Origin of the sequence: Micromonospora reichwaldensis (assembly GCF_031845925.1) — a bacterium.
Taxonomy (GTDB): Bacteria; Actinomycetota; Actinomycetes; order Mycobacteriales; family Micromonosporaceae; genus Micromonospora; species Micromonospora reichwaldensis.
Window position 1 is genome coordinate 170,924 of the sequence record NZ_JAVRFL010000001.1, and the last position, 57,671, is coordinate 228,594.

47 protein-coding genes and 2 pseudogenes (1 of these 49 cut by a window edge) are annotated in these 57,671 nt (G+C 72.2%); 28 read left to right on the forward strand and 21 right to left on the reverse strand.

Features of this window, described 5'->3' with window-relative positions:
• Positions 1 to 389: 389 nt before the first annotated feature.
• From RM555_RS00840 to RM555_RS00860, 5 genes and pseudogenes are all read left to right on the forward strand, one after another.
• Complete coding sequence (locus RM555_RS00840; protein ID WP_396888648.1) at positions 390 to 2,894, forward strand: putative bifunctional diguanylate cyclase/phosphodiesterase; 2,505 nt, start codon at positions 390 to 392, stop codon at positions 2,892 to 2,894.
• A gap of 65 nt (positions 2,895 to 2,959) precedes the next feature.
• A pseudogene (locus tag RM555_RS00845) lies at positions 2,960 to 4,284 on the forward strand (glycosyltransferase 87 family protein); the annotation flags it as partial.
• Positions 4,274 to 4,906, forward strand: coding sequence for a phosphoribosyltransferase (locus RM555_RS00850; RefSeq protein ID WP_311409944.1), 633 nt, complete (start codon positions 4,274 to 4,276; stop codon positions 4,904 to 4,906). The pseudogene RM555_RS00845 and the gene RM555_RS00850, both read left to right, overlap by 11 nt.
• Before the next feature lie 22 nt (positions 4,907 to 4,928).
• A complete protein-coding gene (locus RM555_RS00855; protein WP_311409945.1) occupies positions 4,929 to 5,348 on the forward strand; it encodes a TFIIB-type zinc ribbon-containing protein in 420 nt (139 codons plus the stop codon).
• Between the two features lie 114 nt (positions 5,349 to 5,462).
• On the forward strand, positions 5,463 to 6,143 hold the full coding sequence (locus tag RM555_RS00860) for a maleylpyruvate isomerase N-terminal domain-containing protein (RefSeq protein WP_311409946.1): 681 nt from the start codon (positions 5,463 to 5,465) through the stop codon (positions 6,141 to 6,143).
• 15 nt (positions 6,144 to 6,158) lie between these two features.
• Here RM555_RS00860 and dnaB read toward each other — a convergent pair whose 3' ends face one another.
• On the reverse strand, positions 6,159 to 9,071 hold the full coding sequence (dnaB, locus tag RM555_RS00865) for a replicative DNA helicase (RefSeq protein ID WP_396888649.1): 2,913 nt from the start codon (positions 9,069 to 9,071) through the stop codon (positions 6,159 to 6,161).
• A gap of 392 nt (positions 9,072 to 9,463) precedes the next feature.
• On the opposite strand from dnaB, the gene RM555_RS00870 reads away from it, so the two are divergent.
• Complete coding sequence (locus RM555_RS00870; RefSeq protein WP_311409948.1) at positions 9,464 to 11,071, forward strand: hypothetical protein; 1,608 nt, start codon at positions 9,464 to 9,466, stop codon at positions 11,069 to 11,071.
• A 260-nt stretch (positions 11,072 to 11,331) separates the two neighbouring features.
• On the opposite strand, the gene rplI is transcribed toward RM555_RS00870, so the two are convergent.
• The 4 genes from rplI to rpsF form a co-directional block, all read right to left on the reverse strand.
• Positions 11,332 to 11,778, reverse strand: coding sequence for a 50S ribosomal protein L9 (gene rplI / locus RM555_RS00875; protein WP_089002825.1), 447 nt, complete (start codon positions 11,776 to 11,778; stop codon positions 11,332 to 11,334).
• 14 nt (positions 11,779 to 11,792) lie between these two features.
• The gene (gene rpsR, locus RM555_RS00880; RefSeq protein ID WP_007073789.1) at positions 11,793 to 12,032 is read right to left on the reverse strand and encodes a 30S ribosomal protein S18; all 240 of its coding nucleotides are present in this window, start codon (positions 12,030 to 12,032) and stop codon (positions 11,793 to 11,795) included.
• A gap of 41 nt (positions 12,033 to 12,073) precedes the next feature.
• The gene (locus RM555_RS00885) at positions 12,074 to 12,613 is read right to left on the reverse strand and encodes a single-stranded DNA-binding protein (protein ID WP_199729229.1); all 540 of its coding nucleotides are present in this window, start codon (positions 12,611 to 12,613) and stop codon (positions 12,074 to 12,076) included.
• Positions 12,614 to 12,693: 80 nt separating this feature from the next.
• Positions 12,694 to 12,984 carry a 30S ribosomal protein S6 gene (gene rpsF, locus RM555_RS00890; protein ID WP_121397433.1) on the reverse strand — a complete coding sequence of 97 codons (291 nt, stop codon included), beginning with the start codon at positions 12,982 to 12,984 and terminating at the stop codon, positions 12,694 to 12,696.
• 640 nt (positions 12,985 to 13,624) lie between these two features.
• Here rpsF and RM555_RS00895 point away from each other — a divergent pair.
• Positions 13,625 to 14,416 (forward strand): deoxyribonuclease IV, encoded by a 792-nt coding sequence (locus RM555_RS00895; RefSeq protein ID WP_311409949.1) that lies wholly within the window; start codon positions 13,625 to 13,627, stop codon positions 14,414 to 14,416.
• Positions 14,413 to 16,587 (forward strand): hypothetical protein, encoded by a 2,175-nt coding sequence (locus RM555_RS00900; RefSeq protein ID WP_311409950.1) that lies wholly within the window; start codon positions 14,413 to 14,415, stop codon positions 16,585 to 16,587. Before RM555_RS00895 ends, RM555_RS00900 begins: the two co-directional genes overlap by 4 nt.
• 47 nt (positions 16,588 to 16,634) lie before the next feature.
• Here RM555_RS00900 and RM555_RS00905 read toward each other — a convergent pair whose 3' ends face one another.
• The 3 genes from RM555_RS00905 to RM555_RS00915 form a co-directional block, all read right to left on the reverse strand.
• Positions 16,635 to 18,140 (reverse strand): glycosyltransferase family 87 protein, encoded by a 1,506-nt coding sequence (locus RM555_RS00905; protein ID WP_311409951.1) that lies wholly within the window; start codon positions 18,138 to 18,140, stop codon positions 16,635 to 16,637.
• Positions 18,141 to 18,257: 117 nt separating this feature from the next.
• Positions 18,258 to 21,200 carry a transglycosylase domain-containing protein gene (locus tag RM555_RS00910; protein ID WP_311409952.1) on the reverse strand — a complete coding sequence of 981 codons (2,943 nt, stop codon included), beginning with the start codon at positions 21,198 to 21,200 and terminating at the stop codon, positions 18,258 to 18,260.
• Positions 21,201 to 21,397: 197 nt separating this feature from the next.
• The gene (locus RM555_RS00915) at positions 21,398 to 21,865 is read right to left on the reverse strand and encodes a DUF5318 domain-containing protein (protein ID WP_311409953.1); all 468 of its coding nucleotides are present in this window, start codon (positions 21,863 to 21,865) and stop codon (positions 21,398 to 21,400) included.
• A gap of 174 nt (positions 21,866 to 22,039) precedes the next feature.
• Between RM555_RS00915 and RM555_RS00920 the strand changes: the two genes are divergently transcribed.
• The 3 genes from RM555_RS00920 to RM555_RS00930 all read left to right on the forward strand — a co-directional run bounded on the left by RM555_RS00920 (position 22,040) and on the right by RM555_RS00930 (position 24,642).
• The gene (locus tag RM555_RS00920; protein ID WP_121397428.1) at positions 22,040 to 22,678 is read left to right on the forward strand and encodes a PadR family transcriptional regulator; all 639 of its coding nucleotides are present in this window, start codon (positions 22,040 to 22,042) and stop codon (positions 22,676 to 22,678) included.
• 23 nt (positions 22,679 to 22,701) lie between these two features.
• Positions 22,702 to 23,781, forward strand: a complete 1,080-nt coding sequence (locus RM555_RS00925) for an inositol-3-phosphate synthase (protein WP_089002814.1) — start codon at positions 22,702 to 22,704, stop codon at positions 23,779 to 23,781.
• 144 nt (positions 23,782 to 23,925) lie between these two features.
• Positions 23,926 to 24,642 (forward strand): hypothetical protein, encoded by a 717-nt coding sequence (locus tag RM555_RS00930; RefSeq protein ID WP_311409954.1) that lies wholly within the window; start codon positions 23,926 to 23,928, stop codon positions 24,640 to 24,642.
• Between the two features lie 36 nt (positions 24,643 to 24,678).
• Here the strand turns inward: RM555_RS00930 and RM555_RS00935 are convergent, their stop codons facing one another.
• Complete coding sequence (locus RM555_RS00935; protein ID WP_311409955.1) at positions 24,679 to 25,158, reverse strand: methylated-DNA--[protein]-cysteine S-methyltransferase; 480 nt, start codon at positions 25,156 to 25,158, stop codon at positions 24,679 to 24,681.
• 80 nt (positions 25,159 to 25,238) lie between these two features.
• On the opposite strand from RM555_RS00935, the gene RM555_RS00940 reads away from it, so the two are divergent.
• Complete coding sequence (locus RM555_RS00940; protein ID WP_225852283.1) at positions 25,239 to 25,760, forward strand: hypothetical protein; 522 nt, start codon at positions 25,239 to 25,241, stop codon at positions 25,758 to 25,760.
• 29 nt (positions 25,761 to 25,789) lie between these two features.
• A complete protein-coding gene (locus tag RM555_RS00945; RefSeq protein ID WP_101413437.1) occupies positions 25,790 to 27,307 on the forward strand; it encodes a flotillin family protein in 1,518 nt (505 codons plus the stop codon).
• 143 nt (positions 27,308 to 27,450) lie between these two features.
• Here RM555_RS00945 and RM555_RS00950 read toward each other — a convergent pair whose 3' ends face one another.
• The gene (locus RM555_RS00950) at positions 27,451 to 28,911 is read right to left on the reverse strand and encodes a CCA tRNA nucleotidyltransferase (protein ID WP_311409956.1); all 1,461 of its coding nucleotides are present in this window, start codon (positions 28,909 to 28,911) and stop codon (positions 27,451 to 27,453) included.
• Between the two features lie 134 nt (positions 28,912 to 29,045).
• On the opposite strand from RM555_RS00950, the gene murJ reads away from it, so the two are divergent.
• The 7 genes from murJ to RM555_RS00985 all read left to right on the forward strand — a co-directional run bounded on the left by murJ (position 29,046) and on the right by RM555_RS00985 (position 37,626).
• Positions 29,046 to 30,797 (forward strand): murein biosynthesis integral membrane protein MurJ, encoded by a 1,752-nt coding sequence (gene murJ, locus RM555_RS00955; protein WP_311409957.1) that lies wholly within the window; start codon positions 29,046 to 29,048, stop codon positions 30,795 to 30,797.
• Between the two features lie 461 nt (positions 30,798 to 31,258).
• Positions 31,259 to 32,863: a protein kinase family protein gene (locus tag RM555_RS00960; RefSeq protein ID WP_311409958.1), complete on the forward strand. Its 1,605-nt coding sequence runs from the start codon at positions 31,259 to 31,261 to the stop codon at positions 32,861 to 32,863.
• A 43-nt stretch (positions 32,864 to 32,906) separates the two neighbouring features.
• Positions 32,907 to 33,692: an RNA polymerase sigma factor SigM gene (gene sigM / locus RM555_RS00965; RefSeq protein WP_396888650.1), complete on the forward strand. Its 786-nt coding sequence runs from the start codon at positions 32,907 to 32,909 to the stop codon at positions 33,690 to 33,692.
• Positions 33,689 to 34,825, forward strand: a complete 1,137-nt coding sequence (locus RM555_RS00970) for a hypothetical protein (RefSeq protein WP_311409960.1) — start codon at positions 33,689 to 33,691, stop codon at positions 34,823 to 34,825. Before sigM ends, RM555_RS00970 begins: the two co-directional genes overlap by 4 nt.
• Positions 34,826 to 35,002: 177 nt before the next feature.
• Positions 35,003 to 35,956, forward strand: coding sequence for a thioredoxin-disulfide reductase (gene trxB, locus RM555_RS00975; RefSeq protein WP_151452746.1), 954 nt, complete (start codon positions 35,003 to 35,005; stop codon positions 35,954 to 35,956).
• Between the two features lie 32 nt (positions 35,957 to 35,988).
• Positions 35,989 to 36,312, forward strand: coding sequence for a thioredoxin (gene trxA, locus RM555_RS00980; protein ID WP_132235478.1), 324 nt, complete (start codon positions 35,989 to 35,991; stop codon positions 36,310 to 36,312).
• Between the two features lie 150 nt (positions 36,313 to 36,462).
• Positions 36,463 to 37,626: an N-acetylmuramoyl-L-alanine amidase gene (locus tag RM555_RS00985; protein ID WP_311409961.1), complete on the forward strand. Its 1,164-nt coding sequence runs from the start codon at positions 36,463 to 36,465 to the stop codon at positions 37,624 to 37,626.
• Positions 37,627 to 37,684: 58 nt separating this feature from the next.
• Here the strand turns inward: RM555_RS00985 and RM555_RS00990 are convergent, their stop codons facing one another.
• On the reverse strand, positions 37,685 to 38,350 hold the full coding sequence (locus RM555_RS00990) for a GNAT family N-acetyltransferase (protein WP_311409962.1): 666 nt from the start codon (positions 38,348 to 38,350) through the stop codon (positions 37,685 to 37,687).
• A gap of 294 nt (positions 38,351 to 38,644) precedes the next feature.
• Here RM555_RS00990 and RM555_RS00995 point away from each other — a divergent pair, with 294 nt between their 5' ends.
• Together RM555_RS00995 and RM555_RS01000 are read left to right on the forward strand one after the other, a co-directional pair.
• Positions 38,645 to 39,958, forward strand: coding sequence for an aminotransferase-like domain-containing protein (locus RM555_RS00995; protein ID WP_311409963.1), 1,314 nt, complete (start codon positions 38,645 to 38,647; stop codon positions 39,956 to 39,958).
• 7 nt (positions 39,959 to 39,965) lie between these two features.
• Positions 39,966 to 40,964, forward strand: a complete 999-nt coding sequence (locus RM555_RS01000) for a D-alanine--D-alanine ligase family protein (protein ID WP_311409964.1) — start codon at positions 39,966 to 39,968, stop codon at positions 40,962 to 40,964.
• Positions 40,965 to 41,148: 184 nt separating this feature from the next.
• On the opposite strand, the pseudogene RM555_RS01005 reads toward RM555_RS01000, so the two are convergent.
• The 9 genes and pseudogenes from RM555_RS01005 to rpmH form a co-directional block, all read right to left on the reverse strand.
• A pseudogene (locus RM555_RS01005) lies at positions 41,149 to 41,841 on the reverse strand (hypothetical protein); the annotation flags it as partial.
• A 1,912-nt stretch (positions 41,842 to 43,753) separates the two neighbouring features.
• Positions 43,754 to 44,815 carry a ParB/RepB/Spo0J family partition protein gene (locus RM555_RS01010; RefSeq protein WP_311409965.1) on the reverse strand — a complete coding sequence of 354 codons (1,062 nt, stop codon included), beginning with the start codon at positions 44,813 to 44,815 and terminating at the stop codon, positions 43,754 to 43,756.
• Positions 44,816 to 44,842: 27 nt separating this feature from the next.
• Positions 44,843 to 46,147 carry a ParA family protein gene (locus tag RM555_RS01015; RefSeq protein WP_311409966.1) on the reverse strand — a complete coding sequence of 435 codons (1,305 nt, stop codon included), beginning with the start codon at positions 46,145 to 46,147 and terminating at the stop codon, positions 44,843 to 44,845.
• Positions 46,148 to 46,424: 277 nt separating this feature from the next.
• Positions 46,425 to 47,171 carry a 16S rRNA (guanine(527)-N(7))-methyltransferase RsmG gene (gene rsmG / locus RM555_RS01020; RefSeq protein WP_311409967.1) on the reverse strand — a complete coding sequence of 249 codons (747 nt, stop codon included), beginning with the start codon at positions 47,169 to 47,171 and terminating at the stop codon, positions 46,425 to 46,427.
• Between the two features lie 208 nt (positions 47,172 to 47,379).
• Positions 47,380 to 47,970, reverse strand: a complete 591-nt coding sequence (locus RM555_RS01025; RefSeq protein WP_151452753.1) for a Jag family protein — start codon at positions 47,968 to 47,970, stop codon at positions 47,380 to 47,382.
• 214 nt (positions 47,971 to 48,184) lie between these two features.
• Positions 48,185 to 49,171, reverse strand: a complete 987-nt coding sequence (yidC, locus tag RM555_RS01030) for a membrane protein insertase YidC (protein WP_311409968.1) — start codon at positions 49,169 to 49,171, stop codon at positions 48,185 to 48,187.
• Between the two features lie 3 nt (positions 49,172 to 49,174).
• Entirely contained in the window at positions 49,175 to 49,414 is a 240-nt protein-coding gene (gene yidD / locus RM555_RS01035; protein ID WP_207914193.1) for a membrane protein insertion efficiency factor YidD, read from the reverse strand.
• A 44-nt stretch (positions 49,415 to 49,458) separates the two neighbouring features.
• Complete coding sequence (rnpA, locus tag RM555_RS01040) at positions 49,459 to 49,875, reverse strand: ribonuclease P protein component (RefSeq protein WP_311409969.1); 417 nt, start codon at positions 49,873 to 49,875, stop codon at positions 49,459 to 49,461.
• A 36-nt stretch (positions 49,876 to 49,911) separates the two neighbouring features.
• Positions 49,912 to 50,049, reverse strand: coding sequence for a 50S ribosomal protein L34 (gene rpmH / locus RM555_RS01045; RefSeq protein ID WP_088959667.1), 138 nt, complete (start codon positions 50,047 to 50,049; stop codon positions 49,912 to 49,914).
• A 633-nt stretch (positions 50,050 to 50,682) separates the two neighbouring features.
• Here rpmH and dnaA point away from each other — a divergent pair.
• From dnaA to RM555_RS01070, 5 genes are all read left to right on the forward strand, one after another.
• Positions 50,683 to 52,515, forward strand: coding sequence for a chromosomal replication initiator protein DnaA (dnaA, locus tag RM555_RS01050; protein WP_311409970.1), 1,833 nt, complete (start codon positions 50,683 to 50,685; stop codon positions 52,513 to 52,515).
• A gap of 760 nt (positions 52,516 to 53,275) precedes the next feature.
• On the forward strand, positions 53,276 to 54,409 hold the full coding sequence (gene dnaN / locus RM555_RS01055) for a DNA polymerase III subunit beta (protein WP_132235453.1): 1,134 nt from the start codon (positions 53,276 to 53,278) through the stop codon (positions 54,407 to 54,409).
• A 41-nt stretch (positions 54,410 to 54,450) separates the two neighbouring features.
• Positions 54,451 to 55,323: a phosphogluconate dehydrogenase (NAD(+)-dependent, decarboxylating) gene (gene gnd / locus RM555_RS01060; RefSeq protein WP_132235451.1), complete on the forward strand. Its 873-nt coding sequence runs from the start codon at positions 54,451 to 54,453 to the stop codon at positions 55,321 to 55,323.
• Positions 55,324 to 55,340: 17 nt separating this feature from the next.
• Positions 55,341 to 56,474, forward strand: coding sequence for a DNA replication/repair protein RecF (gene recF / locus RM555_RS01065; protein ID WP_311409971.1), 1,134 nt, complete (start codon positions 55,341 to 55,343; stop codon positions 56,472 to 56,474).
• Positions 56,464 to 57,096, forward strand: a complete 633-nt coding sequence (locus tag RM555_RS01070) for a DUF721 domain-containing protein (RefSeq protein ID WP_311409972.1) — start codon at positions 56,464 to 56,466, stop codon at positions 57,094 to 57,096. The genes recF and RM555_RS01070 overlap by 11 nt, the downstream gene beginning before the upstream one ends.
• 3 nt (positions 57,097 to 57,099) lie before the next feature.
• Here the strand turns inward: RM555_RS01070 and RM555_RS01075 are convergent, their stop codons facing one another.
• Positions 57,100 to 57,327: a hypothetical protein gene (locus RM555_RS01075; RefSeq protein ID WP_311409973.1), complete on the reverse strand. Its 228-nt coding sequence runs from the start codon at positions 57,325 to 57,327 to the stop codon at positions 57,100 to 57,102.
• A 96-nt stretch (positions 57,328 to 57,423) separates the two neighbouring features.
• Between RM555_RS01075 and RM555_RS01080 the strand changes: the two genes are divergently transcribed.
• On the forward strand, positions 57,424 to 57,671 hold the 5' portion of the coding sequence (locus RM555_RS01080) for a MarR family winged helix-turn-helix transcriptional regulator (RefSeq protein ID WP_151452760.1). Its footprint extends 229 nt past the window's final position; only the first 248 of its 477 coding nucleotides appear in the window; its start codon is at positions 57,424 to 57,426; the stop codon falls past the right edge of the window.

Below are 57,671 nucleotides of genomic sequence, written 5' to 3' on the forward strand. Positions count from 1 at the left end.
GGGCCACGACCCGGTGCCACGCCGCCGGCCGCTGCAAACTGCACCGTCGTGTCCGATGCGCCGACGCCGCCACCGGTTCATTATCTAGCGTTAACCGGAAGTCGATAGAAACACAGCACTGAGTTCCCGGCCAGAAGCGGAAAGTCACGCCGCAGGGCACGGTTCTCATCCATTGCCCATAGTCACATATATCCCTCCATAATTGGCCGAACCGCACTTAGGCTGTCGGCGTCGCGGCACACAGCCGCGCAAGGGCCAACGCGAAACCGGGGAGGGATAGCGATGTCGGCACACGAGTGGAACTGAGGATTGTGGCTGGCGCGTGACCGCGGGTAATCTTGGCGTGCTTTGCAGTCGGAAGCAGTCGGGATGCCGTGACACGACTGAACGTGGGCAAGACAGAGGCCGAGCGGCGGCTCACGCTGCACGTCGGCCTCGTCTGCGTTGCGGCCGCCATCGCAGCCGCCCTGTGTCTCCGCGAGCTGACCCGGCTGGACTGGTCACGCAACCACCTGACGCTCCCGCTCACTCTGATCTGCCTGGCTCTCCTCGCCATGACGATCAAGTGGCGGATCCGGATCCGCGCGACGGTCCACGCGATCTCCTGGAGTGAGACAGCGATCATCCTCAGCCTGGCGGTCGCGCCAACTCCGCTGGTGATCCTGACCACCGGCATCGGGGTGGCGATAGCCCAGTACATCGCCAAGCTCCCGCCCTTGAAGGCCGCCTTCGGAGTGGCCAAGACCATGCTGCTGGCGGTGGGCGGCGGAGCAGCCCTCCACGCGGCCGGAGGATCCCCACCGATCACCGACCTGTGGCCGGCCCTCGGCCCGATCGGGGTCGCCTACGCCGTCACGGTGGTCCTCGACGAAGTGCTGACCCTCCCGGTCATCGCACTCGCCACGGGCACCCGGCTCAGGCAACTCTTCCGCGAGGACCTCGGGCTGCGCCTGACCAGCGCGCTGGCGCGCTTCGTCCTCATCGTCACCACGTTGTTCATCCTCCATGGGGACCCCCGGCTCCTGCTGGCGGTGCCGCCCCTCGTGCTCAGCCTCCACCTGCTCTACTCCAACCAGGTCAAGGCCCGCACCGAGCAGCAGGCGTGGCAGCGGCTGGCCCGCACCACCGACGCGCTCAACGTCGTCGACCTGGACAAGGTCCTCACCACCGCGGTCACCCAGGCCGCCGAACTGTTCTCCGCCGACGAGGTGGAGATCGAGCTGCGCGACGGTGGCCGGACAGTACGCGGCGGCGCCGTCGCCATCACGTACGACGGGCCGGCCGGCGAGCCGACCGCCGTGGACGGCACCGTGGTCCCCGCCGCCCTGGAGGGACACGACCGGACGGTCGACGTGGGCGTACTGCGGCTGCGGTTCCGGGGTCCCGTGCAGCTCTCCGAGCGGGAGCAGTACACGCTGCGCACCTTCGCCTCGGCGCTCTGCACGGCGGTGCGCAACGCGCAGGCGTACGCCGAGCTGGCCCGGGTCGCCGACGAGCACGCGTACGCCGCCACCCACGACGCGCTGACCGGGCTCGCCAACCGTCGACACCTGCTCGACCAGGGCACCGAACAGCTCGACACCCGGCACGCCGACGGGGTTACCGCGCTGGTGCTGATCGACCTCAACCACTTCAAGGAGGTCAACGACACCCTCGGGCACGCCGCCGGGGACCACGTCCTGGTGCAGGTCGCCGAGCGGCTGCGCGACGCCGCCCACAAGGGGGACCTGGTGGCCCGGCTCGGCGGCGACGAGTTCGCCGTACTCCTGCGGGGTCTGCCGGCCCCCGCGGTGGCCGCGCACCGCGCGGAGACCCTGCTCGCCACGCTGCACGAGCCGTTCGACCTCGACGGCATGCGGATCAGCGTCGAGGCGAGCGGCGGGATCGCCGCCGCACCCGCCACCGGGGGCATGCCGGAGCTGCTGCGCCGCGCGGACGTGGCCATGTACCAGGCCAAACGGGCCGGTCAGCGGACCTCGACGTACGCACCGACCCGCGACACCGCCGACCTCGGCCGGCTCACCCTCGGCGGCGAACTGCCGCGCGCCGTCGCCGACCACGAGTTCACCGTCAACTTCCAGCCCATCGTCGACCTGGGCACCGGCCGGGTCACCGGCGCCGAGGCCCTCGCCCGCTGGCACCACCCCACCCACGGGATGATCGATCCGCTGCGCTTCCTGGAGGCGGTGGAACGCTCGGGCCTGCTCCCCGCCTTCGCCGAGGCGATCCTCGACCAGGCCCTGATCGCGGCGGGCAGCTGGCGGGACGCCGGCTTCGACGTGCCCGTGGCGGTCAACGTGTCGCCGCGCAGCCTCCTCGACGCCCGTTTCCCGGGCTCCGTGCTCGCCCGGCTGCGGGCCCACGACCTGCCCCCCGACCGGCTGGTGCTGGAGCTGACCGAGACGCTCACCCTCAGCCAGCTCGACGTGGTCGACCGGGTGCTCAGCCGGCTGCGCGACGAGGGGGTCCGGCTGGCGCTCGACGACTTCGGCACCGGCTACTCCTCCCTGTCGCTGCTCTCCCGCATCCCCGTGCACGAGCTGAAGATCGACCGCAGCTTCGTGACCGCCATGGAGACCTCCGCCGAGGCCGCCGCAGTCATCCGCTCCACCCTCGACCTGGGCCGCAGCCTCGGGCTCGACGTGGTGGCCGAGGGCGTGGAGAGCGAGCCGCAGCGCCGGGCCCTCTGGGAGTTGGGCTGCACGGCCGGCCAGGGGCACCTCTTCGCCCGGCCGGTGCCCGCCGGCACGCTCCTCGCGGCGTTCCGGCGCGGCTCCGGGGGCAGCCCCGGCACCCTCGCCCCTCCGCTGCACGACGCCGGAGCCGTGATCCGGCTCGCCCCGGGCCGCCGGCCGGGCGGGCGCGGCCGCACCGACCGCCACCTGCCCGCCTGACGCGGCGGCAGGCGCCGTCCGCCCACCTGACGCGGCGACGCGCACCTGCTGCCAGACTGGCCCGCGTGACCGCCGCCCCGACCGCCCGCCGCCGTGGCTGGCAGCGCCTCGACTCCGCCGCCGGCGGCCTCGCCCTCGACCTCGGCCTGTACGCCGGGTCGGCGGCGTTCGCCGCGATCACCGCCGCCACGTCCACCCTGCTCCCGCACCGGGCCTGGGGCGCCGTCGCCGCCGTCGGATACCTCCTCGCGGCCCTCGCCGCGACCGGCCAGCTCCTGCTGCGGCGGCGCGACCCCGCATCGCCGCCGGCCGGGCTGCGGGCCCGCTGGGCGGTCACCGGGTTCGCCTGGTTCGCCACCGCCCTGCTGCCGCTGGCCTGGCAGAGCCTCCAACGGGCCGGCGGACGCACCGACCGGGCGCAGGAGGAGGTGCTGGTCGTCGAGGAGTCCGGCCGGCGGCTCGTCGACACCGGCACGCCGTACCTCGGGCGCGACGCCATCGCCGCCCTGCCACCCGGCGAACAACTGCTCGGCTACACCCCCTACCAGCCGGGAATGGCACTGTTCGGGCTGCCCCGGGCGGCCGTCGACGCCTGGTGGACCGACGCCCGCGTCTGGTTCGCCGTCGGGACCGCGCTGGCGCTCGCCCTGGCCGTCCGCGCCCTCACCCGCGGCGTACGCCGGAGGACGGACGACCACACCGGCGCCGCCCTGCTCCGGGGCGTACAGGCCGCCACCGTCCTCCCGATCTGCGCGCTCACCCTCGCCACCGGCGGCGACGACCTGCCCGTACTTGCGCTCTGCCTGCTCGCCCTCGCCCTCGCCGCCGCCGGCCGGCCGGGCCGGGCCGGTCTCGCGGTCGGCCTGGCCGGGGCGCTGAAGCTCTTCGCCTGGCCAGTCGCCCTCGTGCTGATCATCTGGGGGCTGACCCGGCGGGCCGGCCTGCGGGTCGCCGCGGGCGCGATCGGCGTGCCCGCCGCCGCGCTGCTGCCAGCCCTGCTCGTCGACCACGACGCGCTGGTCGAGAACGTGCTCCGCTTCCCGCTCGGGCACGGCCTGGTGACCAGCCCCGCCCAGTCGCCGTTCCCCGGCCATCTGATCGCCACCGCGCTGCCCGCCGGCCGCGCCGTCGCCGTCGCCCTCCTGCTCGCCGCCGGGCTGGCCATCGCCGTCCGGCTCGCCCGCCGTCCGCCCCGCACCGCCGTCACGACCGCCCTGATCTGCGGGTACGGCCTGCTCGCCGCGATCCTGCTGATGCCCACGACCCGCTTCGGCTACCTGCTCTACCCGCTCGCCCTCCTCGCGTGGGCCCCCGCCCTGCACCCCCCGGTTTCCGCGAACCGGCGGGCGGAGGCCGGCGACACGGCGTAGACCTGAGGCATGACCACCTACCGCGACCGCGAAGAGGCGGGCCGGACGCTCGCCGAACGGCTCACCGCGCTCATCGGTGCACCGGACGTCATCGTCCTCGGGCTGGTACGCGGCGGCGTGCCCGTGGCCCGGGTGGTCGCCGAGCGGCTCGGCGCACCCCTCGACGTGCTGGTCGTCCGGAAACTCGGCATGCCGTGGGCACCCGAGGTGGCCTTCGGCGCGCTCGGCCCCGGCGGCGTGCGGGTCCTCAACGACGTCGTCGCCAGTCGGCTCACGGAGGACGACGTCGCCGAGGTCGTCCGCCGTGAGGAGGCCGAACTGGAACGGCGGGAACGGCTCTACCGCGCCGGTCGTCCACCGCTCGACCTGACCGGACGCACCGCCGTGATCGTCGACGACGGCCTGGCCACCGGGGCCACCGCCCGCGCCGCCGTCCAGGTCGCCCGTCACCTCGGCGCCCGCCGGGTCGTGGTGGCCGTCCCGGTCGGCTCGCAGGAGGCGTACGAGATGCTGGCCGCCGAGGCCGACCAGGTCGTCTGCGCCCAGCACCCGCCGGAGTTCATGGCGGTGAGCACCTACTACGAGGACTTCCACGAGGTCGCCGACTCCGAAGTTACGGAAGCGCTGACAGCGACTGCGTGACCTGACCGGGTACGGTCGGAGGATGAGCCTGACCTGTCCCAAGTGTCACGGAGAAATGCGCCAGTACGAGCGCAGCGGCGTCACCATCGACCAGTGCGGCGAATGCCGGGGGATCTTCCTCGATCGCGGTGAGCTGGAGAAGCTGTTCGAGGCGGAGGCCAACTGGAGTCGCCAGCAGGGCGCGGCGGCCCCGGGGCAGCCTGCCCACCAGCAGGGCGGCTACCCCGGCCAGCCGAGCCACCAGCAGGGTGGTTACCCGCCCCCGCCGCCCCCGCCGCCCGCTCCCGCCCCGCACCAGCCGGGCTACGGCACCGTCCCGCCGCCGCCCCCGCCGGTGCACGGCTACCCGCCGGCCCCCGCCTACGGCCAGCAGCACCACGGCTACCACGGGCACTACAAGCGCAAGAAGCACAAGAGCTTCCTGGACGAGATGTTCGGCTGAGCCACTCCGTCGACCGGGCCGGTGCCTCGACCGGCCCGGTCACCCGTGGTTCCACGCCATGCGCCACCGCCGTTCGCCGTGCCGAGCGGCGGCGGCCGTGCGACGCTGCGCTCCATGACGCACCGCGGACGACACCTCGCGCTGGCGCAGGCGTACGACGGGATCATCCGCGTCGTCACCGACCTCGACGACGCGGACCTGCAACGGCCCACCCGGTGCCGGGGCTGGCTCGTCGCGGACCTGCTGTTCCACGTGCTCTGCGATGCCCAGCGAGCGCTGGTCGCGCTGGCCAGCCCCGCCGAGGGCCCGGCGGACGTGGACGACGTGACCTACTGGCGCGCGTTCCCGTCCGAGGAGGACGCCGACGGCGCGCGGCACGCCTGGTGGGCCCGCCGCTCCGCAGCCGCCTTCGACCGCCCCGGCGGGATCGTCCGGCTCTGGACCGACACCGCACCCGCCGCCGTACGCGCCGCGGGCGCGGCCGATCCCGACGGCCACGTGAACACCCAGGGGCACGTGCTGCGGGTGCCGGACCTGCTCGCCACGCTGACCACCGAGGCCGTCGTGCACCACCTGGACCTGGTCCTCGACCTGCCCGACGCGCCCCTGCCCGGGGTGCTGGCCACGCGGGTCGCCGTGACCACCATGGACGGCCTGCTCAGCGATGACGCCGTCCGACCGGCCGCGTGGAGCGACGCCGAGTTTCTGCTCAAGGCCACCGGCCGACTGCCGCTCACCGACCGCGACCAGCTCGAACTCGGCGAGGTCGCCGGATGGTTCCCGCTGCTGGGCTGACCGGCGCGGCCATCCTCAGACGATGGCCATGTCCACGAAGCGCGACAGGTGGAGCTGCGCGGCCACCGTCACCGTGTCGGTCGGACCATTTCTGTGCTTGGCAACAATAAAATCCGCCTCCCCGGCACGCGGCGACTCCTTGTCGTAGTAGTCGTCGCGGTGCAGCAGGATGACGACGTCTGCATCCTGTTCGATCGAGCCCGATTCACGCAGATCGGACAGCTGCGGTCGCTTGTCGGTGCGCTGCTCCGGGCCACGGTTCAGCTGACTGACCGCGATCACCGGGCACTCCACCTCCTTGGCGAGCAGCTTGAGGCCACGGGAGAGGTCCGCGACCTCCTGCTGCCGGCTCTCGGTGCGCTTCGGAGAGGTCATCAGCTGGAGATAGTCGACCACGATCAGCTTGAGGTCGTGCCGCTGCTTGAGCCGGCGCGCCTTGGCCCGGATCTCCATCAGGTTCATGCTCGGCGTGTCGTCGACGAAGAGCGGCGCCTCACTGATCTCGCCCATGCAGCGGGCGAGCTTGGTCCAGTCGTCGTCGGAGAGCTGGCCGCTGCGCAGGACGTGCAGGGGCACGCGCGCCTCGGCCGACAGCAGCCGCATGACGATCTCGACCTTGCTCATTTCCAGCGAGAAGATGGCCGCCGCCTGGTTTGCCCTGATCGCGGCGTTGCGCGCGAAGTCCATGCTCGCCGTGCTGTTGTGTGTCGGGATCATCGCCCGACCCGCAAGGTAGAGGTGCTCGGGATTGTCCACCGTGACGCACCGGACCGGCACGCTCGCCACCGGTCGGACGTCGACGATGAAACGGCTGTCCGTCCGGGAGTTGCTCTCGCTACGGCGCCGCAGCCGGTGCGCCTCCCGCTTGCGGGTCAGGCGGAACACTTCGTCCCTCGTCGTGAAGTTCAAGTTGAAGGCGATCGAGCTTTCCGCGGTGCGCCCCTTGACGGTCTTCCGGCTGACCGAGCAGCGGTACCCGAGACTGACGACCAACTCGTGCACGTCCTCGGCGAGGCGGGGGGACGTCGTGGTGAACTGCACGTTCCCGCTGACGGTCACGGTGCCGTCGGTGTCGAGCAGCCCGGCCAGCAGCGCTCGCCGCTGCGCCTCCGAGGCCCGCAGGTACGCGGCGGGGACGTGCTTGTCGCCCAACACCCCGGCCGCCCGCAGGTAACCACGGAAGGAGCCGTAACGCTTGTGGCAGTCGCGGCACCTGCGACTTTCGTTCCAGGCGCTGGCGTCCACTCTCCCGCAGTGGGCGCAACCTTCGCGCCGCGCCGCAGGGACGAGTCCTTTCGACCGGCCCCCACACGACTGGCCGCAGGTATGGATCGCCGGGCCACGAGGCGTGAAGACGGCGTGGCAGACGACGCATTCACGGTCCGGGATCGCGGGCAGCCGCGGCGGACGAATGGTGTAGACCATCGGCCCCGAAGGTCTGACCTCGAAGCCGTCGGACTCGATTCCGGCCAGGATCTCCGGGTCGACGGTGGTGACCCTTCCTTCCGCCGTGTGGCCGTCGCCGAGCCAGACGCCGAGCGTGTACGGCGCAAGCGGGAGTTCGCGTTCCGGAAGGCGGAGTGCGGCGGCGTTCTCGACCGCATGATTGAGTCGTCGGTCGGCCGTGTTCGTACGCAGGGTCGCTCGTATCTGCTCCGTCGTCACCACGTCTTGCAGCTCCGCCGCCGCCAGGCTCTCCGACCACTGCTCGACACGCTCCAGCAACTGGCGGTAGAGACGGCGGGCCGGATAGGCCCTGGCCGGGCGCACACGCGGGCGCCTGCGCATGACGACGGGCGACTCGTCGGCGATGTCGCGCGTCACCCGGTGGGCGGTGTGCGTGAACTCCGGGCCGAGCACGGCGGCCAGCTCCGCGATCGTGACGTCGTCGCCGGGCGCCGCGCCGGCGGCTGCCCGGTGCAGCCGTTCGATGGCCTCGGGAGACCAGTGGTTGCGGCGGCGGGCGGGGGCAGCGCGGCGGCTTGCCCGCGTAGTGGTCTTCCACAGGTGTTCACCGTCGGCGACGATCACCGAGCCGTCGGAAAACTCGACCTCGTAGCACGGCCGGTCGTGCCGTACCTCGAACGCGGCGGTGACCTTCGTCGGCAGGCCGTCAGCGCTCAGCAACTCGTCGCCGACCTTCACGTCCCCCATGGTGGTCCAGCCCGTCGGCGTGGGAAGGGGGGTGTCCAGCGCGAGCGCCTTGCCCAACCCGGGGCGTCCGGCAACGATCACCAACTGCCCCGCGTGCAGGCCGTTGAGCAGCCGGTCCAGGTCGGTGAAGCCGGTGGGGACGCCGGTCATGACGCCGCCCTGGGCGCCCACCGCCTCGATCTCGTCCAGTGTCGGCTGGAGCATGTCGGCGAGTACGGCGAAGTCCTCGCTGACGCGGCGCTCGGTGACGTCGTAGACCGCCTGCTGGGCGAGGTCCACGATGTCGTCGACGTCGCGGCTGCCGCCCTGGCTCGTGCCGTAGCCCAACTGCACGATCTTGGTGCCGGCCTCGACCAGGCGCCGCAGGACAGCCCGCTCGCTGACGATCCGGGCGTAGTACGCCGCGTTCGCGGCGGTCGGCACGCTGGCGATCAGCGTGTGCAGGTAGGGGGCGCCGCCGATCCGCACCAGGTCGCCGGAGTCGGCCAGGGCCGCCGCCACGGTGATGGAGTCGGCCGGCTCGCCCCGGCCGTAGATCTCCAGGATGGTGTCGAAGATGGTGGCGTGCACCGGCCGGTAGAAGTCGTTGGTCTTGAGGATCTCGACGACGTCGGCGATGGCGTCCTTGGAGAGCAGCATGCCGCCGAGGACGCACTGCTCGGCGGCGACGTCCTGCGGCGGGGTCTTGTCGAACTGGCCGTCGCGCTGCGGCGGCGGGGACGTCTGCCCCCCGCCCGATCGCGAGTCCGCCCGCATGTCGTCGGTGACCGACACGGGTCCCCCCTCCACTGCGTCGGATCTGGATCCAGCCCTGTCGCCGGGGTAGACAACCTCGACCTGCCGGTCGATCGGGGGTCATCGCACGGCCGGTCGGGGGCCAACCATACGGAACCCGAGGTCAGCCCCTCAACCACGTCGGTGGACGAGCCTCGGGACAACCTGTGGACGGCGGGGGACGAGCATGTGCGCAGGGTGTGCACAGCCTGTGGACAACGGCTGGGGAATTCTCCGGCTCAAGGCGCTGAGCTGCGGAAACACAATCCCCAGCCTGTGGACGACAAGTTTTTGGTCGAACTGCGCGGTCGAACGTCCCGTACTATCTCCAGCGAACGGCTACACCTGCACAGCGGATTGCGCCATCGGTTGAGAAGGGTCACGCTCCGGCCGTGAGTAACCGGGACTGGGGACGCGGAGAGGGCGGTCCGCGCGAGCCGGTCGCCCCCTGGGACGATCCCGCCGATCCGGCACCGGTCGATCCGTACGAGCGCGCTCCCGCGCGGCACCGCACGCCGAGCCGGCGCCGGGCCGTCGAGCGCGGGCAGCGGGAGCCGGTCGACAGCTACCTGCCGCGTTGGGCCCTGGAGTCGGGGATCCGCAGCGTCGACGGCGGTGGCCGCCACGCCGCGCCCGACGACGAGGTGGGGATCGAGGCCGAGCAACCGCACTCCGGTGCCTGGCGGGCCACGGAGACCACGAGCAGCTGGCACCGGGTCAGCGAGACGAGCTGGCGCGAGACCCCGGCGATCGGCGCGGCCCCGCAGTCGGAGCACACCGGGGAGTGGACGTTAGGCGCCGCCCCGCAGTCGGAGCACACCGGAGAGTGGACGTTCGACCGTCCGCAGGAGCGGGGATACTCCGGGCGGCGGCGAGCCGAGGACGACCCTGTCTCGGGCTCGGCGCCGCCGAGTCGGCCGAGGCGCTTGCCGTCGCAACGCCCGCAGGTCGTCTGGTCCGGCCTGGAGGAAGCGGACGTGTCCGGGGCCGTACCGGATCGGGAGGCCGAGCGGCCGGCGCGCCGGGGCCGGCGGACGGCGGAGGACCGCCCCGCCGTCGATCCCTGGGACCGGGAGTCGCACCTCGCCGCGTCCGAGAGCACGCCTTCCCTTCCGGCGGTGGACGCGTGGGACGCGTCGGGTGTGCACGCGTGGCGCCCGGCCGGTGAGGTCGACCGCTGGGACCACACCGACACTGGCCGGTGGGACCGGGCCGACGACACCGGCAGCTGGGACCGGAGCGACGGCACGGGTCGGTGGGACCGGGCCGACGGTACCGGTGAGTGGCGCCGGTCCGACGACACCGGTGCGTGGGAGCGGTGTTCCGACGACGGTGGGTGGGACAGGACCGCGCCGGGTTCCGGCGGGGGCGCCGTGCAGGAATGGCCCTGGCCGGGGCGGGACGACCGGAGCGAGGGTTTCTGGTCGGGCACCCGGCTGGCGGGCGACGATCCCCGCTGGATGGACCCGCCGGCGTCCGCGCCCCGGTCACCCGTGGTGCCCTACTCCGCGCCGCGGCCGCGTGCGGCACCGCGTCGGCGCGTGGCCGAGCCGGTCGGTGCCGCGACGGCGTCGGCCGTACGCCGTCGGGCCGGGACCGCCGGGGCGGGGGCGTGGGGCCGTCGTATCGAGGACGACCTGCTCGATCCCGATCCGGGCGGGCCGTGGCGGTCGCTGCTCTACACGGTTGCGTGCTATCTGGTGCCGGCGGTGCTGATCTTCGTCTGGTTGCTGACCCTGGACGGGCAGGTGCCGGCGGGGTGTGTCACCGACATCAGCGGAGGGGGTTGCGACTCGCCCCGGGCGCGGGCGCTGGGCTCGCTGGCAGCGGGCCTGCCGCGCTTCGGGTTGGCGCTGGCCAGCAGCCTGGTCGTGGCGCTGCTGCTGCGCCGGGTCGGGACGACGTGGCGTTCGGCCAGCGTCGCGCTGGCGGCGGCCGTGGTCGGCGGCGGTCTCTCGACGGTGATGATCAGCGCGGTGACGGGCCAGCCGATCGGCTGACGAGCCGCGATCATCGAGTGCTGGGCCCACGCGGATCAGCGCGACCGCACGACCATGGTGCCGCTGCTCGCCGAAGGCGCCGGCCAGCTTGTCGGCTGATGATCAGCGTGGCCGCCCGGTGGCTGACGCGCCGCCGCCCTGGTCGGCCCGCACCCGCGACGAGCTGGCCGACGCACGAGCGGGAGAGTACGCCGCAGGCCGTACACGAACAGGGCCCGCACCGGTCGGTGCGGGCCCTGTCGTGGTGCTCGGGTGAGGTGTCAGCCCTGGACGACGTTGAGGTCGAACTTGGCGGTCACCTCGGGGTGCAGCTTGATCTGCACCGGGTAGGAGCCGGTCGACTTGATGGGACCGGACAGCTCCAGCCGACGACGGTCGAGGACCGGACCACCGGCGGCCTTGACGGCGTCGACGATCTCGGTCGGGGTGACCGAGCCGAAGAGCCGACCACCGTCGCCGGCGCGGGCCTTCAGGTTGACCTTGAGGCCCTCGAGCTGGCCCTTGACCTCGTTGGCGTGGCCGAGGTCGCGGATCTCGCGGGCCGAGCGGGCCCGCTTGATGACCGTGACCTGCTTCTCCGCACCCTTGGTCCAGGCGATCGCGAAGCCCTGCGGCAGCAGGTAGTTACGGCCGTAGCCGTTCTTGACCTCGACGATGTCGCCCGGGGCACCGAGGCCGGACACCTCCTGAGTCAGGATGATCTTCATATCGGTGCCTCCTCTCAGCGGGCCGTGGCCGTGTACGGCAGGAGCGCCATCTCACGGGCGTTCTTGACCGCACGGGCGATCTGCCGCTGCTGCTGCGAGGTCACGCCGGTCACCCGCCGAGCGCGGATCTTGCCGCGGTCGGAGATGAACTTGCGCAGCAGCGCGGTGTCCTTGTAATCGATGTAGGTGATCCCGTCCTTGTCGAGCGGGTTCACCTTCTTCTTCGGCTTGCGAAGTGCAGCGGCCTTGGCCATTGCTCGTGCTCCTGGTTTGCGATCGCGGGCGCTCGGCGCCATTAGAACGGGGGCTCCTCGTCGAAGTTGCCGCCACCCGAACCACCGCGCGAGGGTGCCGGTGCAGCCGAGGCCCAGGGGTCGTCGAAGTTGCCTCCGCCGCCGCCCTGGCCACCTCCACCACCACCGCCGCCGAAGCCGCCGCCACCGCCGCCGGAGCGGGACATCTTCTGCACCTTCGCCGTGGCGTAGCGCAGCGACGGGCCGATCTCGTCGACCTCGAGCTCGATGACGGTGCGCTTCTCGCCCTCGCGCGTCTCGTAGGACCGCTGACGCAGCCGGCCCGAGACGATCACGCGGGCGCCCCGCTGGAGCGACTCGGCGACGTGCTCCGCCGCCTGGCGCCACACGGTGCACGCCAGGAAGAGCGGCTCGCCGTCCTTCCACTCGCCGGAGGCCTTGTCCATGAACCGGGGCGTCGAAGCGACCCGGAACTTGGCGACCGCCGCACCGGAGGGGGTGAACCGCAACTCGGGGTCATCGGTCAGGTTGCCGATGACCGTGATGGTGGTGTCTCCTGCCATGACCATCTCCTCGCGCACTCATCAGTTCTGCCGTACAGGCTCTCAGAGCCCTCCGACAGTGCCGATGAGGCTGATCCGGGTGAACCGGGTTGAATGCTTTAGCGCATCTCCGGCCGGATGACCTTGGTGCGCAGCACGGACTCGTTGAGCCGCAGCTGACGGTCCAGCTCGGCCACCGCTGCGGGCGTCGCCTGCAGGTCGATGACGGCGTAGATGCCTTCGGCCTTCTTGTTGATCTCGTACGCGAGGCGCCGGCGGCCCCACACGTCCGTCTTCTCGACCGAGCCACCCGCGGTCCGGATCACGTTCAGGTACGTGTCGAGAGACGGGGCGACGGTGCGCTCCTCGAGGCTGGGGTCGAGGATCACCATGACTTCGTAATGACGCAAGACGTGCTCACCTCCTGTGGGCTAAGCGGCCACGGTCCTTCCGTGGCAGGAGGTCGTGCGTCGTGGCCCGCGCCGGTTCCGGGGGAACCCGGCCGTACGCGGACAACCGGACCAGGATACCCGGTCCCGACGATCATGCCCGGGGTGGTCGGCGGGGCCGTTCCACCGGGCGAGGCGACGGGGGCCCGCATCGACGTCGCTGTCGATGCGAGCCCCCGTACACGAGGCCGCGGGGCGTCCCGTCCGCATTCCTTGGGTGGGACCTGGGGAGGAACGACCACACCGATGAGGTTGGACCGGGGACGCCCCGCGGAGCTTTATCGTGTTGTTACCTGACGTTACAACGGCTCTTGCCCCTTGTCGGGGGAAATGGCGGAATTCTCCGACAAATTTCCCGATGAGCCCGGTTCTGTCAGGGCGGGCCCCCGCCGCGCCGGGCCGCGCGACGGGGGTGCCCCCGCTCTCGGGCGGTTCGACGCGCCTCCGGGGCAGGCCGACCAGCGGCCGTTCCGGGCCGGCTGCGGCAACCGTGGATCCCACTCGCATCAACGACCGCCGACGCCGGGAGGTGACGCGAGGGACGGGGAGTTCACCACCGCCGTCATCCCGGCTGTCGGCGACGCGACGTAGGCTCCCCTGCATGCGTATCGGAGCCCACGTCGATTCGACCGACCCGGTGGCGGAGGCGACCGCCCGAGGGGCCGAGGCCGTGCAGTTCTTCCTCTCCGACCCCCAGGGGTGGAAGGCGCCGCAGCCGCGGGAGGACGCGGACCGGCTGCGGGCCGCGGGCGTCGACCTCTACGTGCACGCGCCGTACGTCATCAACGTCGCGACCCTGAACAACCGGATCCGGATCCCCAGCCGCAAGCTGCTGCTCGGGCACGCCCAGGCGGCCGCCGCCATCGGCGCCAAAGGGCTGATCGTGCACGGCGGGCACGTCAACGCCGGCGACGACCTGGCCGTCGGCTTCGACAACTGGCGCAAGACCTTCGCGTACGCGGCGGACTCCGGCGGCTTCGGCGTGCCCGTCCTGATCGAGAACACCGCCGGCGGTGACAACGCCTGCGCCCGGCGGCTCGACGCGCTCGCCCGCCTCTGGGACGCCGTCGGCGATCACGAAGTGGGCTTCTGCCTGGACACCTGCCACGCCCACGCCGGCGGCGAGGAGCTGCTCGGGCTCGTCGACCGGGTCAAGGCGATCACCGGCCGGATCGACCTGGTGCACGCCAACAACTCCAAGGGCGCATTCAACTCCGGCCAGGACCGGCACGACAACCTCGACGGCGGCACGATCGACCCGGAGCTGGTGGTGGCGGTCATCCGCGCGGCCGGCGCACCGGTCATCGTCGAGACCCCGGGCGGGGTCGACGGTCAGGGCGCCGACATCGCCTTCCTGCGCGACCGGCTGGGCGCGGGGAGCCCGGCGGCATGACGACCGAGCAGTCCGCCTCCGGCAGCCCCCGTCCCGACGCCGCCGCCGAGGCGGCCGACGCTGCCGGGAAGCCGGAAGCCGCCGGAAAGGCCGACACGACCGGCGCCACGACCGGCCCGGCCGCCGCCAGGACCGCCGGGGCCGAACCCAGGACCGGCGGGACCCAATCCAAGGCTGAAGCAGCCGAGCCCAAGGCCGGTGGAACCGACAACGACGGCGCCAAGGCCGGCTCAGCCAGCAAGACGGACACCAAGGCGGGCAAGGGCGGCGCCAAGGCAGCCGACAAGCCGGACGCCAAGGCGGGCTCAGCCGGTACGGCCGGGGCCGACGCCGGGGGCAAGGAAGGCGACAAGGCGGCCGGCAAGAGCCAGGACGGGGGTGACAAGGAGGGAAAGCCGGACCGGTGGGAGGCCTTCGCGTCCGCCCCCGAACCGGTGCCCTCCCGGATCGGACGCGCCGCGCGGGCGGTCGGTCGCCGGCTGATCCACGAGTGGACGCTCGCGACGCTCGCCTCGCTGGCGTTGGCCGTGCTGCTGACCTGGCCCACGCTGCGCTACCCGCGACACACCCTGCCGCAGGACTACTGGGATCCCAGCCTCCAGGCGTGGCAGATGGCCTGGTCGGGGCACATCCTGCTGACCAACCCGGGGCAGCTGTGGCAGTCGAACACCTTCTTCCCGGAGTCCTGGAGCTTCGCCTTCTCCGACACCCTGCTCGGCTATGCCCCGGCGGGCATGATCGGCACCGGCCCCGAGGCCGCCGTGCTCCGCTACAACATCATGTTCGTGCTGGCCCACGCGCTCGCCATGCTCGGGGCGTACGCGCTGGCCCGTCAGCTCGGCGCCGGCCGGATCGGTTCCGCGGTGGCCGGGGCGGGCTTCGCGTACGCGCCGTGGCTGCTGGCCCAGGCCGGGCACCTGCACGTGATCTCCAACGGCGGCATCCCGCTGGCGTTGGCGATGCTCGCCCGGGGGCACGGCTGGTCGTTGCGGCACGGGTACCGCCCCGAGCGCCGGCACGACGGTTGGGTCTACGCCGGCTGGTTCGTGGCGGCGTGGCAACTCAGTCTCGGCTTCGGCATCGGGCTGCCGTTCGCGTACTTCCTCGCCGGGACCGTGCTGGTCGCGGCCGTCACCTGGTTCCTGCGGCGGTGGGTCGTCCGGCCGGTCAAGCGCCCGTTCGGCCGCCGGTTGCTGATCGCGGACCTGGTCGGTGGCCTGTTCTTCGCCGGTGTCGGCGGTCTGCTGGCCATCCCGTACTTCAAGGTGGCGGGGGCGCACCCGCAGGCGGAGCGTTCCATCGGCGACATCGGCGTCTACTCGCCGCCGGCGGCCGGCTTCTTCACGGCGCCCGCCGAGTCGCGGGTCTGGGGCGCCCTGCACGAGGGCGCGCGGGCGGCGCTGCCCTGGCACCCGGAGATGACCCTGCTGCCCGGCTTCGCGCTCTACGCGCTCGCCGCCGGCGGGCTCTTCTTCTCGGTGTGGAAGCTGCGCCACCGGCTGCTGCTGCTCGCCGGGGTGGTGGTGACGATGGTGCTCGCGATGGGCACCCGGTTCTTCGACGGCACCTTCACCTACGTGCCGCTGTTCGATCACCTGCCCGGCTGGAACGGCATCCGCACCCCGGGCCGGCTGATGCTCTGGACCACGTTGCTGCTCGGGCTGCTCGCGGCGGGCGCGGTCAGCGCGTTCGCCACCCGGGTACGGGAGGTCTACGCCGAGCGGATCCCCTCCTGGCCGAGCCCGTGGCTGCGGCTGGCCACGCTGCTGCCGCTGGTGCTGGTGCTCGGCGAGGGGTTGAACGCCACGCCGCACCCGGTCGTGCCGCCCCAGCCGGCCGCGATGCGCACCGTGGACGGGCCGCTGCTGGTGCTGCCGAGCAGCCAGAGCCTCGACCAGCCGGTGATGCTCTGGTCCACCAGCAAGTTCCAGGACGTGGTCAACGGGGGCAGCGGTTTCACCCCGCGCCAACTCGACGACGTACGCCGGGTGACGCTGGCCTTCCCCGACCAGACCAGCGTCGACTACCTGCGCGTTCTCGGCGTACGCAACGTGCTGCTGATGCGGGACCACATCGCCGGCACGCCGTGGGAGATCACGGTGGACGCACCGGTCGACGGGCTCGGCATCACCCGCGAGGAAATCGGCGACGTGGTCGTCTACCGCCTCTGACCGGCGTTCTCCCGGCCGTCGGGGTCGCCTCCGACGGCCGGGAGCGGTCAGGCGGCGGCAGGCGTCGGCTCGGCCGGCACCTCGGGGCGGCGTCGCCAGCGGTCGAGCCAGGGCGCGTCCGGGGCGCCGTCGAGCAGCCCACCGTCCGGGTCGTCGGCGTAGGTCCGGCGCACCGGGTCGAGTTCCGGCCGCAGGATCTCCCGGACGACCAGCACGCAGAGCACCACGACGGTGGCCAGGCGCAGCGTCGAGGCCAGCACGAAGACGCCCTCCGGGAAGACCGGCTTGCTGGTCGCCGCGCCGAGCAGCTCGCCGTAGAAGGCCACGAAATAGCAGACCTCGGCCACCTGCCAGGCGAGGAAGGCGCCCCACTTCGGGCGGGCGAGCACCACCAGCGGCAGCAGCCAGAGCACGAACTGCTGCGACCACACCTTGCTGAAGATCAGGAAGGCGGCGACCACCAGGAACGCGAGCTGGGCGAGCCGGGGCCGACGCGGGGCCAGCAGCCCCAGCGCGGCCACCCCGAGGCAGGCCAGCGCGAAGAGGGCGTACGACAGGGTGTTCAACGTCGGGATGTTGGCGTTCAGCCACTCGAACGGCCCGAGGTCGGCGGGGTTGGCGTTGCCGAACTTTCCGTCCACGTAGCGGCCGATGTACCAGAGGGTGCCCCAGTCGATGGGCCGGGTCGAGTTCAGCTCGAAGAAGCGGTCCCAGTTCTCCCGGTAGGGAATGGCGACCGGAAGGTTCACGAGGACCAGGGAGACGAGGGCCGCGCCGAAGGCGGTGAGGGCGGCGCGGAGCCGCCCGGCGCGCAGCCCCAGCACCAGGATCGGGCCGAGGATGAACAGCGGCCACATCTTGGCCGCCCCGGCGAGACCGAGCAGGACGCCGGCCGCCAGTGGTCGGCTGCGGGCCCAGGCGAAGAGGCCGAACGCGGCCAGGCCGATGGCGAGCAGGTCCCAGTTGACCGTGGCGGTGAGCATCAGCGCGGGGGCGAGCGCGAAGAGCGCGGCGTCCCATGGTCGACGGCGGCGCAGGGCGAGGAGCACCGCCACGGTGGCGACCGCCAGCGCGCCGAGCACCAGCGCGTTCAGGTTGTAGAACCACATGCCCTGGTTGAGCCCCGGGTCGTTCTGGCCGAGGGCGTGCACGGGCAGGCCGAGGGCGCCCATGAAGTACCCGGTGAGCACCGGATACTCGACGGGGTGGTCCTGGTAGGGCACCGCACCCTCGTTGAGCCGCTCGGCGTAGTAGAGGGCCAGCACGTCGGTGTAGCAGAACCGGGTGTACTGCACGTTGTTCTGCCAGGCGCCGTCCTGGCAGGGCGACTTCTGCACCCAGTGCAACGCCAGGGTCAGGCAGACCAGGGCCAGGACAATGCGGGTCGCGGTCCAGAACCGGCTCTCCCGCCCGGCGGGCCGGTCCAGGGCGACGGCGTGGTCGCCCAGCGGGCCGCCGATCGCGCCGGAGACGCCCCGGACGAAGCCGTCGGAGCGGGACGGATGGTCAGGGGCACCGGCGTCGTCGATGCCTCGCGTCGACTGCGTGCTCATGAGGGTGCATCCTGCCGTACATCGGGCCTCCGCGTCCCCTCCCTCTCACGACACGTCGATACGCGGAACGCCGCCGGCGGCCGGAGAGTCGCTCCGGCCGCCGGCGGCGTTCGTCGATCAGTCGTTGTCCGGTCTGGGTGTCAGGCTCGGTAGCAGCCCGCCGCCGCCACCGTCCCGGCCGGGACGCGGATCGGTCGGGGTGGTGGGCGCGGTGGGCCCGCCGGGGCCACCGGGGCCACCAGGGCCACCGGGGCCGCCGGGAGGGTTGCCACCGCCGTTGTTGCCGCCGGGGCAGAACAGGCCGAGCGGATCGCAGTTCGGCGGGCCCGTCGGAGGCGGCGGGGGCGGGGGCGCCTCACCGTTGCCGGTGTTCGGGTCGCCGACGTTCGCCGCAGGCGGGAAGTCCTTCTTCTCCCGGTAGGTGTCTCCAGTCTTGTGTGCCTCTTCCATGAACCGCTCCCAGATGTCGCCCGGAAGGTTGGCACCGCTGACGCGGCGGCCGTCCTTCAGTTTGAGCGGGAGCCGGTTCTGCAAATTGCCAACCCAGACGGCGGTGGCGATCTGTGGGGTGTAGCCGATCATCCAGGCGTCGCCGTTTTCCGGGCTGTCCGGCTTCTGCTCCCAAGTGCCGGTCTTGGAGGCAGCCTTCCGAGCGTCCTCCAGCCGGTGGTTGACCTGCGCTGGGTACTGCTCGAGCACCGACGTCACGTCGGCGACGACACCCTTGTCCACGCGCTGCTTCGGGGTGAGCTTCTCACCGCCGACCTTCTTCCACTTTCCGGTGGTCTCGTCCCGAGCCTCGACCGAGTAGAGGAAGTGGGCCTTATTGTAGACGCCCTCGTTGGCGAAGGTAGCGACGCCGTTGGCGTGATCCAGAACCGTTACGGGGTACTGGCCGTAACCGACCACGTGGAAGAACGGGTTCGGGGCGATGTCCTTCGGGTCTTCCTTGGTCAGGTCGTAGGCCTTCGCCGGGTTGGTGTCCGTCCGCCACATAGTGGTGACGCCAGCGTCGGCGGCCATCTTGATGACCTTGTCCGGACCGATCTCCTGGGTCACGTGATAGAAGGGCACATTCAGCGACTTGAGCGTGGAGACCTTCAGTGTGCAGGAATCGCCACACTCCGGGTTGTCGACGCCGGCATTGCTGACCTTGAACTTGGTGCCCTTCGGGGTGAACGCCTTGCCCTTCCAGCGTGACTCGAGGGCCTTACCCTCCTTGAGTGCCGCTGCCAGCGTGTAGATCTTGAAGCTGGAGCCGGGCGAGTGCCCACCAGTGACGTTGCCGTTGGAATCGGTGTTCTTACCGGCGTAGTCGGTTCCGGTGCCGTTGTCACCGCCGTAGTAGGCGAGCACCCGACCGGTGTCAGGGTGGATCGCCACTACCGCCGCCATCAGGTTCTTCGGCTGGCCGTTCAGTTCGGAGCCCTTGGTCTTGCGCTGGGCCGTCTCGACCGCCGCCGCCTGGATCTTCCTGTCGATCGTGGTACGGATCCTGTAGCCGCCGGACATCAGGGCCTGCGAGCAGAGCTTCTTCTGGTCGGTGACCTTCGATTCATCGTCAACGCAGAGGCCCTGGTCCCGCATCTCCTGCTTGACGTAGTTGATCACGTTGCCGTACGGGGTGTTGACGCCGAAGTCGATGCCGGCGCCGCCCTGGTTCGGCTTCTTGGGCATCGGGTAGTCGGCCAGGGTGGGCGCCGCCGGCTTGCCCGGGGCGTTCAGCCAGCCCTCGGCGACCATGCCACCGATCACGTACTCCCAGCGGGACTTGGCGTCGGCAAGGTTCACCGCCGGGTCGTAGCCCTTGTGGCCCGCGCCGGCCTCCGGCTGCTTGATCAGCGCGGCGAGAACCGCGCCCTCAGCCACGCTCAGCTTGTTCGCCGGCTTGCCGTAGTACGTCTGCGCCGCCGCCTCGATGCCGTGCGCGCCCCGCCCGAAGTAGATGATGTTCAGGTAGTGCTGCATGATCTGCGGCTTGGTGTACTCGTCGTTCAGCTTGGAGGCGAGGATCGCCTCCTTGACCTTCCGGGCGTAGGTGTCGTCCTTCAGGTTGTCGAACGCGTTGCGCGCGTACTGCTGGGTGATCGTCGAGGCGCCCTGCTTGCTGCCGCCGGAGACGTTGTTCCACGCGGCCCGGACGATGCCCTTGTAGTCCACACCCGAGTGCTCGTAGAAGTTGCGGTCCTCGGCCGCGGCGACCGCGTCCTGCACGTGCTTCGGGATCTGGTCGATGGTGACCAGGGTCCGGTTCTGCGTGCCGACCTTCGCGATGATCGTCTTGTTGTCGGACGCGTAGAGGGTGGTCGCCTGCGGCGGCGTGGTGTCCTCCGGAAGGACCACGTTTGTCGAGTAGTAGGTGAAGCCGACGACGCCGAGCCCGGCGAGCATGATGAACACGGCGAAGGCGGCGATCAGCATGTTGACCCGCTTGCGCTTCTTCGCCCGCGACCCACCGGCGGGGTCACCCGCGCCGCGCCCGCGCCGGCCGGGGCCGGTCGGCCCGCCGGGCCCACCCGGGCCGCCTGCGGCCGGGGAGACGCTCGCCCGGGCCGAGGCACGGCCGCTGACGCCGCCGACCGCCGCCGACCCGACGCTGGCCCGTCCTGCCGGGGCGGTGCCGACGGCGGCGGAGCCCACCGAGGCGCGACCCGCCGGCCCGCCGGCCGGGGAGACCGGCACCGAAGCGCGACCCGAGCCCGCCGCCCGGCCGACGCCGGGCGCAGGCGAGACCGGCACGGCCCGGCCCGGCGCCGCCCGACCGACCGAGGCCGAACCCACCGAGGCGGAGCCCACCGAGGCTGTTCCGGCGCGCGGCGGGACGGCTGCGGACGCCGAACCGGAGACGGAACCGGCGCGCGGCGGAACGGCGGCCGAGCCGCCGACCGAGGCCCGTCCGCCGGCAGCGGCGCGGGGCGCGACCGAGGCGCGGCCCGCGGGTGCCGTACCGTCCTGTGCAGCCGACCAGCCGCCCCCGGAGGCGTCACCGCCGGGGTCGCCGTGCTGGCCCGGGATCTGGGCCCGCCCGCGCGGGGAACTGGAATCGCCGTACGAGTTCATTCCTCACACCCTGCCGTCGCGGTGGGACGCGACTGCGCCGCCACCGGTTTGCCGTGAGATGGGACACCTGTCGAGGGCGGCACGTGCGTGCCGGTCGACCGGTGCCACTTGCGAATCAATCGGGCCAATCAGACCAACGATCCGTCGGTCTCCCCAGGCGTGCGTGCGCTGGCCGGGGTCGGCCGATCGAGCGAAGATCACCGTTGCGCCTCTCGCCTCCGTCGACTGCCCGCACCGTTGCCCGAGGCGGCCGCGCCGCCCACCGCGTCCTGCTCCTGCCCACCCTCCGGACTCCCGGCCAGGCCGTCCCGGCCGAGCAGGTACTGCTCGACGAGATGGTTCCAGTCACAGCCGAGGCACACCTCCACCACGAAGACCTGGAACTCACGCACCGTCATCGCCAGCACCGGCAACTCGGCCAGTGTCCGGGCCTGACCGGCGGACTGCTTGAGTTCGTCGCCGTAAATGTAGTGGACGTGGGTCAGGTTCTCGCTCCGGCAGATCGGACACCGCTCGTCGGTCGGCTCACCGTGGAAGCGGGCGGCGTTCTTCAGGTAGGGCGAGGCGTCGCAGACGTCGTACGTGCCGACCCGGCCCGCGAGGAGCTCACGCAGCACCGCTCGCTTCCGGAGCGAGTAGTCGACTACCTGGCGCTGCGTACGCATGCGGAGAAGGGTACGCGGTCTCGTCAGACGGGGCGACCACGGTGACGATGCGTGACCGAAGAACCTCGGAGCGGGGGTTTGCCCTGATCACGGCGATCCGCTAGCGTGCGATGTATCGGTCCGATACATCGCGGCGGTTACCGCTCCGCGTAGAGGGTACAGAGAGGATGGCCCGTGCTCGAGCTCGCCATCCTCGGCCTCCTGCAGGAGTCTCCGATGCACGGCTATGAGCTGCGCAAGGAGCTGACCGCCAAGCTCGGTGCGATCAGGGCGGCGATCAGCTACGGCTCGCTCTATCCCACGCTGCGCAGGTTGCAGGCGGCGGGATGGATCACCGAGGCCGCGGAGGCACCCGCCACGGTCGAGGAGGTTCCCGCGCTGACCAGCCGACGAGGTCGGGTGGTCTACGAGATCACCGCGGAGGGCAAGGAACGCTTCGCCCAACTGATCGCGCAGACCGGGCCGGAGACGTACGACGACACGGGCTTCGGCGTGCACTTCGCGTTCTTCGCCCGGACCGACCAGGCGACCCGACTCCGCATCCTGGAGGGTCGCCGGCGAAAGATCGAGGAACGCCGCGAGGGGCTTCGCGACGTGCTCGGTCGGGCGGCCGAGCGGCTCGACGCCTACACGCTGGAACTGCAGCGCCACGGCCTGGACGCCTGTGAGCGCGAGGTCCGCTGGCTGGAGGAGCTCATCGCCAACGAGCGCTCCGGCCGTGCCCCGACGGTCCCGTCAACCGGGACGGCCGGCGGCCGACGAGAAGACAACAGCCCGCCTCCGCCTGGAGAGTCCAGGAAAGAGCGGCCGTGATGAAGAAGAAGGAGGCAGACGCTATGGGCTCCGTCCGCGTCGCCATCGTCGGTGTGGGTAACTGCGCCTCGTCCCTCGTACAGGGCGTGGAGTACTACCGCAACGCCGACCCGAACGACCGCGTCCCGGGTCTCATGCACGTCACCTTCGGCGACTACCACGTTTCGGACGTGCAGTTCGTCGCGGCGTTCGACGTGGACGCCAAGAAGGTGGGCATGGACCTCGCCGAGGCGATCGTCGCCAGCGAGAACAACACCATCAAGCTCTGCGACGTGCCGCCGACCGGCGTCACCGTGCAGCGCGGTCCGACCTTCGACGGTCTGGGCCAGTACTACCGCGAGATCGTCGAGGAGTCCGACGCCAAGCCGGTCGACGTCGCCCAGGCGCTGCGCGACGCGCAGGTCGACGTCGTGGTCTCGTACCTGCCGGTCGGCTCCGAGCAGGCCGACAAGTTCTACGCCCAGGCCGCGATCGACGCCGGCTGCGCGTTCGTCAACGCGCTTCCGGTCTTCATCGCCTCCGACCCGGAGTGGGCCAAGAAGTTCGAGGACGCGGGCCTGCCGATCGTCGGCGACGACATCAAGAGCCAGGTCGGCGCCACCATCGTGCACCGCGCGCTGGCGAAGCTGTTCGAGGACCGGGGCGTCGAGCTGCTGCGCACGTACCAGCTCAACTTCGGCGGCAACATGGACTTCATGAACATGCTGGAGCGCAACCGCCTGGTCTCGAAGAAGATCTCGAAGACCCAGTCGGTCACCTCGCAGATCCCGCACGAGATGAGCAAGAGCGACGTGCACATCGGCCCGTCGGACCACGTGCCGTGGCTGGACGACCGCAAGTGGGCGTACATCCGCCTGGAGGGCCGCTCGTTCGGCGACACCCCGCTCAACGCCGAGCTCAAGCTCGAGGTGTGGGACTCGCCGAACTCGGCCGGTGTCATCATCGACGCCGTCCGCGCCGCGAAGATCGCGCTGGACCGGAAGATCGGCGGCCCGATCCTGTCGGCCTCGTCGTACTTCATGAAGTCCCCGCCGGTGCAGTACGCCGACCATGACGCGCACGCCGCCGTCGAGGCGTTCATCGCCGGTGACGCCGAGCGCTGACGCGCCGACAGCAGCACCATCGAGGGCCGGGTCCGTTCGGATCCGGCCCTCGCCGCGTCCGGCCCTTCCGCAGCCGTACGCGCAACGGGCCACCGGCCTCACACGGGGTCGAACGGACGGCGACGCACCGTTACGCTGACCGACGTGACGTCCCTCCCTCATGGCGGCGCGCGACGGATCGTCGGGGCCTTCGCCGTCGCGGTGCTCCTACCGGTCCTCGTCGGCTGCGCGGCACCGGGATCCGACCCGACCACCGCGCCGGCCGGCGGCGTGGCACCGGCCGGCGGCACCACGACCGCAGCCGGCACGGCACCGGACGGCGGCGTCGGCTCGGCCCGCCCGACCGCCTCCGCAGCGCCGCCCGAGGCCGACTGCGTCAGGGCGGGCACGCCGGTCGCGCGCCCCGGGCAGGTCGCCCCGTCCGGTGGCGGTGTCCCGGCCGCCACGTCGCGTCCACCCGGCACCCGACAGCCGCTGACCGACGAGCAGCGTCGCGCGGAGGAGTTCCGCCGCCAGCAGGCGGCCAACGACGCCTTCCGGCAGCGCGGGACGCTCGGCGAGGAGGCGGCCAGCGGCGCCCGGGCCTGCGCGGCGAAACTCAGCAGGAGTCTCAACCTGCTGACCGCCGGCGGCCGGGACCAGCCCGGGCAGGAGGCCGTCCGGCGGGCGATCGTGGCGACGGGACTGACCGGGGTCACCGTGCGGGCGCCGGGGCGGCTCGACCTCGGCCCCGTCGACGGGCTGGTCTTCGCGGGCTGGACCGGCCGGGCGTGCGTCTTCGGCAGCGTCCGGGCGGGCGACGTCACGGTGGAGATCGGCGCCCGCATCGCCGACGGCGGCTGTCTGCCCGCCCCGAGCTGAACCGGGCGGGCGCGGACGGGACCGCGTCGCGCCGCGTCAGGACCAGGCGCGGCGCAGGGCGACCCCGGCCTCCAACTCCAGCAGCTTCACCTTCCGGTCCAGGCCGCCGCCGAAACCGACCAGCTTGCCGCCGGCGCCGACGATCCGGTGGCACGGCACGAGCACCGGGATCGGGTTGCGGTTGCAGGCCACCCCGACCGCGCGGGCGGCACCCGGGTCGCCGAGCCGGCGGGCCACCTCGCCGTAGGTGAGCGTCTCCCCGTACGGGATGCGGGTCATCTCCCGCCAGACGCCCCGTTCGAAGTCGGACCCGCCCGGCGCGGCCAGCGGCACCGCGAAGCCGGTCAGCTCGCCCGCGAAGTACGCCCGCAGCTCCGCCAGCGCCTGTCGGGCCGCCTCGTCGCCCGGCTCCTCGGTCGCTCCGTCGGCCCGGCCAAAGTGGGCCCGGCACACGTGGGCGCCGTCGGTGGCGACGGAGAACTCGCCGATCGGGGAGTCGAGCACGGTCCAGCGCATCCCCCCATTGTCCCCCCGGTACCCGACAGGGCCTCGCTGAGCCACCGGCGTCCCGACCGACGTTGCGGGGCACCGATACCGTGCAGGCCGTGGCCACGGGGACGCTGATCTTCCTCATCATCGGCGGCGCGGGCGTCGCGGTGCTGGCGCTCGCCCTGCTCGGCGGCGAGCTGCTCCACTTCGGCAACCCGGACTTCGACGGTCCGGTGTCGGTGGAAGCGGTCGCCGGGTTCACCGGAGCGCTCGGCTTCGGCGCCGCGATCGTCAACGAGCTGGTCGGTGGGCGTACGCCCGGCATGATCGCCGTGGCCCTGGCCGGCGGCGTCGTCGCGGCCGTGCCCACGGCCTGGGCCGCGGCCCGGCTGAGCCGGGCGGCCCGCGACATGCGCACCGACCCCACCCCCACCCGCCACCACCTGGTCGGCGCGCTCGGCCTGGTGGTCACCCCCGTGCCCGCCGACGGCTACGGCGAGGTCCGGGTCCGGGTGGCCGGCCAGCCGGTCAAGCTCAACGCCCGCGCCGACCGACCGATCCCGGTCGGCGCCCAGATCTTCGTGGTCGAGGCGCTCAGCGAGACCAGCGTGCACGTCGAGACCTACTGAACCCCCCTCATAGAAAACAGGACGGTCACATGCCCCTTCTCATCGCCATCGGCGGCGCGGTCCTCCTCGTCCTCGTCCTCGTGCTCTTCGTGCTCTCCCGCATCAAGGTGGCCGGGCCGAACGAGGCCTTCATCGTCACCGGCCGCAAGGGCCGCACCACGCAGACCGCCGACGGTGGCCGGTCGACCGACAACTCCGGGCAGAAGGTCGTGCTCGGCGCGTCCGTCTTCGTCCTGCCCGTGGTGCAGAAGCTCCAGTCGCTCGACCTGTCCAGCCGGCGGATCGACGTCGGCATCAAGGGCGCGGTCAGCAAGCAGGGCATCCGCGCCGACCTGCACGGCGTCGCGATCGTCAAGGTCGGCGGCACCGAGGACGCCATCCGCGCCGCCGCGCAGCGCTTCCTGCACCAGCAGGACGAGATCGAGGACTTCACCCGGGAGGTGCTGGCCGGCGCGCTGCGCTCGATCGTCGGCCGGCTCACCGTCGAGGAGGTCATCCGGGACCGGGCGGCGTTCGCCAGCGCGGTCGCCGAGGAGGCCGAGCACTCGATGACCAACCAGGGCCTGGTGCTGGACACCTTCCAGCTCCAGGACATCCTGGCCGAAGGCTCCTACCTCCAGGACCTGGGCCGGCCGGAGGCCGCCCGGGTGCTCAAGGACGCGGCCATCGCCGAGGCGCGGGCCCGGCAGCAGGCCGAGCAGGAGCGGCTGCTCGCCGAGGAGGCCATCGCCGAGGCCAACCGGAACCTGTCGCTCAAGCAGGCCGCCATCCAGGCGGAGATCGACGCGGCCAAGGCGAAGTCCGCCGCCGCCGGGCCGCTGGCCCAGGCCGAGCGGGACCAGGCGATCCTCTCCGAGCAGCAGAAGGTCGCCGAGCGCAACGCCGAACTCAAGCAGCGTCAGCTCGACACCGAGGTGCGCAAGCCGGCCGACGCCGCCCGGTACAAGGTGGAGCAGGAGGCCGAGGCGTCCCGCAACGCGGCCGTGCTGAACGCCGACGCGCAGCGCCAGGCCGTCATCGCCGCCGCCCAGGCCGCCGCCGAGCAGGCCCGGCTCACCGGTGAGGGCGAGCGGGCCCGACGGGCCGCGCTGGCCGAGGCCAACGCCATCGAAGGCGCCAAGGAGGGTGAAGCCGAGCAGCGCCGCCGCTCCGCCATCGCCGAGGCGGTCGAGCGGGAGGGTGCGGCCGAGGCCGCGGCCATCCTGGCCAAGGGGCAGGCCGAGGCCGACGCGATGGCCCGCAAGGCCGAGGCCTTCGCGGCGTACGGCGAAGCCGCCGTGCTGGACCTGCTGGTCAAGGTGCTGCCGCAGGTGGTCGAGGCGGCCAGCGCCCCGATCGGCGCGATCGACAAGATGACCGTCATCTCCACCGACGGCGCCTCGTCGCTGACCAAGTCGGTGGCGGGCAACGTGGCCCAGGGGCTCCAGCTCGGCAGCGACCTGACCGGCATCGACCTGGCCGGCCTGCTGGGGAAGCTCGGCTCGGCGGCGGCGACCACCGGCAACGGCAAGCCGCCCGTCGACGGCACGGCGGTCGAGACCCGCTGACGCGACCCGGCAGCGGTCGGATCCGCTGAGTGCGACAGGGCGCCGTCCCCGGCCGGGGGCGGCGCCCTTCTCGTGTCGTGCGGGCGCGGCCCGCGTCGGACCGGCTCCCTCAAGGCCGACAGGTCCGTGGCGCCCTGACCGGGCTACTCGACGATGCCCTCGTCGCGGGCCCAGCGCAGCAGCTCCGCCTCGGCCTCGTCGCGGTCCAGCGGGCCGCGCTCCAGGCGCAGCTCCTTGAGGTGCTTCCAGGCCTGTCCGACGACGGGTCCCGGCGGTACGCCCAGCAGCTCCATGATGGCGTTGCCGTCCAGGTCGGGCCGGACGCGCGCCAGGTCCTCCTCGGCGGCGATCCGGGCGATCCGCTCCTCCAACGCGTCGTAGTCGGCGGCGAGCTGGGCCGCCTTGCGGCGGTTGCGGGTGGTGCAGTCCGACCGGGTCAGCTTGTGCAGCCGCGGCAGCAGGTCACCGGCGTCGGCGACGTAGCGGCGCACCGCCGAGTCGGTCCACTCGCCCCGCCCGTAGCCGTAGAAGCGCAGGTGCAGCGCCACCAGCGCGGTCACCTTGGCCGTGATCTCCTTCGGGTAGCGCAGCGCCTTCAGCCGGGCCTTGGTGAGCCGGGCGCCGACCACCTCGTGGTGGTGGAAGCTGACCCGGCCGTCCGAGCCCACCGCCTTCGTCGCCGGCTTACCGACGTCGTGCATCAGCGCGGCCATCCGCAGGACGAAGTCCGGCCCCTCGGTCTCGTACGAGACGGCGTTGCTCACCACGGTCAGGGTGTGCTCGTAGACGTCCTTGTGCTGGGCGTGCTCGTCGATCTCCAGCTTGAGCCCGGTCAGCTCCGGCAGGAAGCGCTCGGCGAGCCCGGTGTCGACCAGCAGCCGCAGCCCGGTGATCGGGTCCGCGCCGCAGAGCAGCTTGGTGAACTCGTCGCGGATCCGTTCGGCCGTGATCCGGTCCAGGTCGCCGGCCATCCGGGTCATCGCCGCGTACGCGTCGGGGTGCACCGCGAAGCGCAGCTGCGCGGCGAAGCGGGCCGCGCGCAGCATCCGCAACGGGTCGTCGCCGAACGACTCCGCCGGGGTGCCCGGCGTGCGGATCACCTTGGCGGCCAGGTCGTCCAGCCCGCCGTGCGGGTCGGTGAACCGGTGCTCGGGCAGGCTGACCGCCATCGCGTTGATGGTGAAGTCGCGCCGCCGCAGGTCCTCGGCGAGGTCGGTGCCGTACTCGACGACCGGGTTGCGGCTGACCTGGTCGTAGGACTCGGCGCGGAAGGTGGTGATCTCCAGCCGCAGCCCGTCGCGCTGGCACCCGATGGTGCCGAACTCCCGGCCGGTCTCCCAGATCGACTCGGCCCAGCCGCGCACGATGCGCAGGGTCTCGTCGGGGTGCGCGTCGGTGCAGAAGTCGAGGTCGTCGCCGAGGCGGCCGAGCAGGGCATCGCGTACCGAACCGCCCACCAGGTGCAGCTCGTGGCCGGCCCGCGCGAACCGGCGGCCCAACTCGTCGGCGACCGGGGAGACCCGGAGCAGTTCGGCGACGGCGTTGCGCTGCGCGGCGGTGAGTTCGCGGCGGTCGGCGGCGTGGGGAGCGGAGGCTTCGGACATGGGAGCGCCAGACTATCGGTCCCGACGCGGATGCGGTCCGCCGGGCGCGGGTAACGGGTGGCCGTTGACTATCGTCTGTGACGTGCGGGCCGTGCCCCGGCTCCGACGTACCTCTCTGCCTTGGAGGCGACAAGATGAGCGGCGGTCTCTACCGCAGCGCGAACGCCGCCCAGGGCGGCGCCGCGCCCGGCCGGCCGTCGGACGGCGCCACGTTCATCTCCGCCGAGCCGCTCAACCAGCCGGCCATGGAGTCGACGGCGCCGCCGCAGGAGCAGGTTGCCGAGGCCAGCGCCGCGGCCAACAGCGCGGTGATGGCCATGGGCAGCCTGGTCAGCCGCGGTACGGGCTTCCTGCGCAACCTGGTGATCGCGGCGGCGCTCGGCGGCGCGCTGGTCGGTGACGCGTACACCACCGCGCAGATCCTGCCCGGGATGGTCTACGAGTTCCTGCTCGGCGGCGTGCTCACCAGCGTGCTGATCCCGGTGCTGGTACGGCGGCGCAAGTCGGACGCGGACGGCGGCCAGGCGTACGCCCAGCGGCTGCTCACCCTGGCGGTCCTCGCCCTCGGCGTGGCCGCCCTGCTCGCGGTCCTGTTCGCCTCGACGCTGACCTGGCTCTACGGCAGCGGCGAGTCGACCGACGGCTATTCGGGCCTGGTCACGGCGCTGGCCCGCCTGATGCTACCGATGATCTTCTTCTCCGGCCTCAGCGCGCTGATCAGCGCGGTACTCAACACCCGGGGTCACTTCGCCGCCCCCATGTGGGCGCCGATCCTGAACAACCTGGTGGTGATCGCCACCGCCGGCCTCTACATCGCGATCTTCGGCGCGGACATCATCAAGCCGGACGAGATGACGACGGGGCGGATCCTGCTGATCGGCGGCGGCACCCTGCTCGGCGTCGCCATCCAGGCCGCCGGCCTGCTGCCGGCGCTGCGCAAGGTGGGCTTCCGCTGGAAGCTGCGCTTCGACTTCCGCGAGCTGGGCCTGCGCGAGCTGGGCCGGCTCGGGGCGTGGATGTTCTGCTACGTCGCGGTCAGCCAGATCGGCCTGATCGTGCTGTTCAACCTGCTGAACCGGGCGGGCAGGGAGAACGCCGCCGGCCCGCTGATCTACAACAACGTCTTCCTGCTGCTGATGACGGCGCACGGCATCATCGCCGTCTCGATCATCACCGCGCTGATGCCCCGGATGAGCGCCGCAGCCGCCGACGGCCGGTACGCGGACGTGGCCGCCGACCTGTCCCGGGGCACCCGGACGGTCACCGCGGTGCTCGCCCCGATCGCGGTCTGCTACGCCGTGCTCGCCTCCCCGATCTCGTTCACCCTGTTCCGCTGGGGCGCCTTCGACGAGGGCAACGCCACCGCCACTTCCGTGGTGCTGCTGGCCGCCGCGCTCGCCCTGGTGCCGTTCGCGGTCAGCCAGCTCTTCACGTTCGCCTTCTACGCCCTGCCGGACACCCGCACCCCGGCGCTGATCAACATCCCGGTGGTGGCGCTGCGCATCGGGGTGCAGATCGTGCTCTTCGCGGTCTTCTCGGCAAGCTTCGCCGGCGCCGGCATGATGATCGGCAACGCCGTCTCCTACCTGGCCGCCGCGATCGCCTCCGCCTGGCTGCTACGTCCCCGGGTGGGTCGGATCGGCCTCGGCGAGATCATGCGCACCGGCGCGCGGGTCGCGGTCGCGGCGCTCGGCGCGGCGGTGGTCGGCCTGATCGTGGTCAAGCTGCTGCCCGGCGACGACACGCCGAGCCGCCTGGAGGCCGTCGTCCAGCTCGTGGTCGGTGGCGCGGTGATCGGCGGGACGTACCTCGGGCTGGCCATGGTCCTGCGGATCGGCGAGATCACCGAGGTCGTGGGCATGGTCCGCCGCCGGCTGGGCCGCTGACCGAAACCCGTCTCTCGGGGCGGGCGACACGCTGCGGGCGGACTGCACTCTCTGTGAACGAGGATCACCAGCCTGGGGATGCGCCTGTGGATAACTCCGTGATTCGCCGCTCAGGCACCGAAAGGGCCTGTGGATAACCAGCCGTACGGCTGAGCATGGTGGTCCGGTCGGGGGGAACCCGGCTGCGTCGGCGCGATCGCCGAATCGGCCGGCCCCCTCCCTGCGGGTGCTTGCGGCCAACCTCTAGATTGGCCAGTACATGTGCCAGCAACGTGGCTGACAACGGGAGCAACCGGACAAGTCGGCCGCCTGCCGGCAGCTCGGCCCGGGAGCGGCGCGAAGATGACATGTCGGGGAGACGGCCAACCCGGGTAAGGTCGCTCTCGACGGGTACGGCAGGCGCCGGCGCTCCGCGTCGACACCGGTCGGCCGGTTCCTTCGAAGGCAGAGCGGGAAGCCACATGCCCAGCAGCGCGGGTCCATCGATCGACACGATCACCGAGGGAGGACGGGTGACCCAGGTCGGCGAAGGTCAGGAGGCGGAGGAGAGCGCTCCTCAGGTCATGACCTTCGGTGCTCCCACGGCCGGTGAGATCCTCGCCGAGCGTTACGAGCTGGTCGAGCACATCAACAACGACAGCGCGGGCCGGCTGGTCTGGCGCGGGGTCGACGTCATCCTGCGCCGTCCCGTCGCGGTCGTGCTGCGCTACCCGGGTGGCGACTCGGCCACCGAGATGCTCCAGGGCGCCGTCGCGGCCAGCCGCGTCATCCACCCCAACCTGGTCGGCGTCTACGACGCGATCGACGAGGCCGAGCGGGCGTACGTGGTGCGGGAGTGGGTCGACGGGCAGTCGCTGCGCGAGCTGGTCACCGACGGGCCGCTGGACCCGGCGCGCGCCACCACCATCGGCAACGCGGTCGCCAGCGCCCTCGCCGCCGTGCACGCCACCGGCATGGTGCACGGCAACGTCCACCCCGGCACGGTGATGATCAGTGACGACGGCCGGGTGGTGCTGGCCGACGCGCGCACCGACGGCGCCGACAGCCAGCAGAGCGACGTCCGCGCGATCGGCGGGGTCCTCTACTTCGCCCTGACCGGGCACTGGCCGCACGCCGAGGCCCCGCTGCGTGGCGCCACCGCCGGCCACGGCCGGGCCGCCATCCCCGACGCCGTACGCGACGCGGCCGGCGCGATCGCCGCCCCCCGGCAGGTGCGGGCGGGCGTGCCGGCATACCTCGACGACCTCACCATGGACCTGCTGGACGCCGAGATCGAGCCGCCCTCGTCGGACGTGCTCGCGGCCGAGCTGGCCCGGCTGGACGTGCCGGCCGACGAGCAGTTCCTCGACAACGCCGGCCCGCTGCGCTTCGCGGCCGACACCGGCGAGGAGCCGTCGCCGCTCGCCGCCGCCGGTGGGCGCAAGGTCGCGATCGGCATCGCCAGCCTGCTGGCGGTCGCCCTCGTCGGCCTGCTGATCGGCATCACCGCCCTCGGCGGCGGTGACGACGACCCGCAGACCAACCCGGTCGCCGCGCCCTCGTCGAACGCGCCCGCCGGCGACGCCACCCCGGCCGCCATCACGGTCGGGCCGCTGAAGATCAGCACTGCCCGGATCATCGACCCGGAGGGCGACCGGACCGAGGTCCGCAACGCCGACAAGGTGCACGACGGGGACGAGGACGAGGGCTGGGAGACCCAGACCTACCGGGGCCGCGCCAACTTCGGCAACCTCAAGAAGGGCATGGGCGTCTGGATCGACCTCGGCGGCGAGCACACGGTCAAGTCCGTGCAGGTGCTCCTGTCCGCCCAGGGCGCCTCCGCCCAGCTCTACGCCGGCACCACCAACCGGCCGTCGTCGTCCTCCGGTGACGCCCAGCTCTTCGCGGACTACAAGAAGACCGCGATCGGGCAGCCGTTCGAGGAGCACGGGGGCACCAAGATGACCTTCAACGGCTTCAACGCCGACCAGAAGTACCGCTACCTGCTGTTCTGGATCACCGAGCTGCCGTCGAGCGACGGCGGCTACAAGCTCGGCGTCCAGGAGATCACGGTCCAGGGGTCGTGAGGCGGCCACCGCGCTCCGGGCACCGCATCCGCCGGACGTGGTGATGGGCGTACGCGGGGAACGGGTGACCGGTGGGCCGGCGGGTCCGCCGGTCTCGTCGTCGGTGCCGCCGTCCGGGCCGGCGGACCTCGATCTCCTGCACGCCCACGTGGCCGGCGACCCGCACGCCTTCGCCGAGCTCTTTCACCGGCACCGGGACCGGCTCTGGGCGGTGGCCCTGCGCACGCTCGGCGACCGCGAGGAGGCCGCAGACGCCCTCCAGGACGCCATGCTGTCCGCCCACCGCGCCGCCGGGCGGTTCCGGGGCGACTCGGCGGTCACCACATGGCTGCACCGGATCGTGGTGAACGCCTGCCTGGACCGGATCCGCCGCCGCCAGGCGCACCCGACGGTGCCGCTGCCGGACGGGGTACGGGACACCGAATCCGGCACCGGGGGCGTCGAGCCGGCGGCACCCGTGCAGGACCACGACACGGCGCTCGTGGTCCGGCAGGCGCTCGCCGAGCTGCCGGCCGAGCAGCGGGCGGCGCTGATCCTGGTCGACGTGCAGGGCTACCCCGTGGCCGAGGTGGCCCGGATCCTCGACGTGGCCGAGGGGACGGTCAAGAGCCGGTGCGCCCGGGGCCGGGCCCGCCTGGCGACACAGCTCGGGCATCTGCGCCCCGCCAGGAAGAAAACGGATCCGCAGGCCACCCCGCAGCGGGCGGAGCCGGCCCCGGCGACGGGCCCGAACGTGCCGGCCGTCACCCGAGGGAACCCGCGGTCGCCCGAGGGCGTCCGATCGGGGTCGGGACGGTCCCGGCGGGATCTCCACCAGGAGGACGCGTGACTGCCGGGGGGTACAGGGAGGTCGACCACGACCTGCTCGCCGACTACCTCGGCGGGGCGCTGGACGGCACCCCGGACGAGGAACTCGTCGCCCGACTGGTCGACGAGGACCCCGACTGGGCGCAGGCGTACGCGCTGCTGGCCCCGGCCGTGGCGGACGTCCACGCGGACCTGGCCACCTGGGGCGCGTCCGTCCCCGAGATGCCGGCCGACGTCACCGACCGGATCGTTGCCGCCCTGGCCCACGCCACGGCGTCCGACCTAGGCATCGCGTCCGACCTAGGCATCGCGTCCGACCTCGGCACCGCGTCCGACCTCGGCACCGCGTCCGACCCCGCCACCGCGGACTCCGCCGGTCCGGGTCGGGGCGAGCCGGGCGGCTGGGGGGCGGGGGACGACGTGACGTCCGCCGAGGAACGGCCGGCGGAAGGCCAACCAACGGTCAGAACGGGCATCGGGGCGGTGCCGGCACAGCCGATCGGCGGGTCCGGGAGACGTCCTGCCGGCGTACCCCGGTCGGAGCCGGGCCGCGGCGGGGCCACCGGGCCCGGGCGACGACGGCGCCGCTGGTCCCGGCTGGCCGGGCCGGTCGCGCTGGCCGCCGTGTCGATCGCGGCGGTCGGGCTCGGCGTCGACCAGCTCACCAGGGACCAGCAGACGGGCGGCGCCGCGGACACGGCGTTGCCCGCGACGACGAACCGTGAGGACGCCGCTCCCGCCGCCACGCCCTTCCGGATCGCCGGCGAGCCGTCGGTGCGCAGCGGAACGGACTACACGCCGGAGTCCCTGGCCGCCCTTCCGTCGTCGCCGAAGGCACAGCAGTTCACCGGCGGCCCGCCCGGGGAGCAGCCCGGCGTCCAGGCGGAGGGCGGGCGGCTGCCCAGCTCCGTCACCGGGCTCGACCGGCTCACCGACCCCGCCGCGCTGGGCGCCTGCATCGGCGAGATCAAGGCCGAGCACGGCAACGGTCCGCTGGTGGTCGACGTGGTCGACTACGCCCGGTTCCAGGGTCGCCCGGCGCTGATCGTGCGCTTCACCGACGCCACGGGAGCGCACTGGGCCTGGGCGAGCGGGCCGGAATGCGGTGTGCCCGGGTCCGGCTCGGACAGCCGCTACCGCACGCGGGTAGGGTGAATTCGCGGTCACCGGCCGTTTGGCCGTCCACGTGACCTGACCCACCGGATGACCGGCTCGGGAATCCCCGGTTCGTACGATGACGTTCTGCACATCGAAGTGCCGGCACCGAGCGGCGTCGGCATCGGATCGGCATCGGTGCGCGCCGATGGCGAACAACACAATCGGGAGACGGCAGTGGACGAGGTCCGCAACCTGATCATCATCGGCTCCGGGCCAGCCGGTTACACGGCGGCGGTCTACGCGGCGCGCGCCAACCTCAAGCCGCTCATCATCGAGGGCGTGCAGTCCGGCGGGGCGCTGATGACCACCACCGAGGTGGAGAACTTCCCCGGTTTCGCCGACGGCATCCTCGGCCCCGAGCTGATGGACAACATGCGCAAGCAGGCCGAGCGGTTCGGCGCGGAGTTCCTCACCGACGACGTGACGCGGGTCGAGCTGAAGGACACCGGCAGCGTGGGTTCCGACGCCGTCAGCACCGTCTGGGTGGGCCAGACCGCGTACCGGGCCAGGGCCGTCATCCTCTCCACCGGCTCCGCGTGGCGTCCGCTCGGCGTGCCCGGCGAGCAGGAGTACCTGGGCCACGGCGTCTCGTCCTGCGCGACCTGTGACGGCTTCTTCTTCCGCAACCAGCACATCGTGGTCGTGGGCGGCGGTGACTCGGCGATGGAGGAGGCCAGCTTCCTCACCCGGTTCGCCGACTCGGTCACCATCATCCACCGCCGGGACTCCTTCCGGGCCAGCAAGATCATGGCCGAGCGGGCACTGAGCAACGACAAGATCAAGGTCGAGTGGAACACCACGGTCGAGGAGATCCTCGGCGACGACGGCAAGGTCTCCGGGGTGCGGGTACGCAACACGCACACCGGCGAGTCCAAGGTCCTCGACGTCACCGGCGTCTTCGTGGCCATCGGTCACGACCCCCGCAGCGAGCTCTTCCGCGGGCAGGTGGAGCTCGACGACGAGGGCTACGTGAAGGTCCAGGCGCCCAGCACCCGGACCAGCGTGCCCGGCGTCTTCGCCGCCGGCGACCTGGTGGACCACACCTACCGGCAGGCGATCACCGCCGCGGGCACCGGCTGCGCCGCCGCGCTGGACGCCGAGCGCTTCATCGCCACGCTGCAGGGCTGAACAACCGAAACACATCCCGGAGGAGGGTCATAGTGGGAGCAACGAAGTCGGTCACCGACGCGAGTTTCGCCGCCGACGTGCTGAAGTCCGACAAGCCGGTTCTGGTGGACTTCTGGGCCGAGTGGTGCGGCCCGTGCCGCAAGGTGTCGCCGCTGCTGGAGGAGATCGCCGGCGAGATGGGCGACCAGGTCACCATCGTCAAGCTCAACATCGACGAGAACCCGGAGACCGCCCGCGCCTACCGGGTGATGTCGGTCCCCACCCTCACCGTCTTCAAGAACGGCGAGCCGGTGCAGTCGATCGCCGGCGCCAAGCCGAAGGGCGAGCTCGTCAGGCTCATCGAATCGGCGCTCTGAGCAGCACCGACGCGCGTCGACCCCGTACCCGGTCCGCCGGGCACGGGGTCGACGCGTTTTTCCCGACGCGGGGCACCCGGAGGCCCCGGAACGCATAACCTCAAGCGGGGGCCGCCCGGCCAGCAACCGTCCGTGCAGAGGGGGTCGTGCGTGCGTCCGATCCGACCCGGTGACCGTGGACCCGCGGTCACCGAGATCCGTACGGTGCTGACCGGCCTCGACCTGCTCGTCCCGACGGCACCGGGCGTCGACGAGTTCGACACGCACACCGAACGGGCCGTGCGGGCCTTCCAGCAGTCGCGTGGGCTCAGCGTGGACGGCCGGGTCGGTGCGGAGACCTGGCGGGCCCTGGACGCCGCCCGCTGGCGGCTGGGCGCCCGCACGCTCTACCACGCGGTTCCGGAGCCGCTCACCGGCGAGGACGTCCGCTCGCTCCAGGAGCGGCTGCTGGAGATGGGGTACGACGTCGGGCGCGCGGACGCCATCTACGGCGTACGGACCTCCCGGGCGGTCGCCCAGTTCCAGCGCGAGGTCGGGCTGACGCCCGACGGCTCGTGCGGTCCGCACACCATGAACGCGCTGCGCCGGCTCGGTCGCAAGGTCGTCGGCGGGCGACCGCAGTGGCTGCGCGAGTCCGACGCCATCCGGCAGTCCGGCCCGACGCTGGTGGGCCGGACCGTCGTCATCGATCCCGGGCACGGGGGCACCGACCCGGGCGTGGTGGTGCCGGACGGGTCGCTGCGGTGGACCGAGGCGGATCTCGTGTACGACCTGGCCAGCCGGTTGGAGGGCAGGCTCGCCGCCGCCGGTGTCCGGGTGCAGCTCACCCGTGGGCCGGCCCAGGAGGACTGCCTGCCGGACGTCGACCGGGCGGAGCTGGCCAACTCGCTCGGCGCCGACGTGTTCATCTCGCTGCACGTCGACGAGCACGCCAACCCGGCGGCCGAGGGGGTGGCGACCTACCACTACGGCACCGACAACGGGGTGACCTCGGCGACCGGGGAGCGGCTGGCCGGGCTGGTGCAGCGGGAGATCGTCGCGCGCACCGGGCTGCGCGACTGCCGTACGCACGCGAAGGCGTGGGACCTGCTCCGGCTGACCCGGATGCCGGCCGTACGCGTCGAGGTCGGCTACCTCACCTCGCCCACCGACCGGTCCCGACTGGTCGACCCCCGGTTCCGGGACAGGGTGGTGGAGGCCGTGGTCGCCGCCGTGCAGCGCATGTACTTCCCCGTCGAGCGCGACGTCCCCACCGGCTCGATCGACGTGAGCGCACTGCGGGCGGTGGTGGCCGCCGGCACGGTCGTCGACTGAGCCGCCTGCCGGCTCCCGACCGGGATCCGCCGACGGGGCCGGGCGCGCCGGCGTGGGATCAGCCGGCGGTCGAGCGGGTGGCCGGGGCCGGACGGACCGGGCGGAGCAGCGTCTCGGGGCTCATCGAGCCGAGCAGCTTCTCCAGCGCGTACTCGACGTCGGACTTCCAGCTCAACGCGGTACGCAACTCCAGCCGCAGGCGGGGGAAGCGCGGATGTGGGCGGACCGTCTTGAAGCCCACGGAGAGGAAGAAGTCGGCCGGGGCGACGCAGGCGCCGGCGGGGTCGGCCGCGTCGCCGAACTTGGCGTCGCCGAAGGCCTCGATCGCCTTGATGCCGCGCTTGGTGAGGTCCCGGGCGACGCCCTGGACCAGCATCCGGCCCAGCCCGCCGCCGGCGAAGGCGGGCACCACGTTGGCCGTCATCAGCAGCGCGGCGTCGGCGGAGACCGGGGAGGTGGGGAAGGCCATCGAGCGGGGCACGTAGGCCGGCGGGGCGTACAGGACGTAGCCGGCCGGCATGCCGTCGACGTAGACGAGCTTGCCGCAGGAGCCCCACTCCAGCAGCGTCTGCGAGACCCAGGCCTCCTTCTCCAGCCCCGGGTCGCCCGCGGCACAGGCCCGGTCCGCCGAGACCGGATCAAGCTCCCAGTAGACGCACTGCCGGCACGGGCGGGGCAGGTCCTCCAGGGTGTCGAGGGTCAAGCTGACCAGACGTCGCGACATTGGTGTATCCCCACATTAGGCTCGGAGGTGAGACCGGCACGGAACGACGACACCGCCTACCTGCCCCCGACGAGCGATCGTACGCCGCAAACGGACGCTGCGGGAGGGGACGCGCGAATGCCTCTCCTTCCGGGGCACCGGCCGGGGTCCGCGATGTGGACGCCGGTCACGTCGCGGTTACGCCCCTGGCAGGCGGCGACTAGGATCGACACTCGGCGTCCCGCGTCGCCGTGGTCGCAGGTGTCCCGGGTACGCCGGGGCGGGAGCCACCCGAGCAGCCATCGAGGTGATGTCATGACCGGCACGACGCTCGACGACTACACCGACCGGTACGCCCGCCGCGTACGGGGCATGACCGCCTCGGAGATCCGCGCGCTCTTCGCGGTGGCCAGTCGGCCGGAGGTGGTCTCGCTCGCCGGTGGCGCCCCCTACATCGCGGCGCTGCCGCTCGACGCGGTCGGCGAGATGCTCGGCCGGCTCGGCGCCGAACACGGCGCCACCACCCTCCAGTACGGCATCGGCCAGGGCACCCTGGAGCTGCGCGAGCGGATCTGCGAGGTGATGGCGCTCTCCGGCATCGACGCCGCCTGCGGCGCCTCCCCGGACGACGTGGTGGTCACCGTGGGCGGGCAGCAGGCCCTCGACCTGGTGGCCCGGCTCTTCCTCGACCCCGGGGACGTGGTGCTCGCCGAGGGCCCGACCTACGTCGGCGCGCTCGGGGTGTTCCAGGCCGCCCAGGCGCAGGTCGTGCACGTGCCGATGGACGACGACGGGCTGATCCCGGAGGCGCTGGAGGCGGCCATCGCCGAGCAGGCGCGCGCCGGCCGGCGGGTCAAGTTCCTCTACACCATCCCGACCTACCAGAACCCGACCGGCGTGACGCTGACCGAGCAGCGGCGGGAGCGGGTGCTCGACATCTGCGAGCGCGCCGGTCTGCTGGTGGTCGAGGACGACCCGTACGGTCAGCTGGGTTTCGAGGGGGACGCGCCGGCGCCGCTGCGCGCGCGGCGCCGCGACGGGGTCTTCTACCTCAGCACCTTCTCCAAGACCTTCGCCCCGGGCCTGCGGGTCGGCTGGATCCTCGCGCCGCACGCCGTCCGCGACAAGCTCGTCATCGCCAGCGAGGCGCAGATCCTCTGCCCGAGCGGCTACGCGCAGGCCGCCGTCTCCACCTACCTCGGCACCATGCCCTGGCGGGAGCAGCTCAAGGTCTACCGCGAGGTCTACCGGGAACGGCGCGACGCGATGCTCGCCGCGCTGGACGACCTGATGCCCGCCGGCACGACCTGGACGACGCCGGGCGGCGGCCTCTTCGTCTGGGCGACCCTGCCTGACGGCCTCGACTCCAAGGCGATGATGCCCCGGGCCATCGCCGCCCGGGTGGCGTACGTGCCGGGCACCGGCTTCTACGCCGACGGCACCGGCAGCGGCAACATGCGGCTCAACTTCTCGTTCCCGTCCCCGGAGCGCATCCGCGAGGGCGTGCGCCGGCTGGCCGGCGTGATGGAGCAGGACATCGCCACGCGTCGGGTGTTCGGCGCGGTCGGCCGCCCCGGCACGCGGCGCGGGCAGGCCGGCGCGGACACGCCGGGACCCGACTTGGCATGATTCCGGCATGGTTCCCACCGCTGCCGACCGTTCCGTCGTGACCGACTCCGCCGTCACCGCCGACCTGCGGGTGCTGGTGCTCGCCGGCGGGCTCTCCTACGAACGTGACGTCTCGCTGCGGTCCGGACGCCGGGTGCTCGACGCGCTGCGCGCGGTCGGGATGGACGCCGAGCTGCGGGACGCCGACGTGGCGCTGCTGCCGGCCCTGAGCGCCGACCCGCCGGACGCGGTCGTTATCGCCCTGCACGGCGCCACCGGCGAGGACGGGTCGCTGCGTGGCGTGCTCGACCTCTGCGGCATTCCGTACGTCGGGTGCGACGCCCGCGCCTCCCGGCTCGCCTGGGACAAGCCCTCGGCCAAGGCGGTGCTCCGCGAGGCGGGCATCCCGACCCCGGACTGGGTCGCCCTCCCGCACGACCGGTTCTCCGAGCTGGGCGCCGTGGCGGTGCTGGACCGGATCGTCGAGCGGCTGGGGCTGCCGCTCATGGTGAAGCCCGCCCAGGGCGGTTCGGGGCTGGGCGCCGCCGTGGTCCGGGACGCCGCGTCCCTGCCGGCCGCGATGGTCGGCTGCTTCGCGTACGACCCCACGGCGCTGGTCGAGCGGTACGTGCCCGGCATGGACGTGGCGGTCTCGGTGGTCGACCTGGGCGACGGGCCGCGCGCCCTGCCCGCAGTGGAGATCGTGCCCCGCAACGGGGTGTACGACTACGCCGCCCGATACACCGCCGGCCGGACGACCTGGCACACCCCCGCCCGACTGGAGCCGGAGGTGGCCGGTGCGGTGGCCGACGTCGCGCTGGCCGCGCACACCGCGCTGGGGCTGCGCGACCTGAGCCGCGTCGACCTGATCGTGGACTCAGCCGGCCAGCCGCACGTGCTGGAGGTCAACGTCTCGCCGGGGATGACGGAGACCTCCCTGCTGCCGCTCGCGGTCCAGGCCGCCGGACTGGACTTCGGCAGGATGGTCGGCACCCTGGTGGCCCGCGCCGCAGCCCGGCACCCCTGACCGACCGGCCCGCTGCCCCACCTTCCGGGCGGAGGTTCGGCGCTGTGGTGTCGGCGCCGGCCGTCGCCCCGTCCGGTCCGCCGCCTCCTGCCCGCTGCGCGGCCATCCGGAGGTACGTCCTCGGGCGGCCGCACCGGTTCTATGTCTACCTGCCCGACCGTCCGGCGTCCGTGGCGGACGCCTCGCCCTCCGGCTCCTGCGCCGGCGGGGTCTCCTCGGCGGACTCGATCACGGACACCGCCTCGCCCTCCGTCGGAGCGTCTTCCGCCGGGGGCTGCCCGGTGAAGCTGGACGGGGCCTGCCACTGGATGCGCGGTGGCTCCGCCAGCGGTCGGCCGCCGAACTCCGCCAGCCAGGCGGCAACCATGGCGAGATTCTCCCGCCACCGCGCCTCGGAGATGGGCGGCAGGATGCTGTCCCACAGGGAGAGGAAGGTCCCCCGCAACTGGAGCTGACCGTAGGGCCGGGCCAGGAACCACATGTGCAGGTGCGCCGAGCCGTCGCCCCAGCGGTTGACGTGCACCCGGGCGACCCCGTCGAGGGACCGGATGGCCCGCTCCAGCCGCACGGTCATCACCCCCAGTTCGGCGGCGAGCAGATTCGGCAGGTCGCCGAGGTCGAGATGCGAGCGGGATTCCAGGATCAGCACCATCGGTAGCCCGGTGGGGCGGTCCATGGCGCGTACCCGCCATCGCTCACCCACCCAGATGTAGGCGTCGTCGGGGGCGTTGCAGGCAGTGCATTCCCGGTTTCCCTCGCCCTTGCGCGGCGGCTCGACCGGGACCGGGTCATCGAGTTGCTTGACGCGAAGGTCGCCCTCGAAGGGAAAGGACGGCCACTGGGTGAAGTCCGGAACGGAGGGAGGGGTGTCGTGCACGACGCTGACACTAACCGGTCTCGGCACCGCTGTCCCTACCCGAACGATCGGCCGGACGGCCCCAGTCCGGCCATGCCGGGATAACCGAGAGCGGCTCTGTCCACAGCTATCCACAGGCGCCCACAGGCTGATGAGACGCCAGACACACGCCGTCATCCACAGGCTGCCACCCCGTTTCACGCGGGGTTTCACGTGAAACGGGGCTACCTGTGGATAACCGCTGTGGATAACTTTCGGGCGCGACCACGGATCCTTCACCGGGGGTGGGGTCGTCGGTTCCACGTGAAACGGAGGCATGCTGGGCGGGTCCCGTCATCGCTCGTCCGCCGCCGCTGAACGCCGTGAGCCGGCATCGCCGAGGGCCAGCATCGTCTTGGTCGGGGCATCGTCGGGATCGGCATGGCCGTTGCATTTGCGATCGTGTCTCCGCTATCTCTGGTCGGCTACGCGAACCGCTGGGAGCCGTCCACAGCTTCCACAGCCCGACTGTCACCGAACCCCGGGTAGTGCCACGCCGTCATGGACCACGCCCGCGCTGGACGGCAGGCAATCGGGGGCACTGATCGGCGGGTTGTGGCGGAAGGCACCGAGCGGCAATGGCCCGGTTCGGCCAGGCCCCAGGACCGGTTGGTCACCCGCCGGGGTCGGTGCGGCAGGGGCGTGCAGTCGTGTGCAGCCTGTCAGGAGGAGGTCTGGGAGTGGAGAGGTGAGCGGACGGAGGGAGGAACGGGGCCGGCACTGATCCGTCAGGCAGCAACCCACCGAGCATGCGTCCGAACGCGGTGGACAGTGGCGGCGTCGGCCCACGACGCGTGCCCGCCACGGCCGAGCCCCCACGTAGGTGGTGCAGGCTGACACTCGACGCAGGACACGTCTGGCTGCCAGGCAGGAAGAGTCAGGCGGGGAAAGTGGAGTAGGCCGGGAGACCGAGAATCCTGGAACCGTTGAGACAACGGGGGCGGTGCCGGCCGGCTTGAGATCAGCCAAGCAATCCTCGAAACAGCCAGGCATGGAACGGCCATGACAAGGCGGTGCGCCGCTTCGGCGGCGCGCCGGGGGTGCTGGCCGGCCCGATGCACGACCGGTGAGAGGTGGTTGGAGGGGCCCAACTGGCATCGAGACCACCGCGAATGGCGGGGACAACCGAAACGGCCAGGACAGCCGGGCCACACAGAAGCAGGCCATCCGGCAAGCAAGCGGGGCATCGGGCGGCCCCCCGTGTCAGCGGGGTAGCCGTGCGCCGGTCTTTGGTAGCGACGGCGGGCGGGCCCCAAGCCTCTCGTGGCGCTGAGCGGCCCGTCGACTGGCCGAGCCCTGTTGCTGGGTACCGATCGACAGCGCCGATGCCCTCAGCACGCGCTGAGGCGTCGGCAACGTGCACTGCGGGCGGACGATGCCGCGGCTGCGGTTCCTTGGCGGCGTTTCCGCTACCGGCTGACGATCGCTGAGGAGCGCGCCCCCGTTCTGGATCCGATCAGGTCCTCCGGGCTCACTGCTTCGCCTCCTTCCGTTGCCAATCGGGTTTGGGGCTTCGGCGCCCGCAACTTCATGCCCTGATCGGCGGACGAGGGTCCTACCGCCTGCCCACCGCTTCGCGGATCGCCGGCCCGCCGGTTTCACGTGAAACGGTCGGCGAGGTCCGACGGGAGATCGGCACCACACCGCCGAGGCGGCTCAAGAACCGCTCCGCCCCGGAGCCCGGGTTTCACGTGAAACGCCGCCGCCCGCCCGGATCTCCTGAACGCGGTGATCGAGGCGGCAACGGCATCTCGTCAGCCGCAGCACATGCAACGGCCGCGTGATCCGGGATCACGCGGCCGGCAGTGGTGTCATTCGCAACGACCCTGGGCTCGGTCGTGAAGCTCGGGCCCGGCGGGCACGCAGCGTCGTCCCGCAGGACCGCCGATCGGGGTCAGGCCTCCGGCTCCTCCTCCTGGCCGACGCCGATGAGGCCTACGATCCGCTCCAGATCGTCGACCGTCGCGAACTCGATGGTGATCTTGCCCTTGCTCCGGCCGATGTCCACCTTCACGCGGGTGTCGAACCGGTCGGAGAGGCGGTCGGCCAGATCCGTCAGGGCGGGAGCGTGCGGCTTCGGACGACGCTTGGCCGTCTCCTTCTTGCTCGTACCGTCGCTCAGGGCCAGCGCGACGATCTCCTCGGTCGCGCGGACCGAGATCCCCTCGGCGACGATCCGGCGTGCGAGCTGCTCCTGCGCCTCGGCCTCATCGAGGCTCAACAGCGCGCGGGCGTGTCCGGCGGAGAGGATGCCTGCGGCGACCCGCGTCTGGACCTGCGCGGGCAGATTGAGCAGTCGGATGGTGTTCGAGATCTGCGGCCGGCTCCGCCCGATGCGCCGGGCGAGTTCCTCGTGGGTGGCGCCGAACTCGTCCAGCAGTTGCTGGTACGCGGCCGCCTCCTCCAGCGGGTTCAGGTTCGCCCGGTGGATGTTCTCCAGCAACGCGTCCCGGAGCATGGCGTCGTCGTGGGTGTCCCGGACGATCGCCGGGATGTTCTCCCGCCCGACGGCCTGCGCGGCTCGCCAGCGCCGCTCACCCATGACCAGCTCGTACTTCTCGTCGTCGAGCTGTCGTACGACGATCGGCTGGAGGAAGCCGACCTCCTGGATGGAGGTCTTCAGCTCCTCCAGGGCGTCCTCGTCGAAGACCTGGCGCGGCTGCTTCGGGTTCGGCACGATGGCGTCGACCGGGATCTCGGCGAACCGGGCACCTGGCACCGGGCTCAGCTCGGGCTGCGGCTCGGGCTGCGCCACCACCGCTGGGATCGCCACGGCCGGCACCGGGCCGGTCGGCACCTGTCCCGCCGGCGCAGCCGCGGCAGTGTCAGCGGCCGCCTCCACCGGAGCTGGCGGCTCCTCTGCGGTGGTCGGCTCAACTACGGCGGTCGGCGCCGGCCCGGTCGGGATGAGCGCCCCCAGGCCTCGTCCCAGACCGCCCCGAGGACGGTTCTTCATGCCACGCCTCCCAGCGACTGTTCCGCACTACGCATTCCGGCCCACCGGCTCCTTGACGCCACGCTCGGCGATCTCCTGGGCGGCTTCGAAGTAGCTCGTCGCCCCCCGCGATCCCGGATCGTAGGTCATCACCGACTGGCCGTAGCTGGGTGCCTCCGAGACGCGGACGTTGCGGGGAATGACCGCCTGGAGCACCTTGTCGCCGAAGTGGTTCCGCACGTCCTGCTCGACGGCGTCGGCCAGCCGGGTACGCCGGTCGTACATGGTGAGCAGGATGGTGGAGACGTCGAGCTTCGGGTTCAGGTGCTGGCGCACCAGGTTGATGTTGTTGATCAGCTGGTTCAGCCCCTCCAGCGCGTAGTACTCGCACTGGATCGGGATGAGCACCTCCTGCGCGGCCACGAGCGCGTTGACCGTGAGCAGGCCGAGCGAGGGCGGGCAGTCGATGAAGACGTAGTCGAAGTGGCCGGGGTAGGCGGCGATCGCCCGGGCCAGCCGGGACTCGCGGGCCACCACCGACACCAGCTCGATCTCCGCGCCGGCGAGGTCGATCGTCGCCGGTACGCACCAGAGGTTGGGGATCCCCTCGACGCCCTGGGCGACCTCCTCCAGCGGCACGCTGTTGATGAGGCAGTCGTAGACGTCCGGCACACCGGTGTGGTGCGGGACGTTCAGCCCGGTGGAGGCGTTCCCTTGCGGGTCCAGGTCGACCACCAGCACCCGGTTGCCGTGCAGGGCTAGCGCCACCGCAAGGTTGACCGTGGTCGTGGTCTTTCCCACGCCGCCCTTCTGGTTCGCGACGCACATGACCCGGGTCCGTTCCGGGCGAGGCATCGTCACCTCGCCACTCGGATTAAGGATCTGCACGGCGCGCATCGCCTCCATAGCCAACGGTGGGTCATCCTCTTCGCGCGTCGGGGTTTCACGTGAAACGTACGCGGCCTCGGCGACTGCGGCTCCGGGGGAGCCGGCCGGGGGCGCGAACGGGTCGGTGACGGGAACGGGTTCGGGAGTCGCGTCCGGCACGGAGTCCGGGGTGGGCTGCTGTGGCACGGCGGACTCGAACCGCGCCGAGGCCGAGGGGTTGCGCCGAACGGACATCACCCGGCCGCCGGCCGAGTTGCCGGCCCGCGGCACGTCGGGCGCGGCGCGGGTCGCCGGAGGCTCCGGCACGACCGGCTCGGCGCCGCCCGGCCGGAGGGCCGGGTCCCGGTCCGGGGGCCGGACCGTCGGTCCGTCGGGCGACCAGCTCGGGTAGTCGGTTTCACGTGAAACGGGGTCGCCCGCTGGCCCCGTCACGCGTGGATCGTCGTACCTTCCGTCGTCATGCACCTGTCATCCCTGCCCGCTTCGGATGGTCGGTCCGCACCCCGTCAACTGGCCGTACGCGATCGCACCGCGGAGCGTACGGCCCGGCGGGAGCGGCGGGACCGGTGAACGTCCGTTGCCGCCCGCTCCACACTATCGACGCGCAGCCAGCCTACGGCTCACGGGCGCGGCCGGTCCACGTCGGGTTCTCATCCTTCCATCCACCCGTACCGGTTCAACGACGCAACCGCCGGCCGGGAAGCCGGTAGACGGACATCCCGCGCGGGTGTCCGAGAGGGACTCAACGCCGCCGGGAGCGGCCGCCGCGCGCGCTCTTCGCGGCCTTCGGGCGGGCCGGTCCGACCATCCGCTCCCGCACGATCTCCACCACCGTCGTCGGCGGGTCGATCACTCCCTCGCCGCAGCGGTGCACCTCGGGCTCACCGCCACCGAGTCGGGCCACGGGCTGCGCGTGCTCGGCGATCTCCTCCGCGGCGGACGCCCCCTTGAGGGCGATCAGCCGACCGCCACGCACGGCCAGCGGTAGGCACCACGTCGAGAGCCGGTCGAGCGGTGCCACGGCGCGCGCGGTGACCACGTCCCCGCTCAGCGGACCGATGCCCGTCGAACCGGACGCCGCCTCGTCGGCGCGCCCCCGGAACACCCGGACCATCTTCGCCAGCCCGAGGTGCTGCACCGCCTCGATGAGGAAGGACGTGCGCCGGGAGAGCGGTTCGATCAGGGTCACCGTCAGGTCGGGTCGCGCGATGGCCAGCACCAGGCCGGGCAGCCCGGCCCCGGAGCCGACGTCGAGCACGGTCGCGCCCTCCGGGATGCGCTCGGCGACCGCAGCGCAGTTGAGCAGGTGGCGATCCCAGATCCGGGGCGCCTCGCGCGGGCCGATCAGGCCGCGGACCACGCCGTCGGTGGCGAGCAGTTCGGCGTACGCGGCGGCCAGGTCGAGGCGGTCGCCGAAGAGGGTGCGCGCCGCACCGGCCAACTCCGGCGGCAGCACCGCCACGGCCGGAGAAGCGTCCTCCGCCGTCACGGCCGAGGACGGGGCGTCCTCGGAGGTGCCGGTCGGTGACGAGGCGTTCTCAGGGGCGACAGCCGAGGACGGGGTGCCTCCGGAGGCGTCGGTCGACGGCGCGGCGTCGGGGGTTACGGTCGGCTCGGGCCGGACAGGCGACGGCCCGGGCGGCGTGCCACCCGGGCCGTCCACGGCACCGGCCGTGGTGTCGTCGTGGGTCACCCGGTCAGTCCGCCGGCCGGACGATGATGCGCCGGTTCGGCTCGACGCCCTCGGACTCGCTCTCCACGCCGCTCATCGCGTTGACCACGTCGTGCACGCACTTGCGCTCGAACGCGGACATCGGCTCCAGGCGCACGGGCTCGCCGTGCTCCTTGACCTTCTCCACGGCGTTCTTGGCGACGGCGGCGAGCTCCTTGCGGCGGGTCGCCCGGTAGCCTCCGACGTCGAGCAGCAGCCGGCTCGGGGTGCCGGTCTGCCGGAAGACGGCCAGCCGGGCGAGCTCCTGGAGCGCCTCCAGGGTGGCGCCGCGCTGGCCGACGAGGTTCTGCAGCCGGCCGCCGACCACCTCGACGACGGGGCGACCGGCGGAGACCAGCTCGTCGATGTCGCCGTCGTAGTCGAGGATGTCGAGCAGGCCCTCGACGTAGTCGGCCGCGATCTCGCTCTGCCGGAACAGCTCGCTCTCGCCGACGGCCTTCTTCTCCCGGGTGCCCGACTCCTCGTCGGTCTCCTCGGTCTCGCCGTTCACCGCGGTCGGCTCGGTCCCCTCCTCGTCCAGGGACTCGTCGGCGCGGGGGGTGCTGGTGTCGGTCACGGTCTCATCTCCGTAGTCGCTCGGCCGGACCGTCGGGTCCGCTGGTTTCCCGGGGCCGGCGGGAGGTCGCCGGTGCCCACGGGCACGTCTGTCGTACGGGCAGTCTCGCCCGTGGCCGCGCCGTGCGCGGCCGTTCCGCCCGGCGCCGGCCGTACGGCGGCTGCGCGGTGCGGAACGGGCCGCCGCCGGTCTCCCGACAGCGGCCCGGACGTTCTCAGCCCTGCCGCTTGGCGGGGCCCTTCTTCGGGTTGACCGGCTTGGCGCCCGGCTTGGGGCCGGCGACCTTCGGCGCGACCGGCTTGGCCGGGGCCGGGGGCGCCGACTTGGTGCGGCCCAGCAGGCCGCCCGTCTTCGCCGGCTGCACCGGGTTGCGGGACGAGGCGCCCGGCTTGCCGGTGGCGGTGGGCGGCGGCGGGAACTTCCGCAGCACCCACTGCTGCTGCGCGAGGGTGAAGAGGTTGTTGGTGACCCAGTAGATGATCACACCGATGGGGAAGATGGCCCCGGAGATGAGCAGCGACAGCGGGATGCCGTAGAGCATCAGCTTCTGGATCATCCGCTGCTGCGGGTCCTCGGCCCAGCCGGTCTTGAGGATCATCTGACGGCTGGTGAGGTAGGTGGTGCCCATCATCACCAGGACGAGGATCCCGGCGATGATCTTCACGGTGGTGCCGTTGGCGCCGAGCCGCGCCAGCTCCTCGGCGGTGGAGCCGAACTTGCCGGCAATCGGGGCGGTGAAGAGCTTCGCGGACGAGGCGCTCTCGAACTGGCTGATCGTCCACCCGTAGAGGGTCTTGCCGGCCTCGCTCTTGTCCGGGTTGAGCCGGCGGAGCACGTGGAAGAGGCCCAGGAAGACGGGAATCTGGAGGAACATCGGAAGGCAGCCCATGAGCGGGTTGGCCTTTTCCTTCCGGTAGAGCTCCATCATCTCTTTCTGGAGCGTCTCCCGGTCACCCTTGTGCTTCTCCTGCAGGGCCTTCACCTGTGGCTGGAGCGCCTGCATCGCCCGCTGCGACTTGATCTGCTTGACGAAGACGGGGAAGAGGATCACCCGGACGGTGACCACCAGGAAGATGATGGCGAGGATCCAGGCCCAGTTGGTGCCGATCACCGCCGGATCCGGCACCCCGACGAAGTCCCAGGCCCCGTGCCAGACCAGCAGGATCCACGAAATCGCGTAGTAGATCCAGTCGAGACTCAATTCTCAGGCTCCAGTCACATCGGCGCGGCGGCGGCCGCCCGGCTTCGGCACCGGGTCGTGTCCACCTGGGTGAAAGGGGTGGCAGCGCAACAGCCGCCGGGCCGTCAGGCCAGCTCCCCGGATCGCGCCGTGCACCGCCACCGCCTCCAGGGCGTAGGCACTGCACGACGGGTAGAACCGACAGCGGGCCGGCAGAGCCGGACTTATCCACCGACGGTACGCGATGACTGGCCCGCTCAGCACCCGGGCACCGATCGTCGTCGGCCGGGGCTCAGCCGGTCCGCTGGTCACCTGGACCGCCGCCCGCGGGGCGCCTGGGCGGCGACGATCGCCGCGTCCAGGTCGGCGCCGAGTCGCGGGTACGAGGCGTCAGCCGCGGCGGGCTGCGCGCGTACGACCAGGGTGCTTCCCGCGGGCAGAGCCGCCAGCCGCTCGCGGACCAGGTGCCGCAGGCGACGCCGGACCCGGTTGCGGACCACGGCGTTCCCGACGGCCTTGGACACGACGAAGCCGGCGCGGGCCGGTGCGGAGGGTTGCTCCGCACCGCTGCTCCGCGCCGGCTCCGGCGAGGTTGCTGTCGCGGCGTCGGGGGTTGTCGGCAGACTCAGGTGGACGACGACCGCGCCACGGCCGGCGCGTCGACCACCCCGGACCGCTGCGGCGAAGTCAGTGCTGCGCCGCAGTCGCTGTGCGGCCGCCAGCACGACTGCCCACGTCCCCCGGACCTGACCCGGTCGGCCTCAGGCCGACAGGCGGGTGCGGCCCTTGGAGCGACGGGTCGACAGGATGGCGCGGCCGGCACGGGTGCGCATGCGCAGCCGGAAGCCGTGGGTCTTCGCGCGCCGGCGGTTGTTCGGCTGGTAGGTGCGCTTGCTCACGTCAGGCTCTCCGTTTTCGTACGCCCCGGGCGAGGGGTCGCCGGGATCGTGTGGTGGTCCAGGCCACCTCGGCGGTGGCCCCCGATCGGTGCTGCCCGGTGGCGCGGGACCTCGGCGATGCGGGGAAGCGACCGCGGACAGCAAGCACCTAACACCCTAGCAGAGGGCGAGAGAGCAGCCGTTCCAGCCTACGCAGGGCGGCAACCACCGTCAAACACCCTCAGCAGGGCGGACACCGGGCCCTTCCGGCGGCCGGAGCGGCGGTTTTCGCTGATGTCGGCGAGGGTCGCCGCGCGTCGGCGGTTGATGGCGCGCCGACAACGCTGTTACCGTGCCCGATTGCGGTCAGCGTCGAAAGGTCCGGTCGTCGCCGGCGGGCAAGACCGGACAAGGTAGTGAATCGTTCGGCACGGTGAACCCGCTTCAGCGCCCGTTCAGGCAGGGGGCAGGTCCGACCCGCGTCCGGCGGGCGGCCACAATCGGTGCGTACACAGGCTGTGGATAACTTGTGGACGAGGACCGGTCGGCCGTCCGGTGGGTGTCGTTCCACCCGCGCGTACGCGACGGGCCCGGGACGGCCGACCGGAGAAGACGGCGGCGTCGGCGGAGCAGAGGCGAGGGGGTGGCACGACGGTGACCGGTACGACCGACCTTGCCGCGGTGTGGACAGCAACGACCGACGAGCTCGCCGACGAGATCATCTCCGCGCAGCAGCGGGCGTACCTGCGGCTGACCCGGCTACGGGCGATCGTCGAGGACACGGCGCTGCTCTCCGTCCCGGACGCCTTCACCCGGGACGTGATCGAGTCCCGCCTGCGCCCGGCGATCACGGAGGCGCTCACCCGCCGACTGGGCCGGCCGATCCAGGTCGCGGTGACCGTACGCGTGACCGAGGACGGTTCCGGCCGCCCGGCGGGGACCGTCTACCGCAGTGTTCCCGAGCTGGGGCCGGCCGACCACGACGGCGGGCCGCCCGGCTACGCCGACGCCGGCTACGACGGGTTGCCCGGGCAGCGCGACGGCGGGGACCACGACGCCGGGCAGTCGCCGCTCATCCCCGAGCAGGCGCACCCCCGGCGCCGGCCCGACGCGTCGTCGCCGGGCGACGACGGGCACCGGCCGGACGACCGGGACGGGCAGGAGGCCCTGTTCAGCACCGCCTTCGCCGAGCCGCCGCGCCCCGACCGGTCGGGGCCGTCCCGGCACCCGTCCGAGCGCCGGGGCTACGACGAGCAGGCCGCCCGGCTGGACCGGCCGGCCGCCGACACCCGGGGGTACGAGCAGCGCTACCGCGAGGACGCCGTCTCCCCCCGGGACCAGCACGTGATCCGGGCCCTGCCCCGCGACACCGGCACGGACAACGGGCCCGGACGGGGTGGCGCGGATCACCGGCCCGGTGGCCGGGACGACCGCCGCATGCCCGGTACTGACGGCGGGGGCAACCGGCTCAACCCGAAGTACATGTTCGAGACGTTCGTCATCGGCTCGTCCAACCGCTTCGCCCACGCGGCGAGCGTCGCGGTCGCCGAGTCGCCGGCGAAGGCGTACAACCCGCTGTTCATCTACGGCAGCTCGGGGCTGGGCAAGACGCACCTGCTGCACGCCATCGGGCACTACGCCACGACGCTGGGCAACGCGCGCTCGGTCCGGTACGTCTCGACCGAGGAGTTCACCAACGACTTCATCAACTCGCTCCGGGACGACAAGACCAGTGCGTTCCAGCGGCGCTACCGCGACGTCGACATCCTGTTGATCGACGACATCCAGTTCCTGGAGAACCGCGAGCGTACGCAGGAGGAGTTCTTCCACACGTTCAACACCCTGCACAACGCCAACAAGCAGATCGTGATCACCTCGGACCGGTCGCCGAAGCAGCTCGCGACCCTGGAGGACCGGCTGCGTACCCGCTTCGAGTGGGGACTGCTCGCCGACATCCAGCCGCCGGACCTGGAGACCCGGATCGCGATCCTGCAGAAGAAGGCGGCGCAGGAGCGCCTCTACGCCCCGCCGGACGTGCTGGAGTTCATCGCCTCTCGGGTGTCGAACTCGATCCGGGAGCTGGAGGGCGCGCTGATCCGGGTGACGGCGTTCGCCAGCCTGACCCGCTCGACGGTCGAGCTGGCGCTGGCCGAGGAGGTGCTGCGGGACTTCATCCCGGACGGCGCCGGGCCGGAGATCACCGCCGACCAGATCATGGTCTCCACCGCCGACTACTTCGGGGTGAGCCTGGAGGACCTGCGCGGCCACTCCCGCTCCCGGGTGCTGGTGAACGCCCGCCAGGTGGCCATGTACCTGTGCCGTGAGCTGACGGACCTGTCGCTGCCCCGCATCGGGCAGGCCTTCGGCGGCCGGGACCACACCACGGTCATGCACGCCGACCGCAAGATCCGTCAGCAGATGGCCGAGCGCCGGTCGCTCTACAACCAGATCGCCGAGCTGACCAACCGGATCAAGCAGAACACCTGAGCGACGGCCCACGGACGCGCCCGACCGGACCATCGGTCGGGCGCTTTTTCGTCTCCACAACCGGTCCCGGCTTGACCCTCGACATGGTCTAGGCCACAGCATCTGAGCCGTGACCGTCCACCGCCCCGATCGTTGTCCACATCTCGTTGTCCACAGGCTGTGGGAAACTACGGTCCGTCCATGCTCCGGTTACCCACAGGTTGTGGACAAACCCTGGGGACAGCCTGTGGACGCCTGGGGACAACCTGGTGGTTGTCCACCGACGACGGTCGGCCTGTGGGAAACCTGTTGAAGGTTCTGGGGATGACGCCGTCGGCGCGGCTTCCGCCTGTCCACAGGTCTGGGGAGAAAGTCGGTGGATAACCGGTGGATAACCGGTGGACGACGGTGGACAACCTGGGGGCGCCGGCCGCCTGTGGACCGGGAGGCGAGTTATACCCCGGGTTCTCCACAGGTAAACCACCGGTGGATAACGTGTCTGAGCTGCGCAGACGCGGGTTCTCCACAGTTTGCACAGGTGCGATGAAGATGACGAGTTATCTCTTCTAAGAGAACAAAAACCAATCATCACCGTTGGACTTCCTGTGGATTGGCCGGAACGCCGTCGTGGACGGCCTCCCGGCACCAGGAGTCCACGGGGTCGGGCGCACAGCCGATGCCCACGCGCCCTAAGGTGCGATGGGTACCCGCACGGACAGGCGGGTCGGTAGGCAGCGGTCGGCATGAGAGAGTTGTCGCTGACGTCGACGCGGAGGCATTGATGAAGTTCCGAGTGGAGCGCGACGCGCTCGCCGAGGCCGTGGCCTGGACCGCGAAGAGCCTGCCCAACCGGCCGTCCGTACCGGTGCTCGCCGGCGTGATGCTGCGCGTCACCGACGGCAACCTGCAGGTTTCGGGCTTCGACTACGAGGTCTCCAGCCAGGTGACCGTCGAGGTGCAGGGGGACGCCGACGGCGCCGCCCTGGTCTCCGGCCGGCTGCTGGCCGAGATCACCAAGGCACTGCCCGCCAAGCCGGTGGACATCGCCGCCGTCGGCGCGCACCTCGAGCTGGTCTGCGGCAGCGCCCGGTTCACCCTGCCCACCATGCCGGTCGAGGACTACCCGTCCCTGCCGGAGATGCCGGAGAGCACCGGCACCGTCGACGCCGCCGCCTTCGCCGCCGCGGTCGCACAGGTGGCCATCGCCGCCGGGCGCGACGAGACGCTGCCGATGATGACCGGCGTACGCATCGAGCTCTCCGGCGGCACGCTGGCCATGCTCGCCACCGACCGCTACCGGCTGGCCCTGCGCGAGATGGAGTGGAACCCGGACGACCCCGAGGTGAGCGTCAACGCCCTCGTGCCGGCCCGGACCCTGCACGACACCGCCAAGGCCCTCGGCCCGATCGGTGGCCAGGTCGTCATGGCGCTCTCCCAGGGTGCCGCCGGCGAGGGAATGATCGGCTTCGCCGGCGGCACCCGGCGCACCACCAGCCGGCTGCTCGACGGCGCGAACTACCCGCCGGTGCGCTCGCTCTTCCCGGCCAGCCACAACGCCGAGGCGCGGGTGCCCGTCAGCACCCTGATCGAGGTCGTCAAGCGCGTCGCCCTGGTGGCCGAGCGGACCACCCCGGTGCTGCTCAGCTTCAGCACCGACGGCCTGGTGGTCGAGGCCGGCGGCACCGAGGAGGCGCGGGCCAGCGAGGCCATGGAGGCCACCTTCACCGGCGACCCGCTGACCATCGGCTTCAACCCCCAGTACCTGATCGACGGCCTGACCAACCTGGGGGCCCAGTTCGCCGTGCTCTCGTTCGTCGACGCCTTCAAGCCCGCGGTGATTTCGCCCGCCGGCGAGGATGGCGAGGTCATCCCCGGGTACCGGTACCTCATCATGCCGATCCGCGTCTCCCGCTGATCGCACCCCGAGAAGACCCCGACGCACGGAGGTAGGAACACATGCAGCTCGGCCTGGTAGGGCTCGGCCGGATGGGCGGCAACATGCGCGAGCGGTTGCGCGCCGCCGGGCACGAGGTGGTCGGCTTCGACCACAACGCGGAGCTGAGCGATGTCGCGACCCTGGCGGAGCTGGCGGAGAAGCTGGAGTCGCCCCGCGCGATCTGGGTCATGGTCCCCGCCGGCGTCACCGACGCGACCATCGACGAACTCGCCGACGTCCTCGGCGAGGGCGACATCATCATCGACGGTGGCAACTCCCGCTTCAGCGACGACGCCCCCCGCGCCGAGCGGCTGAACGAGCGCGGCATCGGCTACCTCGACGCCGGCGTCTCCGGCGGCGTCTGGGGCCGGCAGAACGGCTACGCGCTGATGGTCGGCGGCGCCCAGGAGCACGTCGACCGGCTCATGCCGATCTTCGAGTCGCTGAAGCCGGAGGGCGAGTTCGGCTTCGTGCACGCCGGGCCGGTCGGCGCCGGGCACTACGCCAAGATGGTGCACAACGGCATCGAGTACGGCCTGATGCACGCCTACGCCGAGGGCTACGAGCTGCTGGCCAAGTCCGAGCTGGTCACCAACGTGCCGGGGGTGTTCAAGTCCTGGCGCGAGGGCACCGTGGTCCGCTCCTGGCTGCTCGACCTGCTGGACCGGGCCCTCGACGAGGACCCGGAGCTGGCCGAGCTGAGCGGCTACACGGAGGACACGGGCGAGGGCCGCTGGACGGTCGACGAGGCGGTCCGGCTGGCCGTGCCGTTGAACGTGATCACCGCGTCGCTCTTCGCCCGCTTCGCCTCCCGCCAGGACGACTCGCCCGCCATGAAGGCCGTCGCCGCGCTGCGCCAGCAGTTCGGCGGGCACGCCGTCCGCAAGCGCTGACCGGAATCCCCGCGCCTGTGTACGTCCGCCGGCTCGAACTGGTCGACTTCCGCTCGTACGAGCAGGTCGGCGTGGACCTGGAGCCGGGGGCGAACGTCCTGATCGGCGCCAACGGCGTCGGCAAGACGAACCTGGTCGAGGCGCTGGGCTACGTGGCGACCCTGGATTCGCACCGGGTCGCCACGGACGCCCCCCTCGTCCGGATGGGCGCCACCTCGGCGGTGATCCGCTGTGCGGTCGTGCACGAGGGGCGCGAGCTGCTGGTCGAGCTGGAGATCGTTCCGGGCAAGGCCAACCGGGCCCGGCTCGGGCGGTCGCCGGCCCGCCGGGCGCGGGACGTCCTCGGCGCGCTCCGGCTCGTGCTGTTCGCTCCGGAGGACCTGGAACTCGTCCGGGGCGACCCGGCCGAGCGCCGCCGCTACCTCGACGACCTGCTGGTCAGCCGCCAGCCCCGGTACGCCGGGGTGCGGGCCGACTACGAGCGGGTGGTCAAGCAGCGCAACGCGTTGCTGCGCACCGCGTACCTGGCCCGCAAGACGGGCGGATCGCGGGGCGGGGACCTGTCGACCCTCGCGGTCTGGGACACCCACCTGGCCCGACACGGCGCCGAGCTGCTCGCCGGCCGGCTGGAACTGGTCGCCGCGCTGGGCCCGCACGTGACGAAGGCGTACGACGCCGTCGCGGCGGGACGGGGGGCCGCCGGGATCGCGTACCGGCCGTCGGTGGAACTGGCCGAGCCCACCACCGACCGGGAGGCCCTGGCGGCGGCGCTGACCGCCGCGCTCGTCGAGTCCCGCTCCGCCGAGGTCGAGCGGGGCACCACGCTGGTCGGGCCGCACCGCGACGAGCTGGCGCTGACGCTGGGCCCACTGCCCGCCAAGGGGTATGCGAGCCACGGCGAGTCCTGGTCGTACGCCCTGGCGCTGCGGCTCGCCGCCTACGACCTGCTCCGCTCCGACGGCATCGAGCCGGTGCTGGTGCTCGACGACGTCTTCGCCGAGCTGGACGCCGGGCGGCGGGAGCGGCTGGCGGAACTGGTCGGCGGGGCGAGTCAGCTGCTGGTGACCTGCGCGGTCGACGAGGACGTGCCGGTGTCCCTGCGCGGCGCCCGGTACGCCGTGGGCGAGGGGACGGTGCGACGTGCCGGATGAGCAGCTTCCGCCGGCCCGGCTCGGCCCGGGCCGTGGCGGCGGAAGGACCGGCGGCGACTCCGGCAGCGCGGCGGGCAACGGCGGCGCGGCGGACTCCGGTGGCCCGGCGGACGGCGCGAGCGGGCCGGAGCTGGCCCGGGCGGTGCTGGACGCGGCGAAGGCCCGCCGGGAGGCGGCGCGCACGCGGCGGCGTACCTCGGGTGGCGGCGGAGGCGACGGCGGCCAGGAGCGGCGGCTGCGCGGATACTCCGGCCCCGGGCCGGACCCGCGCGATCCGCAGCCGCTCGGCGCGGTGCTCAACCGGCTCGTCAAGGCGCGTGGCTGGCAGCAGCCGGCGGCCGAGGCGACGGTGTTCGGCGCCTGGGAGCGGGTGGTGGGCCCGGAGGTGGCCCAGCACAGCCGGCCGGTGAAGCTGGAGGACGGCGAGCTGACCGTGGAGGCCCGCTCGACCGCGTGGGCCACCCAGCTGCGGCTGCTGGCCGGCTCGCTGCTCAAGCAGATCGCCAGCGAGGTCGGCCACAACGTGGTGCGCAAGCTGCACATCCACGGCCCCGCGGCGCCCTCCTGGTCGAAGGGCCCGCGCCGGGTCCGTGGCCGCGGCCCGCGGGACACCTACGGCTGACGGTCAGCGACCCTCGCGCCGGGCCTCCCGCTCGGCGCGCTTGCGCTCCCGCTGCTCGCGGCTCCACTGCTTGCGCTGCTCCAGGTCCCGCTTCCACGCCTCCCGGGCGTGGTGCGAGCCGCCCTGCACCGCGCCCTGGACCTCCGGCGGGCCGGCGAGGCGCCGGAACGCCCAGGCCATCAGGCGGCCGCCCTCGCCCGGGGCCTTCGGGGTGGGCTTCTCCTCGGTCATCGCCTGACCTCCGGTGCGACGGGGATGATTGGCGTGCAAACCATTGGTACACCAATCATTGGTACGCTCGCAACGACGACGACGAGGAGGCCGCCCGTGACCGACCAGCCCGACGGGGATCCCCTGGCGCTGGAACAGCAGGTGTGCTTCGCGCTCTCCGTCGCCGCGCGCGGCGTCGTCGCCGTCTACCGGCCCCTGCTGGAGCCGATGGGGCTCACCCATCCGCAGTACCTGGTGATGCTCGCCCTCTGGCAGCACGCGCCGCTGTCCGTACGCGACCTCAGCCGCCTGCTCCAGCTCGACCCCGGCACGCTGTCGCCCCTGCTCAAGCGGCTGGAGGCGAC

Coding starts and splice junctions, on each gene's coding strand:
- RM555_RS00850 (WP_311409944.1), top strand. CDS start 4,274: ATGACCACCTACCGCGACCGCGAAGAGGCGGGCCGGACGCTCGCCGAA.
- RM555_RS00855 (WP_311409945.1), top strand. CDS start 4,929: ATGAGCCTGACCTGTCCCAAGTGTCACGGAGAAATGCGCCAGTACGAG.
- RM555_RS00860 (WP_311409946.1), top strand. CDS start 5,463: ATGACGCACCGCGGACGACACCTCGCGCTGGCGCAGGCGTACGACGGG.
- rplI (WP_089002825.1), bottom strand. CDS start 11,778: ATGAAGATCATCCTGACTCAGGAGGTGTCCGGCCTCGGTGCCCCGGGC.
- rpsR (WP_007073789.1), bottom strand. CDS start 12,032: ATGGCCAAGGCCGCTGCACTTCGCAAGCCGAAGAAGAAGGTGAACCCG.
- RM555_RS00895 (WP_311409949.1), top strand. CDS start 13,625: ATGCGTATCGGAGCCCACGTCGATTCGACCGACCCGGTGGCGGAGGCG.
- RM555_RS00900 (WP_311409950.1), top strand. CDS start 14,413: ATGACGACCGAGCAGTCCGCCTCCGGCAGCCCCCGTCCCGACGCCGCC.
- RM555_RS00905 (WP_311409951.1), bottom strand. CDS start 18,140: ATGAGCACGCAGTCGACGCGAGGCATCGACGACGCCGGTGCCCCTGAC.
- RM555_RS00910 (WP_311409952.1), bottom strand. CDS start 21,200: ATGAACTCGTACGGCGATTCCAGTTCCCCGCGCGGGCGGGCCCAGATC.
- RM555_RS00915 (WP_311409953.1), bottom strand. CDS start 21,865: ATGCGTACGCAGCGCCAGGTAGTCGACTACTCGCTCCGGAAGCGAGCG.
- RM555_RS00925 (WP_089002814.1), top strand. CDS start 22,702: ATGGGCTCCGTCCGCGTCGCCATCGTCGGTGTGGGTAACTGCGCCTCG.
- RM555_RS00935 (WP_311409955.1), bottom strand. CDS start 25,158: ATGCGCTGGACCGTGCTCGACTCCCCGATCGGCGAGTTCTCCGTCGCC.
- RM555_RS00945 (WP_101413437.1), top strand. CDS start 25,790: ATGCCCCTTCTCATCGCCATCGGCGGCGCGGTCCTCCTCGTCCTCGTC.
- RM555_RS00950 (WP_311409956.1), bottom strand. CDS start 28,911: ATGTCCGAAGCCTCCGCTCCCCACGCCGCCGACCGCCGCGAACTCACC.
- murJ (WP_311409957.1), top strand. CDS start 29,046: ATGAGCGGCGGTCTCTACCGCAGCGCGAACGCCGCCCAGGGCGGCGCC.
- RM555_RS00960 (WP_311409958.1), top strand. CDS start 31,259: ATGCCCAGCAGCGCGGGTCCATCGATCGACACGATCACCGAGGGAGGA.
- sigM (WP_396888650.1), top strand. CDS start 32,907: ATGGGCGTACGCGGGGAACGGGTGACCGGTGGGCCGGCGGGTCCGCCG.
- RM555_RS00990 (WP_311409962.1), bottom strand. CDS start 38,350: ATGTCGCGACGTCTGGTCAGCTTGACCCTCGACACCCTGGAGGACCTG.
- RM555_RS00995 (WP_311409963.1), top strand. CDS start 38,645: ATGACCGGCACGACGCTCGACGACTACACCGACCGGTACGCCCGCCGC.
- RM555_RS01000 (WP_311409964.1), top strand. CDS start 39,966: ATGGTTCCCACCGCTGCCGACCGTTCCGTCGTGACCGACTCCGCCGTC.
- RM555_RS01010 (WP_311409965.1), bottom strand. CDS start 44,815: ATGAAGAACCGTCCTCGGGGCGGTCTGGGACGAGGCCTGGGGGCGCTC.
- dnaN (WP_132235453.1), top strand. CDS start 53,276: ATGAAGTTCCGAGTGGAGCGCGACGCGCTCGCCGAGGCCGTGGCCTGG.
- gnd (WP_132235451.1), top strand. CDS start 54,451: ATGCAGCTCGGCCTGGTAGGGCTCGGCCGGATGGGCGGCAACATGCGC.
- RM555_RS01075 (WP_311409973.1), bottom strand. CDS start 57,327: ATGACCGAGGAGAAGCCCACCCCGAAGGCCCCGGGCGAGGGCGGCCGC.